58 protein-coding genes and 2 tRNA genes (2 of these 60 cut by a window edge) are annotated in these 54,396 nt (G+C 68.3%); 32 read left to right on the plus strand and 28 right to left on the minus strand.

The genetic code is table 11. The features are described 5' to 3' along the window. The 12 genes from fabI to AZOLI_RS32970 form a co-directional block, all read right to left on the minus strand. Positions 1 to 460: the 5' portion of an enoyl-ACP reductase FabI gene (gene fabI, locus AZOLI_RS09735; protein WP_014248450.1), read on the minus strand. Its footprint begins 326 nt before the window's first position; only the first 460 of its 786 coding nucleotides appear in the window; the start codon lies at positions 458 to 460; the stop codon falls past the left edge of the window. A 321-nt stretch (positions 461 to 781) separates the two neighbouring features. Further along, positions 782 to 1,222: a YgaP family membrane protein gene (locus tag AZOLI_RS30330; RefSeq protein ID WP_014248451.1), complete on the minus strand. Its 441-nt coding sequence runs from the start codon at positions 1,220 to 1,222 to the stop codon at positions 782 to 784. A gap of 62 nt (positions 1,223 to 1,284) precedes the next feature. After that, positions 1,285 to 2,187, minus strand: coding sequence for a PRC-barrel domain-containing protein (locus AZOLI_RS09745; protein WP_014248452.1), 903 nt, complete (start codon positions 2,185 to 2,187; stop codon positions 1,285 to 1,287). Between the two features lie 108 nt (positions 2,188 to 2,295). Further along, complete coding sequence (ureG, locus tag AZOLI_RS09750; protein WP_014248453.1) at positions 2,296 to 2,940, minus strand: urease accessory protein UreG; 645 nt, start codon at positions 2,938 to 2,940, stop codon at positions 2,296 to 2,298. Then, the gene (locus AZOLI_RS09755; protein ID WP_014248454.1) at positions 2,937 to 3,683 is read right to left on the minus strand and encodes an urease accessory protein UreF; all 747 of its coding nucleotides are present in this window, start codon (positions 3,681 to 3,683) and stop codon (positions 2,937 to 2,939) included. The genes ureG and AZOLI_RS09755 overlap by 4 nt, the downstream gene beginning before the upstream one ends. Next, positions 3,640 to 4,122, minus strand: coding sequence for an urease accessory protein UreE (locus AZOLI_RS09760; protein WP_014248455.1), 483 nt, complete (start codon positions 4,120 to 4,122; stop codon positions 3,640 to 3,642). The genes AZOLI_RS09755 and AZOLI_RS09760 overlap by 44 nt, the downstream gene beginning before the upstream one ends. Then, on the minus strand, positions 4,122 to 4,925 hold the full coding sequence (locus AZOLI_RS09765) for a glutamate racemase (RefSeq protein ID WP_244442557.1): 804 nt from the start codon (positions 4,923 to 4,925) through the stop codon (positions 4,122 to 4,124). The genes AZOLI_RS09760 and AZOLI_RS09765 overlap by 1 nt, the downstream gene beginning before the upstream one ends. Before the next feature lie 182 nt (positions 4,926 to 5,107). Then, entirely contained in the window at positions 5,108 to 6,817 is a 1,710-nt protein-coding gene (gene ureC, locus AZOLI_RS09770) for an urease subunit alpha (protein WP_014248457.1), read from the minus strand. Positions 6,818 to 6,844: 27 nt separating this feature from the next. Next, positions 6,845 to 7,150, minus strand: a complete 306-nt coding sequence (locus AZOLI_RS09775; protein ID WP_014248458.1) for an urease subunit beta — start codon at positions 7,148 to 7,150, stop codon at positions 6,845 to 6,847. Positions 7,151 to 7,163: 13 nt separating this feature from the next. Further along, positions 7,164 to 7,466, minus strand: a complete 303-nt coding sequence (locus AZOLI_RS09780; RefSeq protein ID WP_014248459.1) for an urease subunit gamma — start codon at positions 7,464 to 7,466, stop codon at positions 7,164 to 7,166. 146 nt (positions 7,467 to 7,612) lie between these two features. Then, complete coding sequence (locus AZOLI_RS09785; RefSeq protein WP_044550724.1) at positions 7,613 to 8,479, minus strand: urease accessory protein UreD; 867 nt, start codon at positions 8,477 to 8,479, stop codon at positions 7,613 to 7,615. 95 nt (positions 8,480 to 8,574) lie between these two features. Further along, entirely contained in the window at positions 8,575 to 9,294 is a 720-nt protein-coding gene (locus tag AZOLI_RS32970; RefSeq protein ID WP_014248461.1) for a LuxR C-terminal-related transcriptional regulator, read from the minus strand. 404 nt (positions 9,295 to 9,698) lie between these two features. Between AZOLI_RS32970 and AZOLI_RS09795 the strand changes: the two genes are divergently transcribed. Beyond that, a complete protein-coding gene (locus AZOLI_RS09795) occupies positions 9,699 to 10,367 on the plus strand; it encodes a LuxR C-terminal-related transcriptional regulator (protein ID WP_014248463.1) in 669 nt (222 codons plus the stop codon). 182 nt (positions 10,368 to 10,549) lie between these two features. Here AZOLI_RS09795 and AZOLI_RS09800 read toward each other — a convergent pair whose 3' ends face one another. After that, positions 10,550 to 11,122 (minus strand): type 1 glutamine amidotransferase domain-containing protein, encoded by a 573-nt coding sequence (locus AZOLI_RS09800; protein ID WP_014248464.1) that lies wholly within the window; start codon positions 11,120 to 11,122, stop codon positions 10,550 to 10,552. Positions 11,123 to 11,279: 157 nt separating this feature from the next. Here AZOLI_RS09800 and AZOLI_RS09805 point away from each other — a divergent pair, with 157 nt between their 5' ends. Further along, complete coding sequence (locus AZOLI_RS09805) at positions 11,280 to 11,636, plus strand: hypothetical protein (protein ID WP_014248465.1); 357 nt, start codon at positions 11,280 to 11,282, stop codon at positions 11,634 to 11,636. Positions 11,637 to 11,693: 57 nt separating this feature from the next. Here the strand turns inward: AZOLI_RS09805 and AZOLI_RS09810 are convergent, their stop codons facing one another. From AZOLI_RS09810 to dcd, 3 genes are all read right to left on the minus strand, one after another. After that, the gene (locus tag AZOLI_RS09810; RefSeq protein ID WP_014248466.1) at positions 11,694 to 12,173 is read right to left on the minus strand and encodes a DUF2948 family protein; all 480 of its coding nucleotides are present in this window, start codon (positions 12,171 to 12,173) and stop codon (positions 11,694 to 11,696) included. 64 nt (positions 12,174 to 12,237) lie between these two features. Further along, positions 12,238 to 13,530: a UDP-N-acetylglucosamine 1-carboxyvinyltransferase gene (gene murA / locus AZOLI_RS09815; RefSeq protein WP_014248467.1), complete on the minus strand. Its 1,293-nt coding sequence runs from the start codon at positions 13,528 to 13,530 to the stop codon at positions 12,238 to 12,240. Positions 13,531 to 13,584: 54 nt separating this feature from the next. Beyond that, a complete protein-coding gene (gene dcd / locus AZOLI_RS09820) occupies positions 13,585 to 14,139 on the minus strand; it encodes a dCTP deaminase (RefSeq protein ID WP_014248468.1) in 555 nt (184 codons plus the stop codon). A 164-nt stretch (positions 14,140 to 14,303) separates the two neighbouring features. Between dcd and AZOLI_RS09825 the strand changes: the two genes are divergently transcribed. After that, entirely contained in the window at positions 14,304 to 14,735 is a 432-nt protein-coding gene (locus tag AZOLI_RS09825; RefSeq protein WP_014248469.1) for a GNAT family N-acetyltransferase, read from the plus strand. 98 nt (positions 14,736 to 14,833) lie between these two features. Here AZOLI_RS09825 and AZOLI_RS32455 read toward each other — a convergent pair whose 3' ends face one another. Together AZOLI_RS32455 and AZOLI_RS09830 are read right to left on the minus strand one after the other, a co-directional pair. Then, a complete protein-coding gene (locus AZOLI_RS32455) occupies positions 14,834 to 14,980 on the minus strand; it encodes a hypothetical protein (protein ID WP_014248470.1) in 147 nt (48 codons plus the stop codon). Between the two features lie 35 nt (positions 14,981 to 15,015). After that, positions 15,016 to 15,354, minus strand: coding sequence for a hypothetical protein (locus AZOLI_RS09830; RefSeq protein ID WP_014248471.1), 339 nt, complete (start codon positions 15,352 to 15,354; stop codon positions 15,016 to 15,018). A gap of 168 nt (positions 15,355 to 15,522) precedes the next feature. Between AZOLI_RS09830 and AZOLI_RS09835 the strand changes: the two genes are divergently transcribed. Genes AZOLI_RS09835 through AZOLI_RS09845 form a run of 3 tightly spaced genes read left to right on the plus strand, consistent with a single transcriptional unit; the run spans position 15,523 to position 18,392 of the window. Beyond that, positions 15,523 to 16,506 (plus strand): SDR family NAD(P)-dependent oxidoreductase, encoded by a 984-nt coding sequence (locus AZOLI_RS09835; protein WP_014248472.1) that lies wholly within the window; start codon positions 15,523 to 15,525, stop codon positions 16,504 to 16,506. A 36-nt stretch (positions 16,507 to 16,542) separates the two neighbouring features. Next, positions 16,543 to 17,547: an MraY family glycosyltransferase gene (locus tag AZOLI_RS09840; RefSeq protein ID WP_014248473.1), complete on the plus strand. Its 1,005-nt coding sequence runs from the start codon at positions 16,543 to 16,545 to the stop codon at positions 17,545 to 17,547. 5 nt (positions 17,548 to 17,552) lie between these two features. Further along, a complete protein-coding gene (locus AZOLI_RS09845) occupies positions 17,553 to 18,392 on the plus strand; it encodes a glycosyltransferase family 2 protein (protein ID WP_014248474.1) in 840 nt (279 codons plus the stop codon). Here AZOLI_RS09845 and AZOLI_RS09850 read toward each other — a convergent pair. Further along, the gene (locus AZOLI_RS09850) at positions 18,354 to 19,403 is read right to left on the minus strand and encodes a glycosyltransferase family 2 protein (protein ID WP_014248475.1); all 1,050 of its coding nucleotides are present in this window, start codon (positions 19,401 to 19,403) and stop codon (positions 18,354 to 18,356) included. The two genes, AZOLI_RS09845 and AZOLI_RS09850, sit on opposite strands and share 39 nt — an antisense overlap. Positions 19,404 to 19,575: 172 nt before the next feature. On the opposite strand from AZOLI_RS09850, the gene AZOLI_RS09855 reads away from it, so the two are divergent. The 10 genes from AZOLI_RS09855 (at position 19,576) to egtB (ending at position 30,918) form a co-directional block, all read left to right on the plus strand. Further along, positions 19,576 to 20,520 (plus strand): UDP-glucose 4-epimerase family protein, encoded by a 945-nt coding sequence (locus tag AZOLI_RS09855; protein ID WP_014248476.1) that lies wholly within the window; start codon positions 19,576 to 19,578, stop codon positions 20,518 to 20,520. 45 nt (positions 20,521 to 20,565) lie between these two features. Then, the gene (locus tag AZOLI_RS09860; protein WP_014248477.1) at positions 20,566 to 22,500 is read left to right on the plus strand and encodes a polysaccharide biosynthesis protein; all 1,935 of its coding nucleotides are present in this window, start codon (positions 20,566 to 20,568) and stop codon (positions 22,498 to 22,500) included. 161 nt (positions 22,501 to 22,661) lie between these two features. After that, positions 22,662 to 22,736 (plus strand) — tRNA-Thr (locus AZOLI_RS09865). Between the two features lie 36 nt (positions 22,737 to 22,772). After that, positions 22,773 to 22,847, plus strand: a tRNA-Thr gene (locus tag AZOLI_RS09870). A gap of 139 nt (positions 22,848 to 22,986) precedes the next feature. Next, positions 22,987 to 24,066, plus strand: coding sequence for a chorismate synthase (gene aroC / locus AZOLI_RS09875; RefSeq protein WP_014248478.1), 1,080 nt, complete (start codon positions 22,987 to 22,989; stop codon positions 24,064 to 24,066). Between the two features lie 234 nt (positions 24,067 to 24,300). Continuing rightward, positions 24,301 to 24,885: a hypothetical protein gene (locus tag AZOLI_RS09880; protein ID WP_014248479.1), complete on the plus strand. Its 585-nt coding sequence runs from the start codon at positions 24,301 to 24,303 to the stop codon at positions 24,883 to 24,885. Between the two features lie 50 nt (positions 24,886 to 24,935). Continuing rightward, entirely contained in the window at positions 24,936 to 27,092 is a 2,157-nt protein-coding gene (gene rnr / locus AZOLI_RS09885; protein ID WP_014248480.1) for a ribonuclease R, read from the plus strand. 357 nt (positions 27,093 to 27,449) lie between these two features. Then, the gene (locus AZOLI_RS09890; protein ID WP_014248481.1) at positions 27,450 to 29,030 is read left to right on the plus strand and encodes a S41 family peptidase; all 1,581 of its coding nucleotides are present in this window, start codon (positions 27,450 to 27,452) and stop codon (positions 29,028 to 29,030) included. 160 nt (positions 29,031 to 29,190) lie between these two features. Next, positions 29,191 to 29,358: a 50S ribosomal protein L33 gene (gene rpmG / locus AZOLI_RS09895; protein ID WP_012974790.1), complete on the plus strand. Its 168-nt coding sequence runs from the start codon at positions 29,191 to 29,193 to the stop codon at positions 29,356 to 29,358. A 222-nt stretch (positions 29,359 to 29,580) separates the two neighbouring features. Further along, a complete protein-coding gene (gene egtB / locus AZOLI_RS09900) occupies positions 29,581 to 30,918 on the plus strand; it encodes an ergothioneine biosynthesis protein EgtB (protein ID WP_014248482.1) in 1,338 nt (445 codons plus the stop codon). Here the strand turns inward: egtB and AZOLI_RS09905 are convergent. Together AZOLI_RS09905 and AZOLI_RS32460 are read right to left on the minus strand one after the other, a co-directional pair. Then, positions 30,915 to 32,318, minus strand: coding sequence for a DNA polymerase III subunit epsilon (locus AZOLI_RS09905; RefSeq protein ID WP_014248483.1), 1,404 nt, complete (start codon positions 32,316 to 32,318; stop codon positions 30,915 to 30,917). The genes egtB and AZOLI_RS09905 overlap by 4 nt on opposite strands. Before the next feature lie 133 nt (positions 32,319 to 32,451). Further along, a complete protein-coding gene (locus AZOLI_RS32460) occupies positions 32,452 to 32,628 on the minus strand; it encodes a hypothetical protein (protein WP_162488049.1) in 177 nt (58 codons plus the stop codon). 377 nt (positions 32,629 to 33,005) lie between these two features. On the opposite strand from AZOLI_RS32460, the gene AZOLI_RS09910 reads away from it, so the two are divergent. The 9 genes from AZOLI_RS09910 to AZOLI_RS09950 all read left to right on the plus strand — a co-directional run bounded on the left by AZOLI_RS09910 (position 33,006) and on the right by AZOLI_RS09950 (position 42,016). After that, positions 33,006 to 33,455, plus strand: coding sequence for a hypothetical protein (locus tag AZOLI_RS09910; RefSeq protein ID WP_014248485.1), 450 nt, complete (start codon positions 33,006 to 33,008; stop codon positions 33,453 to 33,455). A 122-nt stretch (positions 33,456 to 33,577) separates the two neighbouring features. Further along, positions 33,578 to 33,973: a CidA/LrgA family protein gene (locus AZOLI_RS09915; protein ID WP_014248486.1), complete on the plus strand. Its 396-nt coding sequence runs from the start codon at positions 33,578 to 33,580 to the stop codon at positions 33,971 to 33,973. After that, the gene (locus AZOLI_RS09920) at positions 33,970 to 34,692 is read left to right on the plus strand and encodes an LrgB family protein (RefSeq protein WP_014248487.1); all 723 of its coding nucleotides are present in this window, start codon (positions 33,970 to 33,972) and stop codon (positions 34,690 to 34,692) included. Before AZOLI_RS09915 ends, AZOLI_RS09920 begins: the two co-directional genes overlap by 4 nt. A gap of 395 nt (positions 34,693 to 35,087) precedes the next feature. Continuing rightward, positions 35,088 to 36,797, plus strand: a complete 1,710-nt coding sequence (gene leuA / locus AZOLI_RS09925) for a 2-isopropylmalate synthase (RefSeq protein WP_014248489.1) — start codon at positions 35,088 to 35,090, stop codon at positions 36,795 to 36,797. 220 nt (positions 36,798 to 37,017) lie between these two features. After that, positions 37,018 to 38,004 (plus strand): ADP-glyceromanno-heptose 6-epimerase, encoded by a 987-nt coding sequence (gene rfaD, locus AZOLI_RS09930; RefSeq protein WP_014248490.1) that lies wholly within the window; start codon positions 37,018 to 37,020, stop codon positions 38,002 to 38,004. Between the two features lie 11 nt (positions 38,005 to 38,015). Beyond that, positions 38,016 to 38,837 (plus strand): prolipoprotein diacylglyceryl transferase, encoded by an 822-nt coding sequence (lgt, locus tag AZOLI_RS09935; RefSeq protein ID WP_014248491.1) that lies wholly within the window; start codon positions 38,016 to 38,018, stop codon positions 38,835 to 38,837. A gap of 4 nt (positions 38,838 to 38,841) precedes the next feature. Then, on the plus strand, positions 38,842 to 39,978 hold the full coding sequence (locus AZOLI_RS09940; RefSeq protein ID WP_014248492.1) for a class I SAM-dependent methyltransferase: 1,137 nt from the start codon (positions 38,842 to 38,844) through the stop codon (positions 39,976 to 39,978). A gap of 133 nt (positions 39,979 to 40,111) precedes the next feature. Then, on the plus strand, positions 40,112 to 40,879 hold the full coding sequence (gene pgeF, locus AZOLI_RS09945; RefSeq protein WP_014248493.1) for a peptidoglycan editing factor PgeF: 768 nt from the start codon (positions 40,112 to 40,114) through the stop codon (positions 40,877 to 40,879). 201 nt (positions 40,880 to 41,080) lie between these two features. Beyond that, positions 41,081 to 42,016: a ribose-phosphate pyrophosphokinase gene (locus tag AZOLI_RS09950; RefSeq protein ID WP_014248495.1), complete on the plus strand. Its 936-nt coding sequence runs from the start codon at positions 41,081 to 41,083 to the stop codon at positions 42,014 to 42,016. 70 nt (positions 42,017 to 42,086) lie between these two features. On the opposite strand, the gene AZOLI_RS09955 is transcribed toward AZOLI_RS09950, so the two are convergent. Continuing rightward, on the minus strand, positions 42,087 to 42,287 hold the full coding sequence (locus tag AZOLI_RS09955; RefSeq protein WP_014248496.1) for a helix-turn-helix domain-containing protein: 201 nt from the start codon (positions 42,285 to 42,287) through the stop codon (positions 42,087 to 42,089). A gap of 94 nt (positions 42,288 to 42,381) precedes the next feature. Between AZOLI_RS09955 and AZOLI_RS09960 the strand changes: the two genes are divergently transcribed. Together AZOLI_RS09960 and AZOLI_RS09965 are read left to right on the plus strand one after the other, a co-directional pair. Then, positions 42,382 to 43,044: an XRE family transcriptional regulator gene (locus tag AZOLI_RS09960; RefSeq protein ID WP_014248497.1), complete on the plus strand. Its 663-nt coding sequence runs from the start codon at positions 42,382 to 42,384 to the stop codon at positions 43,042 to 43,044. Between the two features lie 118 nt (positions 43,045 to 43,162). Beyond that, positions 43,163 to 43,474: a hypothetical protein gene (locus AZOLI_RS09965; protein WP_014248498.1), complete on the plus strand. Its 312-nt coding sequence runs from the start codon at positions 43,163 to 43,165 to the stop codon at positions 43,472 to 43,474. Between the two features lie 7 nt (positions 43,475 to 43,481). Here AZOLI_RS09965 and AZOLI_RS09970 read toward each other — a convergent pair whose 3' ends face one another. Then, positions 43,482 to 43,871: a carboxymuconolactone decarboxylase family protein gene (locus tag AZOLI_RS09970; RefSeq protein WP_014248499.1), complete on the minus strand. Its 390-nt coding sequence runs from the start codon at positions 43,869 to 43,871 to the stop codon at positions 43,482 to 43,484. A gap of 309 nt (positions 43,872 to 44,180) precedes the next feature. Between AZOLI_RS09970 and AZOLI_RS09975 the strand changes: the two genes are divergently transcribed. Together AZOLI_RS09975 and AZOLI_RS09980 are read left to right on the plus strand one after the other, a co-directional pair. Further along, the gene (locus AZOLI_RS09975) at positions 44,181 to 44,933 is read left to right on the plus strand and encodes a TorD/DmsD family molecular chaperone (RefSeq protein ID WP_085938461.1); all 753 of its coding nucleotides are present in this window, start codon (positions 44,181 to 44,183) and stop codon (positions 44,931 to 44,933) included. A gap of 112 nt (positions 44,934 to 45,045) precedes the next feature. Continuing rightward, positions 45,046 to 47,172, plus strand: coding sequence for a hybrid sensor histidine kinase/response regulator (locus AZOLI_RS09980; RefSeq protein ID WP_014248502.1), 2,127 nt, complete (start codon positions 45,046 to 45,048; stop codon positions 47,170 to 47,172). 31 nt (positions 47,173 to 47,203) lie between these two features. Here AZOLI_RS09980 and AZOLI_RS32465 read toward each other — a convergent pair whose 3' ends face one another. Then, the gene (locus tag AZOLI_RS32465) at positions 47,204 to 47,428 is read right to left on the minus strand and encodes a hypothetical protein (RefSeq protein WP_014248503.1); all 225 of its coding nucleotides are present in this window, start codon (positions 47,426 to 47,428) and stop codon (positions 47,204 to 47,206) included. A 173-nt stretch (positions 47,429 to 47,601) separates the two neighbouring features. Further along, positions 47,602 to 47,826: an SMc00767 family acetate metabolism repressor gene (locus tag AZOLI_RS09985; protein WP_014248504.1), complete on the minus strand. Its 225-nt coding sequence runs from the start codon at positions 47,824 to 47,826 to the stop codon at positions 47,602 to 47,604. Positions 47,827 to 48,250: 424 nt separating this feature from the next. Here AZOLI_RS09985 and AZOLI_RS09990 point away from each other — a divergent pair, with 424 nt between their 5' ends. After that, positions 48,251 to 48,619, plus strand: coding sequence for a hypothetical protein (locus AZOLI_RS09990; protein WP_014248505.1), 369 nt, complete (start codon positions 48,251 to 48,253; stop codon positions 48,617 to 48,619). A gap of 5 nt (positions 48,620 to 48,624) precedes the next feature. Here AZOLI_RS09990 and AZOLI_RS09995 read toward each other — a convergent pair whose 3' ends face one another. Genes AZOLI_RS09995 through AZOLI_RS10005 form a run of 3 tightly spaced genes read right to left on the minus strand, consistent with a single transcriptional unit; the run spans position 48,625 to position 51,220 of the window. Continuing rightward, positions 48,625 to 49,557: an ABC transporter ATP-binding protein gene (locus AZOLI_RS09995; protein ID WP_014248506.1), complete on the minus strand. Its 933-nt coding sequence runs from the start codon at positions 49,555 to 49,557 to the stop codon at positions 48,625 to 48,627. Beyond that, entirely contained in the window at positions 49,554 to 50,552 is a 999-nt protein-coding gene (locus AZOLI_RS10000) for an HlyD family secretion protein (RefSeq protein WP_014248507.1), read from the minus strand. Before AZOLI_RS10000 ends, AZOLI_RS09995 begins: the two co-directional genes overlap by 4 nt. Then, complete coding sequence (locus AZOLI_RS10005; protein ID WP_014248508.1) at positions 50,549 to 51,220, minus strand: TetR/AcrR family transcriptional regulator; 672 nt, start codon at positions 51,218 to 51,220, stop codon at positions 50,549 to 50,551. Before AZOLI_RS10005 ends, AZOLI_RS10000 begins: the two co-directional genes overlap by 4 nt. 367 nt (positions 51,221 to 51,587) lie before the next feature. Between AZOLI_RS10005 and nifA the strand changes: the two genes are divergently transcribed. Both nifA and AZOLI_RS10015 read left to right on the plus strand, forming a co-directional pair. Further along, on the plus strand, positions 51,588 to 53,486 hold the full coding sequence (nifA, locus tag AZOLI_RS10010) for a nif-specific transcriptional activator NifA (RefSeq protein WP_014248509.1): 1,899 nt from the start codon (positions 51,588 to 51,590) through the stop codon (positions 53,484 to 53,486). A gap of 135 nt (positions 53,487 to 53,621) precedes the next feature. Next, a protein-coding gene (locus AZOLI_RS10015) for an adenylate/guanylate cyclase domain-containing protein (RefSeq protein WP_244442467.1) crosses the window boundary here: on the plus strand, positions 53,622 to 54,396 show its 5' portion. Its footprint extends 122 nt past the window's final position; 775 of the gene's 897 nt are visible here — the first part of the coding sequence; the start codon lies at positions 53,622 to 53,624; its stop codon lies off the right edge, out of view.

Genomic DNA, 54,396 nt, shown 5'->3' on the forward strand with positions numbered 1-54,396 from the left:
CGAAATAGGACATGGTGAACAGCGAGCCGCCGTCCTTCATCAGCGGCTCCGCATACCGGGCCATGCGGATGAAGGAGTGGCAGGAGACATCCATCGCCTGCTGGAAGCCTTCGCGCGAGCAGTCGACGACGCGGCCGTGCAGATCCTCCTTCGGGGCGAAGGCGATGCTGTGCAGCGCGAAGTCCAGCTTGCCCCACTTCTCGCCGATCTTGTCGAACATGGCCTTCAGCTCGCCTTCGCCGGTGACGTCCACCGGTTCGAAGATCTCGGCCTCCAACTGGTGAGCCAGCGGTTCGACGAACTTCTTGGCCTTGTCGTTCAGATAGCTCACCGCAAGGTCGGCACCCAGCGCGCGGAAGGCGCGGGCGCAGCCCCAGGCGATCGATTGGTCGTTGGCGATGCCAAGGACGAGCCCCTTCTTGCCTTCGAGCGTGGCGGCGGCGGGAATGATCGTGGTCATGGCGGACGGTCCTGCGGTCGGTGTGACGGGAGGAGCGGCCGCAACCCCGGCGGCTTCAGGCCGAGCCAGGACAGGCGGCGTTCCTTGTGCGGTGCACCATAAACCAATCGCGAGAGGCCCGCAACGTGTATTGGATGCAATCCGCCCCCGCACCCCAATCATCGTGCAGCATTGACGCCGATATGTTCAGTAAACGTGGAAGTCCTAACCGCGATCCCTTTCATTGATCCATATCAAGACGGCCTGCCATGGTCGGGCTGGAAGGCCGTTTCTTGATGAAATTTTTGTTATGCCGTGACAGCTGCTTGTCCAACCAACATCTTACCGGGCAACTCCCGGCGTGAAGGAGGGCGGATCGCTGGCCGGGAAGGATTCCTGGGAGGCCTCGTCGACGATCTCCCCCTCGCCGGCATCCTGATAGATGTCGCCGGGGTGGCGGGAATAGCGGTCGATGCCGCGTTCCACATCCTGCGACGGAATGGCCGCGCGGTCGCCACGTGCCCAATCGGCCAGCATCGACTTGCCGGGGCAGAAGCCGGTCAACCCCCGCGCCACCAGGACCCCACCGGCCAGCGCCATGGCGGCACCGGTCCAGTTCGGCCGGCGCAGGCCCAGCACCGCCAGCGCCACGCCACCGGCCAGCGAGGCCAGCCGCTCGCCATGGCCGACATTGATGGTATAGCCGCCGCCGGGACCATGGATGCGGTCGTTGAAGCCGCGCAGGCTGCGCTGGGCCGTATCGGTGATGGAAGAGAGTTCCATGTCGGTCCTCCTGGATGCGGCGCCCCTGATCCGGGTGCGCCCGCGATCGGATCGTTATCGTGTCACTGTTGGGAAACCGGCGGCTGGGGGCTGTCGTTCCCCGACGGTGCCTGCGGAGTTGCCTGCGGAGTTGCCTGGGAGGCGCCACCCTGCCCGCTTGCGCCGTCAGCCGGCGCGGCGCTGGAGCCGGATGCCCGCGCCTGCTGCAATTCCCGGTTCAGCCGCTCCACCTCCTGGGACAGGCGCTGGACCTCCTGGCGCAGGGGCGCCGCCGCCGCGTCGCCGCCGCCCGTCGAGCCGGCGATGGCGGCCAGCGTCGCCGACTGCTGCATCCAATAGGGAGAGACGCCGTAATAGGTGTGCACCGCCATCGCCCACTGGCGGTCGTTCATGTTCGGGCGGTTGCTGTCGTTGAAGCGCGGCGCGTTGGTCAGCTTGTCCTTCGGCACATTCAGGACATAGCCGTCGCCGGACGGCGCGAACAATGCCCACGGAACGGGAAAGTCGCTGTCGCCGATGCCGAGGAAGCCGCCCAGTTCGACCACAGCATAGGCGATGCGGCCGGTCGCCGGATCGATCACCAGTTCGGAGATCTCGCCCATATCCTTGCCGTCCGGACTGCGCAGCTTGGCGTCCTCAAGGTCGTCGGCGGCAATCGCGCGGGGGTGGGCGATGGAGTCCTGCAGCGCAGCGGCCTCGCCCAGGATAGCCTGGCAGGCCGGTGCGTTGCCCTTCTGCGCCGCGCCCTGGGCGGCCTGCTGCAGGGCACGCAGCTGCGCCATCTCCTGCTGGGTCACCGGCGCCGGAGTGTTGGGTGCCGCGGCCTCCAGGGCCGCCGCCTGCTGTCCCAGCCGGTCGAGCCCGGCCGCGCAGTCGTCGGCGGCAAGCGCGGGCGCGGCGAAGTGGCCCAGCGCGGCCAGAAGCAGGGCTGTGCCCAGGGCCGTTGCAGGGGTCGGGCGCGTCATCGGGACATCCTCCGGCTTGAATCGTCTCATGCTGCATGAACAGCATGGTCAAGCCGGAGGTTCCCGTGCGCCGGTCGTCCCGCGGTTGTGTCTTCGGGTGTAAGACCCTCAACCCGGCAGGGGCAGGCCGCCGCGCTGGACGATGAAGGACTGGATGGCGTCCACGCCCTCGCCAGCCTTGACGTTGGCGAAGACGAAGGGACGGTCGCCGCGCATCTTGCGGGCGTCGCGGTCCATCACCTCCAGGCTTGCGCCGACCATCGGGGCGAGGTCGGTCTTATTGATCACCAGCAGGTCCGAGCGGGTGATGCCCGGCCCGCCCTTGCGCGGGATCTTGTCGCCGGCCGACACGTCGATGACGTAGATGGTGATGTCCGCCAGTTCCGGCGAGAAGGTGGCCGCGAGGTTGTCGCCGCCCGATTCGATGAAGATCAGGTCGAGGTTGGGGAACTTCGCGTTCATCTGGTCGACGGCGGCGAGGTTGATCGAGGCATCCTCACGGATCGCGGTGTGCGGGCAGCCGCCGGTCTCCACACCCATGATCCGTTCCGGCTTCAGCGCGCCGGAGCGGGTGAGGAATTCCGCATCCTCCTTGGTGTAGATGTCGTTGGTGATCGCCGCGACCTCCCAATCGTCGCGCATGCGCTTGCACAGCGCGTCGGTCAGCGCGGTCTTGCCGGAGCCGACGGGGCCGCCGATGCCGACGCGAAGCGGACCGGCGTGGCTCTTTTCGATAGCGGGGAGAGCGCTCATGAGCGGAACAGCCTCGTATATTGGGTTTCGTGGATCATCGAGGTCCAGTCGACGGCCATTGCCCGGCCGCCGAGATCGTCGAGCGGGGCTGCCAATGCCGCCTCCGCCGCCTTGTGGGTGATGGGGTCGAGTGCGGCCAGCGCCCGCTGCCCGTCGGTCTGGCCCAGCGGCACCAGCCGGACGCCGGCCGACACCAGATTGGCGGCGAAGGCGTGGAGGTAGGCGGTAAGCGCCGGCCCCTCCGCCACGCCGACCAACGCCGACACCAGCGCCACCGCCACCGCATAGGCGACCGGTCGGCCGGTGGCGGCGATCACCGCATCCCAGCGCGGCAGGTCTTCGAGCGGCCATGCGGCGCGGATCGCCAACAGGAAAGCCTGCCCCTGCGCCCGCGATTCGAGCGCGGTTTCGGAGGAGGCGCGCAGGATGTCGGCGCGCTCCACCGCCCAGGCGAAGGCGGCCTCGTCCCCCGACCGCACGGCGCGATGGGCGGCGGCGAACAGCATGCCGTCGGTCCGCCCGGCGCCATGGCGCAGGATGCCGTCGAGCCAGACGATCAGCGTGGCGCGGTCGCGCACCAGCCCCTGCTCCACCGCCGCCTCGATTCCATGGCTGTAGGAGAAGCCGCCGACCGGGAAGCTCGGCGACAGCCACGCCAGCAGGCGCGTCAGGGCGTGGGTGGAGACGCCGCCCTCCACCTCAGTGCGAATGCCCATGCCCGCCGCCATGCGAATGTCCGCCATAGGCGCCGCCTTCCGGCATGAAGGGCGCGGTCACGTCACGCACCTCGGCGCCCAGCCCGCGCAGCATATCCTCGATCACATGGTCGCGGCGCAGGCGGATGGTGTCGCCGACGATCTGCACCGGCAGGTGACGGTTGCCGAGATGCCAGGCCACCCGCGCGAAGGCCTCCACCGGGCCGGGCACGCGGACCTCCATCAGTTCCTCAGGCGCGGCGACCACGCGCAGGAAGCTGCCGTCCCCCAGTTCCAGCCCGTCGCCGTCGTCCAGCGCCACCGCCCGCGGCAGGTCGAGCAGAAAGGCGCCGCCGGCATCGTCGGTCATCGCCATGCGGCGGCGGAAGCGGTCGTCGAAGGCGAGCGTCACGGTGCCGGCCGCCTGCTCGGCGGGCCAATGGCCGCGGGCATGGACTCGGGTGGCGCGGCGGGTGGGGTCGGTCATCAGCTAAGCCGTTCGAAGGGGGTCGGGTGGCCGAAGAAGCGGCTGGCCAGCTCGCTGACCAGCGCCGCGTCCCCGGTGGTGAAGAAGCGCAGGCCCCGTTCGGCTGGGTTAGGGCGGTATTCGGGGTGGCGGTCGAGATACTGCTCCAGCGAGCGGGCGGTCAGCGTCGGCTGGCACAGCACCTCCACACCCGGCGGCAGCGCGCGGGCGAACAGGTGGCGGACCAGCGGGTAATGGGTGCAGCCCAGCACCACCGTGTCCAGCGGCTGGCTGCCCATCTTGTCCAGCAGCACCCCGACATAGCCGGCGACCGCCGGTTCGATCTCCGCATCCGACGCCCCGCGCTCGATCAGCGGCACGAGGTCGGGACAGGCCTGCTGCACGACGCGGATGGAGGGGGCGCGCTTGCCGATCTCGCGCGGGAAGGAGCCGGAATTGACGGTGGCCGCGGTGGCGAAGATGCCGACGCTGCGTGGTTCGGCCAGATGGTCCGGCGGCACGGTGTCGATCATCCAGGGCACGCGGGTGATCGCCTCCACCATCGGCACCAGCACGCCCAGCACATTGCGGCCGGGATGGGCCGACGGCAGCCATTCCTGCTGCAATCGGCGCAGCGCGACGGCCGCGGCGGTGTTGCAAGCGATGACGACCAGCCGGCAACCCTGGGCGAACAGCCGGTCCATCCCGGCGATGGTCAGCCGGTAGATGTCGTCCTCGCTGCGCGGGCCGTAGGGAGCGGCGGCATGGTCGCCGAGATAGACGAAGGGCCGGTCGGGGGCGGCGTCCACCAGGGCTCGCAGCACCGTCAATCCGCCATGTCCTGAGTCGAATACACCGATCACCGACGAAACCTTGCTTGAATCCCCTTCTCCCCCCTAGGGAGAAGGTCGGGATGAGGGGGTTCGGCGCAGCCGAAGACCGCCCACGCCACGTGCCCCCACCCTAACCCTCTCCCCGGGCGGGAGAGGGGATTAAATAAAGCGCCTCAGAACAGGAAATACCGCTGCGCCATCGGGAGGACGTCCGCCGGTTCGCAGGTCAGCAGCTGCCCGTCCGCCCGCACCTCGTAGGTTTCCGGATCCACTTCGATGTGCGGGGTCGCGTCGTTGTGGATCATGTGCTTCTTGCCGACGGTGCGGGTGCCCTGGACGGCGATCAGCTCGCGGTGCAGGCCAAGCTGCCGGCCGACCTCCAGCTCCATCGCCTTGGCGCTGACGAAGGTGACGCTGCTGGCCTGCATCGCCCGGCCGAAGGCGCCGAACATCGGGCGGTAATGCACCGGCTGCGGCGTCGGGATCGAGGCGTTGGGGTCGCCCATCAGCGCGGCGGCGATGGTGCCGCACTTGATCACCATGTCCGGCTTCACCCCGAAGAAGGCCGGCGACCACACCACCAGATCGGCCAGCTTGCCGACCTCGACGGAGCCGACGACATGGCCGATGCCGTGCGACAGCGCCGGGTTGATGGTGTATTTGGCGATGTAGCGCTTGACCCGGAAATTGTCGTTGTCGCCCGTCTCCTGCGGCAGCCGGCCGCGCTGCAGCTTCATCTTGTGGGCGGTCTGCCAGGTGCGGATGATCACTTCGCCCAGCCGGCCCATCGCCTGGCTGTCCGACGAGATCATGGAGAAGACGCCCAGGTCGTGCAGGATGTCCTCCGCCGCGATGGTCTCGCGCCGGATGCGGCTTTCGGCGAAGGCGACGTCTTCGGGAATGCGGGCGCTGAGGTGGTGGCACACCATCAGCATGTCCAGATGCTCGTCCACCGTGTTGATGGTGAAGGGCCGCGTCGGGTTGGTGGAGCTGGGCAGCACGTTGCCGAGGCTCGCCACCCGGATGATGTCCGGCGCATGGCCGCCGCCCGCCCCTTCGGTGTGGAAGGTGTGGATGGTGCGGCCCTTGAACGCCGCGATGGTGTCCTCGACGAAGCCGGATTCGTTCAGCGTGTCGGTGTGGATCGCCACCTGGACGTCGAGTTGGTCGGCGACGGTCAGGCAGGTGTCGATGGCGTCGGGCGTGGTGCCCCAATCCTCGTGCAGCTTCAGGCCGCAGGCGCCGGCGGCGATTTGCTCCAGTAGCGCGTCGGGGCGGCTGGTGTTGCCCTTGCCGAAGAAGCCCAGGTTGATCGGCAGCCCTTCGGCGGCCTGGAGCATCCGCTCCATATGCCAGGGTCCCGGCGTGCAGGTGGTGGCCGCGGTGCCGGCGGCCGGGCCGGTGCCGCCGCCCAGCATGGTGGTGACGCCGCTGTTCAGCGCCTCGTCCACCTGCTGCGGGCAGATGAAGTGGATATGGGCGTCGATGCCGCCGGCGGTGACGATCTTGCCTTCGCCCGCGATCACCTCGGTGCCCGGACCGACGATGATGTCGACGCCGGGCTGGACGTCTGGATTGCCGGCCTTGCCGATGGCGGCGATGCGCCCGCCGGTGATGCCGATGTCGGCCTTGACGATGCCCCAATGGTCGATGATCAGCGCGTTGGTGATGACGGTGTCGACCGCCCCCTGGTGACGCGAGCGCTGGCTTTGGCCCATGCCGTCGCGGATCACCTTGCCGCCGCCGAACTTCACCTCCTCGCCATAGACGGTGTGGTCGCGCTCGACCTCCACGATCAGGTCGGTGTCGGCCAGCCGGACACGGTCGCCGGTGGTCGGGCCGTAGAGGGCCGCATATTCGGCCCGGTCGATGCGGTGCGCCATAATCCTTCGCCCTTCCCTGTCGGCCCGTCAGAGGGCGCCGTTGACCTTGCGGTTGAAGCCGATCACCACCCGGTCGCCGCCATAGGCGACCAGCTTCACATGGCGGGTCTGGCCGGGCTCGAAGCGCACCGCCGTCCCGGCGGGAATGTCGAGCCGGAAGCCCCGCGCCTTTTCACGGTCGAAGGTCAGCGCGCTGTTGGTTTCGTAGAAGTGGAAGTGCGAGCCGACCTGGATCGGCCGGTCGCCGGCATTGGCGACGTCGAGTTCGACGGTGGCGCGGCCGTCGTTCAGCACGATCTCGCCGGCCGCCGGGAAGATTTCACCGGGTTTCATCGGGCAGTCCCCCTCAACGGATCGGCTGGTGGACGGTGACGAGCTTGGTGCCGTCGGGGAAGGTGGCCTCGACCTGGATGTCGTGGATCATCTCGGGGATGCCCTCCATCACCTGATCGCGGGTCAGCACGGTGGCGCCGTCGCGCATCAACTCGGCCACCGTGCGGCCGTCGCGCGCGCCCTCCACCACATAGTCGGTGATGAGGGCGACCGCCTCCGGATGGTTCAGCTTGACGCCGCGCTCCAGCCGCCGCCGCGCCACCATCGCCGCCATCGCGACGAGCAGCTTGTCCTTCTCGCGCCCTGTCAGGTTCATCGGGGGATTGCCCTTTCGCCGCCCTGTTCATTGCCGGATCGTTGCCGGCCGGTTGGTGGCGATTATGCCACGATGATGCGGTGCGCCAAGTGCGTCGTATGACGTAGGGGGTTGAAAGTGCTGGCGGGAAGGCTTCGACGCGACCGTCAAACCTCCCACAGCCGTGGCAGGCGCGTCGGCAGCCCGGCAGCCTCACTACGCAAACCCGACCACAGCGCCGCATAGGCGCGGCGCACCGCGCGGGCGTCGCCGCCGAGGATGCGGACGACCAGCAGACCGTCCAGCGCGGTGGCGCCAATGCGCACGCCCTCAAGCGGCTCGGTCAGCGCACGGATCGCGTCGAGGTGGCGGGCGGCGTCGGGGGCGGCGTGCAGCAGGGTGGCGCAGGCGGCGGCTCCCCCGAAGCCGGCGGGGTGGGCCAGCGCCTCGGCGATGTCGTCGTCCAGATGCAGGGCGTCGGCCCAGATCAGGCGGCCGTCCCGGGCGACCTCCCAGGCATCGCGGATCAGGCCGCGGGTCACCGTCTCGCCGAAGGCGGCGCGGCCGAAGACCAGCATCTCGCCGGCGATGGCGCGCCCATTGCCCGACAGGTCGATCCGGGTCAGGCGGCGCAGGCGGGAGCCTTCGAAAACGATGGCTTCCTGCGGCATCCACTCCAGCCACGCGCCGTCCTCCACCGACAACACAGTGTCGATGCGGCAGTCGGCCCCGGTGGAGCGATAGACCTTCTCGGCCGCCTGGGTGGTGACCAGGGCCTTCGCCCCCGGCCCGACCGCGAGGGCGATGTCCATGCGGTCGCCGCCGACCATCCCGCCGGAGGTGGTGGCGAGCACCGCGATGGGAAGATCGCCGCGACGCGGCGTCGGCATCAGCACCCGCAGCGGGTCGTGGTGGTAGAGCGTCGCCAGTCGCGTTTCGCCGTGCCGATGTTCGAACCGGACGGTGGCGGCGCCATGGACGGCGACCTTCTTTTCCTCGCGACCTGCGTCTTCCGGCCTGTCGGCCACCGCCACCTGAACCAAGCGCCCGCTCCCACCCTGGATGTTGCGGGCGCCAGTCTGCCGGAAGCGGAGCCGTTCAGGCAATGCGGACGGACACCCCGCCCCGCTCAGCCCTCGCCGTTGAAGCAGCCGTTGCGGGCGGCGACCACCGCGACCTGGGTGCGGTTGCGCACGCCCAGCTTCTGCATGATGGCGCGGACATGCACCTTCACCGTGCCTTCCAGCACGCCAAGGCCGCGGGCGATCTCCTTGTTGGAATGGCCGGCCAGCAGCAGTTCGAACACGTCGCGCTGGCGGTCGGTCAGCCGGTCCAGGATGTCGTCGTTGCCGCGCGGCCCCTCGCTCAGCGCCCCGTTCAGCACGGCGCGCGGCAGCGGCAGGAAGACGTCGCCGCTGAGCGCCAGCGAGATGGCATGCTCCAGCACTTCCGGCGGGCTGGTCTTCAGCACATAGCCGCGGGCGCCCATGCGGACGCTGTCGACGATGTCCGCCACCTCGTCGGAGTTGGTGAGGATCAGCACAGGCACCTCGCCCAGCGCTTCCTTCAGGCGGCGCAGCCCGTCGATGGCGCCGCCGCCGGCATCCGCATCGTCACCGCGCGGCGGGCCGGGATCGTACAGGACCAAGGCCAGTTCGGGAGTCTTGCGGCCGACGTCCAGCGCTTCATCCAACGACCCGGCCTCCAGCACGCGCGTTCCGGGGCAGATTTCGCCGATGGACAGGGCGAAGCCGTGGCGAACCATCGGCTGCTCGTCGACCACCAGAAAAATCCGCGTCGGATTGCCCGCGCTGCGCGAACTGCCGCGCGCTTGAAGCTCGAACTCCATCGTGTCCCCTTATGCTCAGCGGACCGCTTTTCAGAAGGGCCAAGAACACCCAAAAGGCCCCATCGGGAAAGCGGTTCATTCGCGCCGCTCTATGGCGCGGCTACCTCTCAATATCGAATGAACGGATCTCCGTTCAATTTCTGGCTAAATCCGATCTATTGGCTGTGACTTTCCTGTTCTCATCTTGCGCCGTTGGTTAATGAACCGTATAAATCATCCCGGCACGAAGCGTAAAGCCCGCTGTTCCGAACAATATTGTTCTAATTTTTCATGTTCGGAGTCTGCCTGGACCGGATCAGTCGGCCCGGTCCTTGGCGCTGGTCTTCCGACCGGGGTCCAGGGGATGCAGATCAAAGGGGGGATCGCCGCCGCCCGGCAATGGGCGGCCCAGCGGAGGATGATCGATGAAGACATGGACTGTGATGCTGGTCGACCATGACCGGCTTTTCTCGGCGGCCTTGGCGACGCTGATCGGCGGCGGCCCCTTCCGGGTCAGCGCCCACGCGGCCAGCGCCGACGACGCGCTCGACTTGATCGCCGACGGCGACCAGCCCGACCTGATCGTGCTGGCGCTGCAGGACGGCATGCCCGAGGAGATAGCCGGCATCCGCCGCCTGCGCGAAGGCACGTCGGCGCGGATCGTCGTGCTGGCCGACACCATCGCCGACCGCAGCCTGTCGCAGTCGCTGAAGGCGGGCGCCGACGCCTATCTGAACAAGAGCATGTCGAGCGAGAGCCTGCTGCGCTCCCTGCGGCTGGTGATGCTGGGCGAGGTGGTCTATCCCACCCATGTCGCCGGGCTGCTGATGGCCGCCGCCAACGAACGCCCGCAGCACACCCCGACGCCCATCGCCATGCCGCCCAGCGGCGACCTGTCGAAACGCGAGGTGCAGATCCTGCGCTGCCTTCTGGCCGGCCAGTCGAACAAGGCCATTGCGCGCAACCTGCACATCACGGAATCGACCGTGAAGATGCATTTCAAGAACGTGATGCGGAAGATCAACGCGCAGAACCGCACGCAGGCCGCGGTGTGGGCGATCCAGAACGGGTTGTCGCCGCTGGTGACGGCGTAGATCCAACGCTCCGTAGGGGATGCCCCCTCCCTTCCCATGCTTTCGCATGGGTCCCTTCCCTCCCCCGCCCTCGGCCGGCCGAAGGCCGGTCCGATTGCGGGAGAGGGTGACGTTTGCGATTGCCGGACCAGTCCCCTCTCCCGCGAAGCGGGGGAGGGTTAGGGAGGGGGTAGAAGCGTCCCCTACTCCGCAGCGTTGCGATGGCCGGCGTGGCGGCCTTCGCAGAACTCCTCGATCATCTTGCGGCAGAAGGCCGGAATGTCGTCGGGCTTGCGCGAGGTGACCAGCCCGTGGTCGGTCACAACCTGCTCGTCGACCCAGTTCGCCCCGGCATTGCGCAGGTCCGTCTGCAGCGACGGCCAGCTGGTCATGCGCTTGCCGCGCACGCCGCCGGCATCGATCAGCGTCCAGGGGCCGTGGCAGATCGCGGCGATGGGCCGGTCGGAATTGACGAAGCTCTTCACGAACTCGATCGCCTTGGGCTCCAGACGCAGGGAATCCGGGTTCATCACGCCGCCGGGCAAAAGCAGTGCGTCATAGCGGCCGGCATCGGCCTGGTCGAGCGTGACGTCCACATCGACCATGTCGCCGCGGTCATGGTGATTCCAGCCCTGGATCTGCCCGGCCTTGGGCGCGACCACATGCACGGTGGCGCCGGCGTCGCGCAGCGCCTTCACCGGTTCGGTCAGTTCCACCTGTTCGAAGCCGTCGGTGGCGAGGACGGCGACGGTCTTGCCGTCGAGTTTCTGAGCCATGCAGGGATCTCCTTCGCTGTGCATGCCGTTGAAGGCCATTGCGTTGGCCTATGCCGCAGCAACCGGATTACCCCTGGATGGTTCCCTGGGAACCGTTCCGCAATTCCTATGTTGATTGTGACATACGAGACACACATCAGCGATGGGAGCCCGATCCATGAGGTTCCAGACCATGTTGGCCGGCCTTGCGCTGGCGATGACCTTTTCCTTCACCCATGCCGAGTCGGCGCTGGCCGCCGATCCGCGCAGCGGTGACGACCTCGTCGGCGTCGAGGTGACCGGCCTGCTCGGCGAAGAGCTGGGCCAGATCGTTTCCGTTTCCCCTGCCGCCACCGGCAAGGACGACAGCGTCCTGGTCGAGGCCAGCGGCATGCTGGACGTCGGCCACCGCTTCTTCACCGTCCACCGCTCGCAGCTGGCGCCGGGCGAGGACGTGGACACCGTCACCTACAGGAAGACCGCAGAGGACGTGATCCGCCGCCTGCACAGCGACACCCAGGTCGCGGAGCGTTGAACAAAGTCGCGGAGCGCTGAACCGGCGCTCCGCCTGCCCGTCTCGCCGCCCGCCCGCTCAGGCGATCCGGTCGAGGCCGGTTTCGTCGGGATGGCAGGGTTTGCAGCCGGTGGGCCAGGGTTCGCCCAGATCCTCCACCACCATGCGCCAGGACGGCCCGTCGAGCCGGACGCAGCCGCCGCCGGCGAAATGAAGGGCGACCCCACCCTCCACCGTCTCCATCGACAGCAGTTCCAGGAGTTGCCCGCGATCCTTCAGGTCGAATCCGCGCAGCTTGGCCCCGGTCACCCCCTCCACCCGCACGCCGCAATGGACCCGCTCATAGGGAGCAAGATCGTCGTCGTCGGCGGTGGGACCGGGCCGGGGCCGGTCGGCCGACTCCCAGCGGAAGCGGTTGACGACCATGACGAACCGCTTCTCGTCGGGCTGGAAGCACATGTCGCCGACCGGCAGGATGGCGTCCTGCAGGCAGGCGGAGACGACCTTCAGGTCCTCCTCATCCTCGGCACGCAGGCGGATCGGGGTGATGGCCGTCATAATCAGGGGCACCTCTCGGGAAAGGCCAACCTCAATGGGAAGGCGGGAGGGGCGCCCCCGCCGTTTACTCGTCGCCGCCGTGGATGCGCTCGATCTCCGCACCGCAGGCCGCCAGCTTCTCCTCCACCCGCTCATAGCCGCGGTCGAGGTGGTAGACGCGGTTGACCATCGTCTCCCCCTCCGCCGCCAGCCCGGCGAGCACCAGCGACACCGAAGCGCGCAGGTCCGTCGCCATCACGGGCGCACCGGTCAGCCGCTCCACACCGCGCACCAGGGCCGACGAGCCGTGGACCGTGATCCGCGCGCCCATGCGCGTCAGTTCCGGTGCGTGCATGAAGCGGTTCTCGAAGATCGTTTCCGTGATCATCGCCGCACCCTTGGCCGTGCACATCAGGGCCATCATCTGGGCCTGAAGGTCGGTGGGGAAGCCAGGGAACGGCTCGGTCATCACATCGACGCCGTGCAGTTCACCGTTGGCGCGCGAAACGCGGATCCCGTTCTCGATCTCCTCGAAGGCGACGCCGGCCGGTGCCAGCGCCTTGACCGCCGCTTTGATCAAATCGAGACGGGTGTTCATGATGTCAAGACGGCCGCCGGTGATCGCCGCGGCCATGGCGTAGGTGCCGGTCTCGATGCGGTCGGCCACCACCATGTGGCGGGCGGCATGCAATCGGTCGACCCCCTCGATCACCAGCCGGTCGCTGCCGATGCCGGTGATCTTCGCCCCCATCTTGACCAGGCATTCGGCGAGGTCGGTCACTTCCGGCTCGCGCGCCGCATTGACCAGGATGGTGGTGCCCTTGGCCAGCGTGGCGGCCATCAGCAGGTTCTCGGTCGCGCCCACCGACACCTTGGGGAAGACGTATTCCGCACCGCGCAGACCGCCGGCCGGGGCCTTGGCGACGATGTAGCCCGCCTCGATCCGGATGTCGGCGCCCATCGCCTCCAGACCCTTGATGTGCAGGTCGACCGGGCGCGCGCCGATGGCACAACCGCCGGGCAGCGACACCCTGGCCTCGCCGCAGCGGGCCAGCAGCGGTCCCAGCACCAGCACGCTGGCGCGCATCTTGCGGACCAGATCGTAGGGAGCGGTGGTGTTGGTGATGTCGCGCGCGGTGAAGTCCACGGCGCGGCCGGCGCAATCGCCGCCGGCACCGGCCATGTGGATCGCCACGCCGTGCTGCAGCAGCAGATTGCACAGCGTGTTGATGTCCGCCAGGATCGGCAGGTTGGTCAGCGTCAACGTCTCGTCGGTGAGCAGCGACGCCGTCATCAGCGGCAGGGCGGCGTTCTTGGCGCCACCAACGGTGATGGAGCCGTTCAGCGGGCGGCCGCCGCGGATGCGGATCTTGTCCATGGACCTGTTTCTTTCGCGGATACGCCTTCGGAAAAGGCGTCGGATTAGGAGCGCTCAGAGCCGGGGCAGCGTGACGCCCTTCTGCCCCATGTATTTGCCGGACTTGTCGGCGTAGGACACCTCGCACACGCTGTCGCCCTTCAGGAACAGGAACTGGCACAGCCCCTCGTTCGCATAGACCTTGGCGGGCAGCGGGGTGGTGTTGGAGATTTCCAGCGTGACGTGGCCTTCCCACTCCGGCTCCAGCGGGGTGACGTTCACGATCAGGCCGCAGCGGGCATAGGTGCTCTTGCCCAGGCAGATGACCAGGACGTCGCGCGGGATGCGGAAATACTCAACCGTGCGGGCCAGCGCGAAGCTGTTCGGCGGGATGATGCAGACGTCGGTCTTGCGGTCGACGAAGCTCGAATCGTCGAAGCGCTTCGGGTCGACGATGGCGTTGTCGACGTTGGTGAAGATCTTGAACTCATCGGCGACCCGGGCGTCGTAGCCGTAGGACGACACGCCGTAGGAGATCACGCCTTCGCGCTTCTGGGTCTCGACGAAGGGCTCGATCATGCCCTTGGTCTCGGCCATCTCGCGGATCCAGCTGTCCGGCATGATGCCCATCGCGGGGGTACTCCTTGGCGTATATATTGGATGAAGGGGTCGTGAAGGCTGGTTTGTAGCCGAGCACGCGGCGGGGCTCAAGAAAAGCTAGGCCGCTTGGCGCGCATGGACGGTTCTTTATCACGGCGCTGGTCTTGCGCGCGGCGGAGGCTAAGCTCTCCACCATGATCCAGACCTTCACCCTGTCCGTGACGGACACTCCCGCCCCGGCCGATCTGGCCGGAGTCTTCGACGGCCTGCGCGCCTACAACGAGGCGTCGCTCGGCCGCGCCTATGACCGCCGCGACCTGGTGGTGGTCGCCCGCGACGCGGACGGCACGCTGAAGGGCGGGCTGGTCGGCTACACCAACTGGGAATGGCTGTATGTCGACCTGCTGTGGGTGGACGAATCGACCCGCGGCAGCGGTCTCGGCGGTCAGTTGATGGCTGCGGCGGAGACGGAGGCGAAGGCGCGCGGCTGCCGCTGGTCGCGGCTCTACACCTACGACTTCCAGGCGCCGGGCTTCTATCCGAAGCAGGGTTATCGGGTGTGGGCGGAGATGGAGGGCTATCCGCCGGGGCACAGGCAGATCTGGTTCAGGAAGGATTTGGCTTAGGGGCGTGCGGATTGTGGAGGGTTATACCCCCACCTAACCCTCCCCCGCTGGGCGGGGGAGGGTTAGGGAGGGGGCACCGACGCCCCACATTTCCCACCTCACTCCCCCCGCTGCCGCGCCTGTTCCTTGCGCTTGCGCAGGTTCTCGCGCAGGCGGGCGGCGAGGCGTTCGTCGCGGGCCGACGCCGCCGGCTTCGGCTTCACCGGAGCCGGCGGTTCCTTCATCGTCTCGGCGCTGTCGTCCATCGGAGAGGCTCCGCAGCAGGCCTCAGGGATCGGCCTCAGTGATTGGACTGGTGCAGGATCTGGTCGCGCAGGCCGGTGTCGTACCCGACGCCGGTGGCGGTCAGGATCGCGGCGGCGGGGGTGCGCTTCACGATGCCCTTGCGCTCCAGAATGGTCCAGACGGCGTCGTTCTGCAGGCCGGTGGCGTCCTTGGCGGCGACGACGGAATGGCCGAGATGGAAGTGGTTGCCGTGGGCATGCGGCAGGGCGGTGATCTGGAAGCCACCCTCCTCGTCCTCGGCCGGCTTGTTCTCCAGACGGGCGAGTTCCTGCAGCAGGGTCAGGGTGCGCAGCTGCAGCGGGTTCAGGTTCAGCGGATTCTTCTTCGGGGGCATCGATGGTTCCATCGGTCCTGATGTGTCGCGGTCGCGCAGTAGACCGGCAGGGCGGAGCGGCTGTCAAGCATGCGAACCGGTCACCGGACACAGACGGATGCAGGCTGGCGCCCCGGTCGCCGCTGGGGCATAAGTCCGTCGGACCATCGTCATAAGGACCTTGAGACCATGACCATCCTCGTCACCGGTGCCGCCGGCTTCATCGGATCGCATGTCGCGGCGGCTCTGCTGGACCGCGGGGAAAGCGTGCTCGGCCTCGACAACCTGAACGACTATTATGCGGTGGCGCTCAAGGAGGCGCGGCTGGCCCGGCTGACCGGCCGCCCCGGCTTCCGCTTCGTCAAGGCGGACATTTCCGACCGTTCGACGGTCGAGGGTCTGTGGCCGCAGCTCAAAGATGTGACCGGCGTGGTCCATCTGGCGGCGCAGCCGGGCGTCCGCTACTCCATCGAGAATCCCTACGCCTATGTCGACGCCAACGTCACCGGTCAGGTGACCTTGCTGGAGGCGGCACGGCGCATGCCCGGCTTGCGGCATTTCGTCTATGCCTCGACCTCGTCCGTCTATGGCGCCAACCGCAAGATGCCGTTCTCGGTGGAGGACCGGGTGGACAGCCCGGTATCGGTCTATGCCGCGACCAAGAAGGCGGCGGAGATGCTGGCCTTCACTTACAGCCATCTCTACCGGATGCCGATGACCGGCCTGCGCTTCTTCACGGTCTATGGCCCGTGGAGCCGCCCGGACATGGCGACCTGGCTGTTCGCCGACGCCATCACCGCCGGCCGGCCGATCCGCGTCTTCAACGGCGGCAAGATGAAGCGCGACTTCACCTTTATCGACGACATCGTCGCCGGCGTGCTGGCCGCCCTCGACCGCCCCGCACCGGTCGATGCGGAGACCGGCGCCCCGCACCGCGTCTTCAACCTCGGCAACAACCGGTGCGAGGAGCTGATGCGCTTCATCGGCGTGCTGGAACAGGCATTCGGCCGCGAGGCGGTGAAGGTGATGGAACCGATGCAGGCAGGCGACGTGCAGGAAACCGCCGCCGACATCGAACTGAGCCGCCAAGTGCTGGGCTTCGAGCCGAAGACCCCGATCGAGATCGGCCTGCCCCGCTTCGTGGAGTGGTACAAGGGCTATCATAAGCTCTGACCGTCTTTCCCCTACCCCTCCACCACCCGAGCCATCATGACCTCCACCGCCTATTCGTCCGCGCTGATCGGCGTCTTCCTGCTGTGTCTGGCCGCCGGCTGGTATCTGTCCACCCGCGTGCTGCGCTATCTCCTCGCCAGCAGCATCATGGACATCCCGAACGAGCGGTCGAGCCATCAGGCCCCAACCCCGCGCGGCGGCGGCTGGGCGGTGATGCTGACGGTGGTGCCGGTCTTCGCCATCGCCGGGATCGCCTTCGGCCGGCCGCTGGAAACGGGGGCGATGCTGCTGGGAACGCTGGCGCTGATAGGGGTGTCGTGGATGGACGACCGGCGGGAATTGTCGCCGCTGCTGCGGCTGGCGGTGCAGGCACTGGCGGTGGCCTTCGGGTTGCTGGCGCTGCCGTCCGACCAGCTGGTGTGGCAGGGCTGGCTGCCCTGGGGGCTCGACCGGGCGGCGACCGCCTTCCTGTGGCTGTGGTTCGTCAACCTCTACAATTTCATGGACGGGATCGACGGGCTGGCCGGCAGCGAGACCATCCTGATCGGCGGCGGCGTCGCGCTGGTGTCGCTGGCGATGGGAGAATTCGGTCTGACCGGAGTCGCCGGGGCGGCGCTGGCCGGGGCGGCGGCGGGGTTCCTGACCCACAACTGGCGGCCGGCGCGCATGTTCATGGGCGATGTCGGCAGCATTCCGCTCGGCCATATCCTGGCCTTCCTGCTGGCCTCGCTGGCGGCGCGCGGCGATTGGGCGGCGGCGCTGATCCTGCCCGCCTATTACCTGACCGACGCCACCATCACGCTGCTGCGCCGGTTGCTGCGCGGCGAGAAGATCTGGCAGGCCCACCGCGAACATTTCTATCAGAAGGCCGCCAAGGGCGTCGGCCGGCATGACCGGGTGGTGCTGACCATCATCGGCTACAGCCTCGTCCTCGTCGTCGCGGCGCTGGCCGCCGGAATTTTCGGCGCCTGGACGCTCGTGCCCGGTGCCGTGACCGTCGCGCTGCTGCTGGCGACGCTGACGCGCATGTCGAAGGCCTGATCCTCATGACCTCCGCTTTCCTCGACCTGTCGGTCGTCCTCTACCACCCCGATCCGGACCTGCTGGTCCGCTCCCTCGACACCATCGGTGCCGCCGCCGACCGGCTGGCCGAGGGGGCCGGGGTGCAGACCCGGCTGTGGATCGTCGACAATGGCGCACCGGAGGGCAGCGACCCAAGCTCCAACCCGTTCCGGGCGCTGCTGGACCGCTATGCGGAAGCCGGCCGGCCGCCGGTGACGCTGATCGCCGGGCACGGCAATGTCGGCTATGGCGCCGGGCACAATCTGGCGATCCGTCAGGGCGACGCGCCCTATCACCTGATCCTGAACTACGACATCCTGCTGGAGCCCGACGCTCTGCTGGCCGGCTGGCGCTATATGGAGGCGCACCCGCGCACCGTGCTGCTGACGCCCAAGGTGTTCGGCCCGTCGGGGGAGCAGGAGTTCCTGTGCAAGCGCCGGCCGACCGTGCTGGATCTGGGCCTGCGCGCCTTCGCCCCCGCATCGGTCAAGCGGATGTTCGCCCGGCGGCTCGACCGCTACGAGATGCGCGACGTCACCCGCGACTCGGTCGTCACCGGACTGGAGCAGGTCAGCGGCGCCTTCATGCTGTTCCGGCGCGAAGCGCTGAACCGGCTGGGCGGCTTCGACGACGGTTATTTCCTGTATTTCGAGGATTTCGACCTGTCGCGCCGGGCGATGGCGCTGGGCGAGATCGCCTATGTGCCGGATGTGCGCATGGTGCATTTCGGCGGCAAGGCAGCGCGCAAGGGCAGCGCGCATATCAGGATGTTCGCCCGTTCCGCCCTACGCTTTTTCAACACCCACGGATGGCGGCTGGTCTGAGCTGTGCGGTTTCCGCAGCCCCGGCCGGCCGCGGGTCTTCAGCAGCAGCGGGTTCCAGGCGATCATGCGGGCGACCTGCCCCAGAGTGGCCTTGCGGTCGCGCTGGATGGCGCGGCGCTTGGCGATCATGCGCGGCAGCCCGCGCAACGCATCGCGGATGCCGCGGCCGATGGCGCCGGTGCGCCCGCTGCCCAGGCTGCGCACCACCAGATAGACCACCAGCAGCGCATGGCCCACGAAGGCCAGCGGCAGCAGCGGCAACGGCATGTTCTTCACCATCGTCCACACCAGATTGCGGACGCCGTGATACTGGGCGAAGGTGCCGTACTGCTTGGACACGCCGCTGCTGACATGCTCCACCACCGCGTCGCCGACCTGCACCGCCGGGCCGCCGTTGAGCCGGATGCGGAAGCCGAGGTCGACATCCTCGCAATAGCAGAAGAAATCCTCGTCGAAGCCGCCGACGGCCTCGAAATAGTCGCGCCGGTACATAGCCGCGGCGGCACAGGGCGAAAAGACCGATCCGCTGTAATAGGGCGGCTTCAGCATGCGGCGGTAATTGACCCGCCAGGCGAAGCCGAAGATGGAATACTGGTCGCCCTCGCCGTCGATCATGCGGGGATCGTGCGAGAAGAGCTGGGTCGAGCCGAACATCGCCACGTCGGGCTGCGCCTGGGCGGCGGCCTGCAACCGCTCCATCCAGTCGCGCCGCGGAAAGGCGTCGGGGTTCAGCGTGACGATCCAGGGAACGGTGGCACCGGCCGCGCCGATGTTGTTGGCCTTGGCGAAGCCGACATTCGTGTCCGACCGGATCATGCGGAATCGCGGATCGGCAGGCAGAGCGATGCCGTCGACGTCCTTGGAGGCATTGTCGACGATCACCACTTCGAAAGCGGGATCGGTCTGGTCGAGCAGACAGCCAATGACGCGGTTGACGAAGTCGGCGCAATTAAAGCTGACGATGATGATTCGGCTGTGCCGATCATTCGCATCGTCCACGAAATGTGACATGTCTTGGTAGCGTCCTTATTCACGCGTCCCTGTCCAGCTTATAACCATTCCCTTCATCGACCGAAAGTCGGAAAAGGGGCTTCGGACTTTGCGCCGTGGCGCACCCTGGCCAAACCGGATAATAAATCGTCGCTCAGTCCACCATACGAACCAAGTCCGGACCATCCCGCACATGCGCGTTCTCCTGACCGGCGCCACCGGCTTCGTCGGCCGCCACACCGTCCCGCTGCTGGCCGCCCACGAACACCGGGTGCGCGCGGCCCTGCGCACCGCCTCCGAAGGGCCGTGGGAGCCGGCCGTCGTCGGCGACATCGGCCCCGACACCGACTGGACGGCCGCGCTCACCGGCGTGGATGCCGTGATCCACATGGCGGCCCGCGTCCATGTGATGCGCGACACCGCCGCCGACCCGCTGGCGGAGTTCCGCCGTGTCAACACCGCCGGCACCATCCGTTTGGCGGAGCAGGCCGCCGCCGCCGGGGTGAAGCGCTTCGTCTTCCTCAGCAGCATCAAGGCGATGGTGGACGAAAGCCGCCCCGCACCGCTGGACGAGGCGACCCCGCCCAACCCGACCAGCCCCTACGGCATCTCGAAGCTGGAGGCGGAACGGGCGCTGGCGGCGATCTCCGCCCGCACCGGCATGGAGGTGGTGGTGATCCGTCCGCCGCTGGTCTATGGCCCGGGTGCCGCCGGCAACATGCGGGCGCTGGTGAAGCTGGTGGCGACCGGCCTGCCCTTGCCCCTGGGCGGCATCCGCAACCGGCGCAGCCTGATCTATGTCGGCAATCTCGCCGACGCGGTGGTGACGGTGCTGGAGCATCCCGACGCCGCCGGCCGGACCTTCCTGGTCCAGGACGGCGAGCCGCTGTCGACCGCCGATCTGGTGCGCGCCATTGCCGCAGCGCTCGACCGGCCGGCCCGGCTGATCCCGGTGCCGCAGGGGCTGATGGCGCTGGGCGCAGCGCTGACCGGGACGCGGGCGGTGTTCGACCGTCTGGCCGGCACGCTGACGGTGGATGACGGCCCCATCCGCAACAGGCTTGGCTGGCGCCCGCCGCATGACCTTGCGACCGGGTTGCGCGCCACCGCGGAATGGTTCAAAGCTTCCCGCGGCTGATCGCGACGTCGAAACAAGCCGAACGAATGAACAAGGTTTAGCGGCATGCGCATCCCGTCCGCACGGGCATCCCTGGTGTTCCTGCATGATCTGGTGATGACCGGGGTGGCCCTGGTCGTGGCCCTCTATCTGCGGGTGGGCGGTTCCGCCTTCGGTCTCTATTCCGATGCGCTGTCCATCGCGCTGCCGGTGCTGGTCGGCGTTTCCGCAGCGGTCTTCGTGCTGTTCGGACTGTACCGCGGCATCTGGCGCTACGCCTCCATCCCCGACCTGATGCAGGTGGTGCGCGCCGTCACCGTGGCGGTGCTGTGCTTCGTGCTGGCGATGTTCCTGCTGACGCGCGCCGAACTGCTGCCCCGCTCGCTGCCGCCGATCCTCTGGCTGGTGCAGATGCTGCTGCTGGGCGGCCCGCGCTTCGCCTACCGCTTCCTGAAGGACCGCCGGTTCAGCTGGGCCGAGGCTGTGGAGGGCGTGCCGCGCATTCCCGTCCTGCTGCTGGGCGTCGGCGACGCGGCGGAGCTGTTCATCCGCTCGCTCGACCAGCCGGGACAGTCGGCCTACCGCGTCGTCGGCATCCTCGACGACAAGGGCCGGCGCATCGGCCATGCCGTGCGCGGCGTGCCGGTGCTGGGCGGCCCCGACGACCTCGAACAGGTGGTCCAGGCGCTGGAACGCAAGGGCGAACGGCCGCAGCGGCTGATCGTCACCAAGGGCAATGCCGAGCTGAAGGGATCGACCCTGCGCAGCCTGCTCGACCGGGCGGAGGCGCTGGGGCTGGTCATGTCCCGCCTGCCCAGCCTGACCGAGTTCAAGTCGGCGCTCGGCGAAGGCAAGGGCGTGGAGGTGCGTCCCATCGCGCTGGAGGATCTGCTGGGCCGGCCGCAGGCGGTGCTGGACCGCGGTGCCATATCCGGACTGATCGGCGGGCGGCGGGTGATCGTCACCGGCGCCGGCGGCACCATCGGCAGCGAGCTGGTCCGCCAGATCGCCGCGCTTGGTCCGGAACGGCTGATCCTGCTCGATGCCGGGGAGTTCAACCTCTACAGCATCGAGATGGAGGTGCGGGAGAAGTTCCCAAGCCTCGACACCCGCGCGGTGATCGCCGACGTGCGCGACCGCGACCGCATCATGCGCCTGTTCCAGGACGAACGCCCCGCCCTGGTCTTCCATGCCGCCGCGCTCAAGCATGTGCCGCTGGTGGAGGCCAACCCGTGCGAGGGCGCGCTGACCAACGTGGTCGGCACCCGCAACGTGGCCGACGCGGCGCGCGCCGCCGGCTGCCTCGCCATGGTGCTGATCTCCACCGACAAGGCGATCCGCCCGACCAGCGTGATGGGCGCGGCCAAGCGCTTCGCCGAGACCTATTGCCAGGCGCTGGACGTGCTGCCGCCGCGCGATGGGACCGAGCATGCCACCCGCTACATGACCGTGCGTTTCGGCAATGTGCTGGGATCCTCGGGCTCGGTGGTCCCGCTCTTCACCCGGCAGCTGGCCAAGGGCGGGCCGCTGACCGTCACCCATCCCGACATGCGCCGCTATTTCATGACCGTGCGCGAGGCGGTGGAACTGGTGCTGCAGGCGTCGGCCCACGGCGCCACCCGCGCGGAGGATCGCGGCAAGATCCTGGTGCTGGACATGGGCGAGCCGGTGAAGATCGCCGACCTCGCCCGCCAGATGATCCGGCTGGCCGGCTACCGGCCGGGCGTGGACATCGAGATCGCCTTCACCGGCCTGCGTCCCGGCGAGAAGCTGTTCGAGGAGATCCTGACCGCCGCGGAGGCACCGAGCCGCACGGAGGCCGACGGCGTCTTCCTCGCCTCCCCCCGCCTGATCGATTATGCGCTGGTCAACCGCGCGGTGGGCGAGCTGGAAGCGGCGGCGCGGGCCGGCGACGGCGAGCGCGTGCTGTCCATCCTCGGCACCGTCGTGCCCGATTTCCGCGCCGAAGCGGTGCTTCCGTCCGCTGCGACGCAGGCTTGATCTCCGGCTTTATTCCGGGCGTGAAAAAAAGTGAGTGACGAGGTGATTTTAAGCGCTTGCATCCCCAAAAGGCCTGTGGCATAACCCGCGCCACTTCGGGGGGCGGTCAAGCCTGAACGCCTCACCCGGACGCATCGCCTTCGCGATGATCGGATATCGGGGCTGCCGTAGCTCAGTGGTAGAGCACTCCCTTGGTAAGGGAGAGGTCGAGAGTTCAATCCTCTCTGGCAGCACCATTCCTCCGATCCTGTCATCAGGCGTTCGTATCCGGCGCTGCCGTAGCTCAGTGGTAGAGCACTCCCTTGGTAAGGGAGAGGTCGAGAGTTCAATCCTCTCTGGCAGCACCATCCCCTCTTTAAAAAATCCCCTTAAAAATCGGTTCATCGCTTCCTTGACCTTGCCGCCGAAAGGCCGCAAGAAACCCCCCACTTCTTCTTCACATTTTGTGAAGTCACAGGTGCGGGTTCGTTTCGGGAGGATGTCACCATGGCCGGCAACAGCTTCGGCACGCTTTTCCGCTTCACCACCTGGGGCGAGAGCCACGGTCCGGCCATCGGCGTCGTCGTGGACGGCTGCCCGTCGCTGATCGACCTCGTTGCGGAAACGGACATCCAGCCCTGGATGGACAAGCGCCGGCCCGGCCAGTCGCGCTACACCACCCAGCGCCAGGAACCCGATCAGGTGAAGATCCTGTCCGGCGTGTTCGAGGGCAAGACGACCGGCACCCCGATCTCGCTGCTGATCGAGAACACCGACCAGCGCTCCAAGGACTACAGCGACATCGCCGGCAAATTCCGTCCGGGCCATGCCGACTATACCTACTGGCAGAAATACGGCATCCGCGATTACCGCGGCGGCGGCCGCTCCTCGGCGCGGGAAACCGCCTGCCGGGTCGCCGCCGGTGCGGTGGCGCGCAAGGTGCTGGGCAGCGCCATCCAGCTGCGCGGCGCGCTGGTGCAGATCGGCCCGCACAAGGTCGACCGCAGCCGCTGGGACTGGGCGGAGATCGACAACAACCCCTTCTTCTGCCCCGACCCGGTCGCCGCCACCCAGTGGGCCGAGTATCTCGACGGCATCCGCAAGAGCGGCTCGTCGGTCGGCGCGGTGGTCGAACTGGTGGCGTCCGGCGTGCCGGTAGGTCTCGGCGACCCGCTCTATGACAAGCTGGACAGCGACCTCGCCTGCGCGATGATGACGATCAACGCGGTGAAGGGTGTCGAGATCGGCAACGGCTTCGCCGCCGCCGAACTGACCGGCGAGCTGAACGCCGACGAGATGCGCATGGGCCCGGACGGCCAGCCGCAGTTCCTGTCCAACAATGCCGGCGGCATCCTGGGCGGCATCTCCACCGGGCAGGACATCGTCCTGCGTTTCGCGGTGAAGCCGACCAGTTCGATCCTGACGCCGCGCCAGACGGTGGACACCGCCGGCAACGACACCGATATCCTGACCAAGGGCCGCCACGACCCCTGCGTCGGCATCCGCGCCGTGCCGGTGGGCGAGGCGATGATGGCCTGCGTGCTGGCCGACCACCTCCTGCGGCGGCGGGCCGAGCGTAGGGAGTGAGGGGTAGGGCTTCTTGCGGACTTAGACCCCCACCTAGCCTCCCCCGCTCTCAGCGGACCTACGGTCCGCCTGCCGCGTCAGCACAAAGCGGAGCTTTGTGCGAGAGCTGGGTGGGGGAGGGACTGCCGCTGCTTTGCCGCTTAAGCACTTGTCCCCTCCCCCGCCCAGCGGGGGAGGGTTAGGGTGGGGGCAAGACCTGACCGCCCATAGCCTCCCACACCACAGGACCGCCCCATGCCCGCCCCCCGCCACGGACAGCGCCTGATCCTCGCCCTGGCGATGCTGGCCGCTCTCTCTGCCGGTGCTGCCCCCACGGCCATGGCGAACGACAGGCCCTTCCAGGAGTTCGACGAGACCTTCAAGTCCTGGAAGCTCTACTGCCAACTCTGGACCGCGACGCGTCAGGTCGAATGCGAACTGACCGCCCGCGGCACCAACGACCGCACCGCGCGGCTGGTCTGGCTGCGCTCGACCGAGAAATGGCGCGAGGGGCTGCGCTTCCGGGTGTCCGCCGAATCGCTGGATCTCGACAAGCTGGTGCGTGTCTGGTCCGACCGGTCGGTGTTCAAGCCGGATTCTCCCTGCAAGCCCTACCGGTTCGAGACCAACACCTGTGCGGTGACCGATCCCGACATCAACCGCCGCATGGTGGAGCGGATCGCCCCGGCGCCGGAGGTCTCCATCGTCGGCCAGTCGCCGGCCGGCGAGAAGACGGAGGTGCGTTTCCCGCTCGCCGGCTTCCGTGAAGCGCTGGAACGCAGCGATGCCATCCGCGCGATGGCAGGCAGACCGTGGGCGACCAGACCCGATGGCGATTGATTCCTATATATAGCCATCCCAGCGACAAGAACCGACGGACCCCCCGCCCCGTGACCGACAGCCATTTCCCCGGCAAGGATGCCATTCTCGCCTTCATCCGGTCCAGCACCACCCCCGTCGGCAAGCGCGAGATCGCCCGCGCCTTCAAGCTGTCCGGATCGGCGGACCGCGAGATGCTGAAGGATCTCCTGCGCGAGTTGGAGGCCGATGGCGCGGTGGAGCGGGGCCGCAACAAGCGCATGGCCCCGCCGCAGTCGCTGCCGGCCGTCGCCGTGCTGCTGATCACCGGCGTCGATGCGGACGGCGAGTTGTCGGCCCGCCCGCTGACCTGGACCGGCGAGGGCAACCCGCCGCGCATCTTCCTGCTGCCGGAAAAGAAATCGCGGGGCGAGGGAAAGCCGCTGGCGGTGGGCGACACGTTGCTGGCGAAGCTCGCCCGCATCAACGACCGCCTCTATGAGGCCCGCGTCATCCGCCGCATCGACGGAGAGCGCGAGGGCCGTATCCTCGGCGTCTACCGGCCGAGCGCCGATGGCGGGCGCATCCTGCCGACCGACCGCCGCCACAAGACCGAGTTCCTGGTGCTGCCGCCCAACCGCGGCGACGCCGAGGCCGGCGACCTCGTCTTCGCCGACATCCTGCCGGCCGGGCGCGCCGGCCAGCCGCAGGCCCGCGTGGTTGAACGGCTGGGCTCCACCGACGAACCGCGCGCCTTCAGCCTGATCGCCATCCACGCCCACGGCATCCCCACCGTGTTCCCGCACGCGGCTCTGCGCGAGGCGGAATTGGCGGCGGTGCCGGCGCTGATGCAGCGGGAGGATCTGCGCGACATCCCGCTGGTGACCATCGACGGTGCCGACGCCCGCGACTTCGACGATGCGGTGTGGGCGGAGGCGGACAGCGACCCGGAGAATCCGGAAGGCTGGCACCTGATCGTCGCCATCGCCGACGTGTCCTACTACGTACGCCCCGGATCGGCGCTCGACCGGGCGGCGTACGAGCGCGGCAACTCGGTGTACTTCCCCGACCGCGTCGTGCCGATGCTGCCGGAAGCGCTGTCGAACGGGCTGTGCTCGCTGCGGCCGGGGGAGGACCGCGCCTGTCTGGCCTTCCACCTGTGGATCGACCGCAACGGTGTGCTGATTCGGCACCGGCTGGTCCGCGGACTCATGCGGTCGGCGGCGCGGCTGACCTATGAACAGGTGCAGAGTTGCCACGATGGCCTGCCGGACGACGTGACGGCGCCGCTGGCCGAAAGCGTGATCGCCCCGCTGTTCGGCGCCTACGCCCGGCTCGCCGCCGCCCGTGCCAAGCGCGGCACGCTGGAACTCGACCTGCCGGAACGCCGCGTCCGCATCGACGAGCGCGGGCGGGTCGCGGAGATCGCGGTGCGCGAGCGCCACGACAGCCACCGGCTGATCGAGGAGTTCATGATCGCCGCCAACGTCGCGGCGGCGGAAGTGCTGGAACGGCGCACCATGCCCGGCCTCTACCGCATCCACGACCGCCCCTCCATGGACAAGATGGAGGCGCTGCGCGGCTTCCTCGCCGACATCGGCCATCCGCTGGGCAAGAGCGCCGATCTCACGCCCAGCCACTTCACCCGCATCCTGCGCAAGGTGGCGGGCACGTCGCACGCGCCGCTGGTCAGCGAGGTGATCCTGCGCGCCCAGGCGCAGGCCGCCTACAGCCCGGACAACATCGGCCATTTCGGGCTGGCGCTGCACCGCTACGCCCATTTCACCTCGCCGATCCGCCGCTATGCCGACCTGATCGTCCACCGGGCGCTGATCCGCACGCTGGGGCTGGGCGTCGGCGGGCTGGACGACGAGACGCTGGGCCGGCTGGCGGAGATCGGGGAGCATCTGTCGGGAACCGAACGCCGCGCCGCCGCAGCGGAGCGCGACGCGGTCGACCGCTACACCGCGGCGTTCCTGGCCGACCGGATCGGGGAGCGCTTCAGCGGCCGCATCGCCGGCGTCAGCCGCTTCGGACTGTTCGTGCGGCTGGACGAGAGCGGCGCCGACGGGCTGATCCCCGCCAGCACCCTGCCCGACGACAGGTACGACCATGACGAGGCGGCGCACGCCCTGGTCGGGCAGCGTACGGGCCGGACGTACCGTCTCAGCAGCCCGGTCAAGGTGGTCCTGACGGAGGCCGATCCGGTCAGCGGCAGCATGCTCTTCCGGCTGGCCGACTCCGACTGACTCGCGGTCTCCATCCGATACCGTTGCTTCGAGGCAACGCTTAAACAGTGTGGCGAACCGATGGCGGACTCGTGACAAAGCCAAGGGTTCGCCACAGCTGTACCATAGCCGCACCATACAAGCGTGACCTTGACGACACAGGCAGAGACAATCCGCAACATTGCGAATCGCTCCGCAATTTTGTCCCGCACGCCCTTCCGGCCGAAGGTGTATCTATCCCCCATCCGGGACCGGCATCATCCCCGTCCGGTCCGGCCGCAGGAAAGGGAGGCCGCGGTTCGCCCCATGGCCAATTGCGATCACAGCGCGTGCGATCACACCGTACCGTCACGCGTGTCGCCGTTTCGGATCCCCGCGATGTCGAGCATGGCACGCCGCCTGCGCCGCTCCATTCGCCTTTCCGCCTTCCAGCTATCCGCCTCGGCGCTGCTCGCTTCCACCGCCGTCGCGGCCCCCAGCCAATCCCTTCCGGCCAGCGCGCCGCCGCCCGTCAGCGAGCAGGTCTTCGCCGTCGGCTTCGGCAAGATCGCCGAGGTCTATCTGGACTCCGTGTCCTTCAACCGCCTGGGCCTGGACGGGCTGAAGGGCCTGAGCGCCCTCGATCCCGCCGTGACGGTGGAGCGCGCCGGCGGCACCGTACGCCTGTACGTGTCGGGTACGCTCGCCGCGGAGTACGGGGCGGCACCCGACGCCGACGCCGGCGGCTGGGCGGCGCTGACCACCCGCGTCATCGACCGCGCGCGCAGCCATTCCCCCGTCCTGTCCAAGGCGACGCCGGAACGGCTGTACCAGGTGGTGTTCGACGGCATCACCGCCGATCTCGACGGCTATTCCCGCTATACCGGCGTCCAGCGCGCGACCAACGAGCGGGCGCAGCGCGAAGGCTATGGCGGCGTCGGCATCTCGCTGGACAGCAACGCCAACGGCCGCGTCACCGTGCATGACATCATGCCGCACAGCCCGGCCGAACGCGCCGGCATCATCGACGGCGAACAGCTTCTGGCGATCGACGGCGACCTGACGGCGCGGATGACCCAGGCCGAGATGCGCGACCGGCTGCGCGGCCCGACGGGCACCCTGGTCACGCTGACCGTCGCCCGCGACAACGGTCCGCCGCGCCGCCTGCCGCTGCGGCGGGAGCGTGTGGTGCCCAACACCATCACCTATTCGCTGTCCGGCGACGTCGGCATCGTCAAGCTCGACCGCTTCAACGCCACCACCGCCTCCAGCCTGCGAACGGCGGTCAACACCCTCCGCCAGACCGCCGGCCCGACCCTGAACGGAATGGTGCTGGATTTGCGCGGCAATCCGGGCGGGCTGCTGGATCAGGCGGTCGCGGTGGCGGACCTGTTCATGCGCCGCGGCCGGATCATCTCCACCGAAGGGCGCAATCCGGAAAGCCGCCAGCGCTTCGATGCCAACCCCGACGACCTGCTGGACGGGCTGCCGCTGGTGGTGCTGGTCGACGGCCGCTCCGCCTCCTCGGCGGAGGTGGTGGCGTCGGCGCTGCAGGACTCCGGCCGCGCTGTGGTGGTGGGTGCGTCCAGCTACGGCAAGGGCAGCGTCCAGACCGTCACCCGGCTGCCCAACGACGGCGAGCTGTTCCTGACCTGGAGCCGCATCTACACGCCGGCCGGCTACACCCTGCACCGCCAGGGCGTGCAGCCCACCGTCTGCACCAGCCGGGCCGGACAGACCGATCCGGACTCCCTGCTGTCCGACCTGCGCGAAGGGCGCTTGCGTCCGGCACAGATCGCCAGCTGGCGGTCCAAGGCGGCCGACGACGAAAAGGCGCTGAGCGCCCTGCGCGAAGCCTGCCCCTGGAAGGAGCATGAGCCCGACCTGGACCTGAAGGTCGCCATGCGGCTGCTGGCCGAGCCGGCTCTGTACCAGCGCGCGGTCGCCAGCGCCGTGGTCAACACGGTGGCGGAGCGCTGAGTCCTGCCAATGAGGCGACAGGACCTGTGGCAATCGAAGTCGGGCACCGATTTCACCGTCCATAAGGCTTGACATTGCGGCGTCAGACGGTATTTTCCGCCGCTACGACGCCGCCCCCGCCGGGCCGGCGGGGCACGGATTTTTTGTCGGGATCGAGATCATGGCCAAGCAGAACACCGTCCTCATCAAGCTGGTGAGCACGGCTGACACCGGTTTCTTCTACGTGAAGAAGAAGAACCCCAAGAAGACCACCGAGAAGCTGTCGTTCCGCAAGTACGACCCGGTGGCGCGCAAGCACGTCGAGTTCAAGGAAGCCAAGATCAAGTAAGTCTTGTCCGACACTGAGCTGTGCTTCGAATGAACAAGGCCGCCTTTCTGGCGGCCTTTTCGTTTTTGGGCCGAAGCTTTGCATTTTCCGCGACAGGGCCGGTGCCGCGTCGGGTCGCTGTCGCTATTTGCGGTGACCGCCGCACCACGGATGCGTGCATTCCAAATAGGACATTTCGGGCGGACACTCTTCGGACGGTAACCGACTCCGGAGGGACCGACCATGCCCGACACGCAAGTTATCCCGCCCCCCGGCCCACTTGCCGACTCCGGCGCGACCGTGCCGGACGGCGACCGGCGGCAGGCTCTCGCCACCCGTTTCCAGAAGGCGCGCGCCCGCACGGCCGAACTGGTCGCCACCCTGTCGCCGGAAGACCTGATGGTTCAGACCGTGCCCGACGGCGCCCCTGCGAAATGGCACCTCGCCCACACCAGCTGGCTGTTCGAGGCGGCGGTGCTGATCCCCTTCAGCCCCGGCTACCGCCCTTGCGACCCGGTCTTCCTCGACCTGTTCGCGGCGCGCGGTGAGCGATTCGCCGCCCCGCCCCGCGTGCTGTCCCGCCCGAGTGCGGCGGAGATCATGCGTCACCGCGACCAGATCAACGCCGCGGTGCTGCATCTGATCGAGCAGGTGGACGACGGGCTGTGGAATGCCGTCGAACCGGCGCTGGTGATGGCCATCGCCCACGAACGCCGCCACCAGGAGCGCATGCTCCTGCACATCAAGCACGCCCTGTGGTCCAACCCGCTGCGCCCAGCCTATGAACCGGCGCCGGACCATCCGCATCTTGGGGCACCGCCCGATGGCTGGGTGGACCAGGCCGGCGGGCTGGTCGAGATCGGCCGCCTCACCCCGCTGCCCGGATTCGATCATGAGGGGCCGCGCCACCGCGTCTGGCTGGATCCCTATCGCTTGGCCGCCCGCCCGGTCACCTGCGGCGAGTTCCTGGCCTTCATCGAGGCCGGTGGCTACAGCGACCGCTCGCTTTGGCTGTCCGACGGGTGGGAGACCGCGCGGGCGGAGGGCTGGAGCGCACCGCTCTATTGGGAGCGCGGCAACGGCGGGCAGGGCGGTGACCGGAACAGCGGTTCCGGCTGGCGGGTCTTCACCCTCTACGGCATGCAGCCGCTCGACCCGGACGAGCCGGTCTGCCATGTCAGTTGGTACGAGGCCGACGCCTATGCCCGCTGGGCCGGCAAGCGCCTGCCGCGCGAAGCGGAATGGGAGACGGTCGCCGCCGGCTGCGCCAGCATGGGCAATCTGCTGGGCACCGGCCACCGCCACCCGCGCTGCGGCACCTGTCACGGCACCGGCCCCTGGCAGATGTGCGGCGACGTGTGGGAATGGACCGCCGACGCCTTCGCCACATATCCGGGCTACCGTCGCCCCGACGGCCCGGACGAGGCGGTCAACGGCCGACTCGCCGGCAACCGCATGGTCCTGCGCGGCGGCAGCTGCCTGACCCCCTTCGACCATGCCGGTCCCTGGACGCGACACTACCTGCGGCCGGAGACCCGCCTGTCGGTGAGCGGCTTCCGGCTGGCGGAGGATGCGGCTTAGGAGATTTGGCCGGACGCCCCCGCCGCGCCGGCCTCCACACGCTCAGCCACCAGTGCCCGCGCCTGCCCCTGGGTCAGGACGCCACGTTCGGTCAGACGGGTGAACAGCGCGGCAGCCAGTTCGGCCACGGCCAGCGCCTCCCCCTGGGGGCCGGTGCGCAGGCGATGGGGCAGGCCGAAGGCGGCGGCGAGCCGGTCGGGGGGCGCGCCGGCCAGTGCCGGGTCCAGCGCCGCCGCCAGCACGCCGAGGTCCAGGCCCTGCGGCAGGACGGGGTCAGCGACGCCCGCCAGCGCGGCGGACCGCGCCAGGGCGGCAAGCGCCTGGTCGACACCGATGCCGACGGCGATGCAATTGTGCAGCGCATCCTGGATCGCCGGCCAGACCGCCGCGAAGGGACGCTCGCCCGCCACCATGGCTGTACCGATGCCGTGACGGGCGGTCGCCTCCTCCGGCACCGGATCGATGGGGTCGATCAGAAGGGTAAGCGACACGGTCGGGAAGATGCGCGTTCCCGCCAGCCGCACCGTGCCCACCGCGATGACCGGACCGCTGTCCGGTTCCACCCCCGCCGTCGCCACCCACAGCGCGACGAACGGCAGTGCGGCCAGCGGTTCGTCGTCTCCCAAAGGGGCGGCGGGCTGGGCCGGCCGAAGGGTGAGCGCTCGCTTGGCCGTCAACCCGGCGCCATTGGCCATGCCGCGGGCGGGAAAGGATAGCATCACTCCGGAATTCAGGCCGAGATCGACCAGCCTCGCGGACAGTTCGCCCTCCTCCGTTCGGCGCAGCACCGCGGAGACGGGCGCCCCGCCGCCACGCGCCCGTTCGATGGCGCGGGCCAGATCGTCGCGCAGCAGGGCCTTGCCGATGTCGGCGCCTTCCTCCACCTCCAGCAGCCGGGCGGCGGCGGCGTTCAGCCGCTCCACCCGTCCCAGCTCGTCGATGATCAGCACCGGGTCGTCGGTGAGGACGAGAGCCGCGCGAACCGCCCGGTCCATGCGTCCGCCACCCAGCGGCCCGCGCCCCAATGGACCATCTGCGAGAGGGCCAACTGCGAGGGGGCCATCGGCCACGATCTGCTCACCGCCCCGGATCAGCCCAGAGGCCACCGCGGCCAGACGCCCGACCTCGCCGCCGCTTCCGCCCGCCCAGGGTTCCAGATCGATGCGGTTGCGCCCGCCGGACAGTCGGTCCGCCAGTCGCTCCAGATCGCCGAAATGGCGGGTCAGCCGGGAGAAGACGAACCAGACCGCCAGCAGGCCGATTCCGCAGACCGTCAGGTCGCGCGTGAATACGGTCCGGTCCGCCGCCGCCAACTGCGTGATCTCCACGCCCAGAAAGACCAGCGTGGCCGCCGTCACCGCCAGCCCCAGCATCGCCACGCGCCAAACGCCGCCCTTCATCGGGCCGCCTCCCCCCTCGTTGCACCCAGACTTTGGACTTTTGGCTATCCGTGCGATTCACGCTTCAGGCGGTTCCGCTTGAACCGATCGCACTCTAGCGGGCCGAAAGGAAACGGAGAAGCGACGCGCGTGTTCAGTGCGCCAGCAGTGTGGTCCGCGCGCCCTCCACCTGCTCCATCAGACCGGCCAGCGCCCCCCTGACCTCGCCCGAAAGGCCGATCATCAGCAGCGCCACCACCGCAACGGCCAACGCATGGTCAAGGAGGGGGCGATTCGGCTGGGTGCGGAAGAACGGACGGATCGGCGGCATCACAGGCTTGCTCCGGCACGGGAAGAAAACGGGGAATGGACGGCGGCGCCAGCCTACCGGCGGAAAAACCCAACGAATGCCTAACGGCGCGGGAACGGGACCGCTTGTCCTGCTTTTGACACCGGAAAGCCGCTATTTGGAGGCATTTTTAAAGTCGAGGCCACGCTTTCAGCTTCACGCCGTTCGAGTTACCCTTTGTTGCCGCTCGTGCAAACTCGGATTACCGCCTTTGCGTAAAATACATGGCAACTCCGATCCTATCTTTTGCTATCGCTCTGTTGCATTTCCTGGTTTGCCTGCTTGCCGGATGATGCTAAGAGTAAGCCATCCAACGACAACACTCCTTTCCGCATAGGCATTTCCTTGGGAGGCCGGCAATGACTTTGGTCTATCGTCCCCTGCCCTATGGCGGGCACGAAGACCGGCGGACAGGCCGCCACCTGCTTCTGGTGGTCGCCCTGATCCTTGCCATTCCGACCGTGCTCGGTGCCGGCTGCACCGTCGACGCCCTGCGCAGCTATGCGGTGGAGGCGCGGCTGGCGCAGGCGGTCGACGCCGCGGCCCTGGCCGGCGGGCGGGTGATGTTCGATTCCCAGCGTGACGGACACATCCGCAGCTTCTTCGACAAGGCCTTCCCCAGGGGGTTCCTGGGATCGAACCTGTCGCCCCTGACCATCGCGGAGGACGCGGCGGCCGGCACCCTCACCGTCAGTGCCCATGCCAGCGTCAACGCCATCTTCCTGCGCCTGTTCGGTAAAAAGGAAGTGACGGTGGAAGCGCAATCCATCGTCCGCCGTGGCCACTACGCCCGCAGCAAGCTGCAGTAAGCCCCCTCCGAACCCACACCACCACATCACCGATTCGCGATGCTCGCATTCGCGGAATGCAGCCCGGCGGCTTCGCCACTGCGGTAGAAGGACGGACAGCGCCCTTTCCACCGGAGTCCGCGATGCTCGGAACCCTGACGCTTCTCCTGCTTTGCCAACTGGCGGGCGAACTGGCCGCCCGCCTGCTGCACCTGCCGGTCCCCGGACCGGTGCTGGGCATGCTGCTGCTGTTCGCCGGACTTCTGTTGCGCGGCGGCGTTCCGGCGGCGGTGCAGGAAACGGCCGGCGGGCTGTTGCGGCACCTGTCCCTGCTGTTCGTGCCGGCCGGCGTCGGCGTGATGGTCCATGTCACCCGCCTGGAGACGGAGGCGCTGCCCATCGTCATCGCGCTGTTCGGCAGCACGCTGTTCGGCATCGCCGTGACGGCGAAGCTGATGGCCTTCCTGCTGAGTCGCACCGATCCGCGGTTGGAGGAAGACCCGGCGGCCGGGAATTCGGCGGAAGGGGACCGGGCATGAGCGACGATCTTCACCAGATCTGGGTCTATCTGTCGGCAAACCCGCTGGCCGGGCTGACCCTGACCCTGGTCGCCTACCAATGCGGGCTGTGGCTGTTCGAGAAGCTGGGCCGGCGCCCGGTGCTGAACCCGGTGCTGATCGCGGTCGTCCTGATCGCCGGGGTGCTGAGCCTGTCGGGCATCGATTACCGCACCTATTTCGACGGCGCGCAGTTCGTCCATTTCCTGCTGGGTCCGGCCACGGTGGCGCTGGCCATCCCGCTCTACAACCAATTCCAGGAGGTGCGCCGCTCCGCCCTGGCGCTGGTGGTGGCGCTGCTGGTGGGATCGGCGGCCTCGGCGCTGAGCGCGGTGGCGCTGGTCTGGGCCTTCGGCGGGTCGGCGGTGACGATCCTGTCGATGGCGCCCAAATCCGTCACCTCCCCCATCGCCATGGGCGTGTCGGAGCAGATCGGCGGCCTGCCGTCGCTGACCGCGGTGTTCGTCATCATCACCGGCATCGTGGCGGCCAGCCTCGGCACCTGGGTGCTGAACCTTGTGCGGGTGAAGGACTGGCGCGCCCGCGGATTCGGCATGGGGGTGGCGGCGCACGGCATCGGCACCGCCCGCGCCCTGCAGGTCAACGAGGTGGCAGGCGCCTTCGCCGGACTCGGCATGGGGTTGAACGGGCTGGCGACGGCTCTGCTGCTGCCGACGCTCTATCACCTGATCTGGGGCTGAGCGGGGCTATGGTTCGCCTGTCCCGCAGTCAGTTTCCCGCCAATCCGGGCTTGACAGCCATGCCGCACCTGCGCACAGTGCGGTTTATGACCACCATCGACCGCCAGAACGCCCTTCTTCGACTTCTCGGCCCGGCGCTTTAAGCGTCCGGGTTTGTCGCGTTCGCACACCATTTCCATCGGTCGAAGTGTCTGTTCCATGAGCGATGTTTGCAATGGCGCCGGTATCGGCGTCACCCGGCAGGGGCCGGGACTGCGACTTACCGACGGTCGCTGAGCCACGTCCGGCGGCTCCGCGGCCGTACCCCTCGCCGGTCCCTCCGCCTTTCAAATTTCGATTCGCCGCCCCCGGCCGCAAAGAGAGCCTCGGGGCCGCCACTGGAGCCGAACGACGCCATGAGCACCGCGATCCAAACCAGCACCGCGACCAATATCCCGACCCTGCCGAAGTCCCCGTCCAAATACGCCCCCTTCCCCCAGGTGAAGCTGACCGACCGCCAATGGCCGTCGCGCACCCTGGACAAGGCGCCGATGTGGTGCTCGGTCGACCTGCGCGACGGCAACCAGGCGCTGATCGAGCCGATGGGGCCGGACCGCAAGCGCGCGATGTACGACCTGCTGCTGCGCATGGGCTTCAAGGAGATCGAGGTCGGCTTCCCCGCCGCGTCGCAGACCGATTTCGACTTCTGCCGCGAGGTCATCGACGAGGGCAAGATCCCCGACGGCGTCACCATCCAGGTGCTGACCCAGTCGCGTGAGGAGCTGATCCGCCGCACCTTCGACGGCATCAAGGGCGCCAAGCGCGCCATCGTCCACCTGTACAACTCCACCTCGGAACTGCAGCGCCGCGTGGTGTTCGGGCTGGACCGCCAGGGCATCATCGACATCGCCGTCGCCGGCACCAAGCTGATCAAGCAGCTGGCCGCCGAGACGCCGGAAACCGAGATCGTCCTGCAATACTCGCCGGAGAGCTTCACCGGCACCGAATTGGACTTCGCGGTCGAGATCTGCGAGGCGGTGATGGAGACCTGGGGCGCCTCGCCGACCAACAAGGTCATCCTGAACCTGCCGGCCACGGTCGAGATGTCGATGCCGAACGTGCATGCCGACCAGATCGAGTGGTTCTGCCGCACCCTGAAGAACCGCGAGTCGGCGATCATCTCGCTGCACCCGCACAACGACCGCGGCACCGGCGTCGCTGCGGCCGAGCTGGGCCTGCTGGCCGGTGCCGACCGCGTCGAGGGCACCCTGTTCGGCAACGGCGAGCGCACCGGCAACGTCGATGTCGTCACGCTGGCGCTGAACATGTTCACCCAGGGCGTCGATCCAGAACTGAACATCGACGACATCAACGAGATCGTCCGCGTTTCCGAATACTGCACGCAGCTGCCGGTCCATCCGCGCCACCCCTATGCCGGCGAGCTGGTGTTCACCGCCTTCTCGGGCTCGCACCAGGACGCCATCAACAAGGGGCTGAAGGCGCTGACCAAGTCCAACACCGGCAAGTGGGAGGTCCCGTATCTGCCCATCGACCCGCAGGATCTGGGCCGCAGCTACGAGGCGGTGATCCGCATCAACAGCCAATCCGGCAAGGGCGGCATCGCCTATGTGCTGGAGAAGGATTACGGCCTGCAGATCCCGCGCCGCCTGCAGATCGAGTTCTCAAAGGTCGTCCAGCGCGTGGCCGACGAGACCGGCAAGGAGCTGTCGCCCGCCGACATCCACGCCGCCTTCAAGGCCGAGTATCTGGACGCCGACAGCCCGCTGGAACTGGTCGAGCATTCGACCGAGCCGCGCGGCCCGAACTCCGGCGCCCGCGTCATGAGCGTGGTGATGCGCCGCAACGGCGAGATCGTCACCACCAAGGGCAAGGGCAACGGCCCGATCGACGCCTTCCTGGACGCCCTGCGCCAGGGCTGCGGCACCGATATGCATGTCGTCGACTACCGCGAGCACGCCATCGGCTCCGGCGAGGACGCCCAGGCCTGCGCCTATGTCGAGGTGAAGGCCGGCGACAAGACCCTGTTCGGCGTGGGCATCGATGCCGACATCGTGACGGCAAGCCTGCGGGCGCTGGTGAGTGCTGCCAACCGCGCGGCGCGGTAAGGGGTCGGACTGCGGCCCCCTCCCTAACCCTCCCCCGCTTTGCGGGAGAGGGGACTGCCGCGACCTTACCCTCCACCGCTGAAAGCGGGGGAGGGAGGGGCCCGCTCGCAAGAGCGGGAGGGAGGGGGCATCGCCCGCCCGCACTCCCCCAACCTTGCCCCCACGCGCCTGCCCGCCTATAAGTCCCCACGAAACGCGTCGAGCAACAGCGGACAGCGCTATGATCGTGGTCACCGGCGGGGCCGGCTTCATCGGGTCCAACCTTGTCGCGGCATTGGCCGCGCGCGGCATCACCGACGTGGCGGTCGTCGACCGCTTCCGCGACGGCGAGAAGTGGCAGAACCTTGCCAAGCGCGAGGTCGCGACCCTGGTTCCGCCGGAACAGACGCTGGCCTTCCTCGACCAGCATGCGGCGGAAATCGACACCGTCTTCCATCTCGGCGCCATCTCCGCCACCACCGAGCGGGACGTCGACAAGATCGTCGCCAACAACGTGGCGCTGACGTTGGACCTGTGGCGCTGGTGTTCCTGGCGCGGTTGCCGGCTGATCTACGCCTCCTCCGCCGCCACCTATGGCGACGGCTCCGCCGGATTCGACGATGACGGATCCTGCGACGGGCTGGCGCGGCTGCGGCCGCTCAACGCCTATGGCTGGTCCAAGCATCTGGTCGACCGTCGCATCGCCCGCGCCGTCGCCACCGGCGACCTCGTGCCGCCGCAATGGGCCGGGCTGAAGTTCTTCAACGTCTACGGCCCCAACGAGGCGCACAAGGGCGACATGATGAGCGTGGTCGCCAAGCTGCATCCGCAGCTGACGGCCGGCAATCCGGCACGCCTGTTCAAGTCGCACAAGGACGGCTTCGAAGATGGCGGCCAGCTGCGCGACTTCATCCACGTCGACGATTGCATCGCGGTGATGCTGTGGCTGTACGACCATCCGGAGGTCAGCGGCCTGTTCAACGTCGGCACCGGCAAGGCGCGCAGCTTCAAGGATCTGGCGCTGGCGACCTTCTCGGCCCTGGGGCTGCCCCCCCGGATTGAGTACTTCGACATGCCCGAGCATCTGCGCGGCAAATACCAATATTTCACGCAGGCGACGACGGATCGCCTGCGCGCCGCCGGGTTCGACCAGCCCTTCACCGAGCTGGAAGAGGGTGTCCGGCGCTATGTGCAGGAATTCCTGTCGCAGCCCGACCCGTATCGCTGACCGGAGTTCCCATGTTTGCCGCCCTGCCTGTCGTGGCCTTCCCCACCATCGACCCGGTCGCCTTCGCCATCGGCCCGGTCGTCGTCCGCTGGTATGCGTTGGCCTATCTGGCCGGCTTCGTGCTGGGCTGGCGCTATTGCCTGGGGCTGGCGCGGCTCGATGCCGACCGCCGGCCGAAGCCTGAGGAGTTCGACGACTTCCTGACCTGGGCGGTGATCGGCACCATCCTGGGCGGGCGGCTCGGCTATGTGCTGTTCTACAACCTGCCCTACTATATCGAAAATCCGCTGGACGCCTTGCAAGTCTGGCATGGCGGCATGTCCTTCCATGGCGGCATGGTCGGCGTGCTGACCGCCATCGGGCTGTTCTGCTGGCGGCGCGGCATCTCGCCCTTCGTCTTCGGCGACATCATCGCCGCCTGCGCGCCCATCGGCCTGTTCTTCGGCCGCATCGCCAACTTCATCAATGGCGAACTGTATGGCCGGGCTGCGCCCGACTTCGCCTATGCCATGGTGTTTCCGCGCGATCCGCTCCAGGTGCCGCGCCATCCGAGCCAGCTCTACGAGGCGGCACTGGAGGGCGTGGTTCTGTTCATCCTGCTGGCGATCGCCATCCGCAGCCCGGCGCTGCGCAACCGGCCCGGCACGGTCGGCGGGCTGTTCCTGATCGGCTACGGCCTGTCGCGCATCATCGTGGAGTTCTTCCGCGAACCCGATCCGCAGCTGGGCTTCCTGTTCGCCGGCGCCACGATGGGACAGCTGCTGTCGCTGCCGATGGTCGCGGCCGGCCTGTGGCTGGTCCTGCGCGGCCGGCGCCACGCCATCCCGGCCTGACGCCATGGCGGACGAAAGCGCCGGTTCGGACACACTGGCCCATCTGCTGGCCCGCCGCATCCTGGTGGACGGCCCGATCAGCGTCGGCGCCTTCATGGCGGAAGCGCTGGGGCACCCGCGGCTCGGCTATTACATCCGCCAGGACCCGTTCGGCAGCGACGGCGACTTCACGACCGCGCCGGAGATCAGCCAGATGTTCGGCGAACTGGTCGGTCTGTGGTGCGTCGACAGCTGGATGCGGCTCGGCGGCCCCGGCCCCTTCCATCTGGTGGAGCTCGGCCCCGGCCGTGGCACGCTGATGGCGGACGTGCTGCGGGCGGCAGCCGTGCTGCCGCTGTTCCGCGACAACGCGACGGTTCATCTGGTGGAGACCAGCCCGGCCCTGCGCGAGCGCCAGCGCCGGACGCTGCAGCCCATCCTCGGCGATGCCATCCAGTGGCACGACCGGCTGGAGGATGTGCCCGATGGCCCGACCATCCTGATCGCCAACGAATTCTTCGACGCCCTGCCGATCCGTCAGGTGCAGAAGACCGGCCATGGCTGGTTCGAACGTCTGGTCGATGTCGAGCCCGACAGCAGCAAGGATGATCCACGCTTCCGTTTCGTCCTGGAGGCCTTCGGCAGTTCCGGCAGCCGGCTGGTGCCTGATGCCCTCCGCGATGCGCCGGACGGCAGCGTGGTGGAGGTCTCCCCCGCCTCGCAGGCGGTGGCGCAGTTGATCGGCGCCCGGCTGGCCGCCGCCCCCGGCGCGGCGCTGGCGATCGACTATGGCTATGCACAGGGTCCGGCGGTGGGCGACACGCTGCAGGCCCTGCGCCGCCATGCCTTCGCCCCGGTGCTGGAGGCGCCGGGCGAGGCCGACCTGACCGCGCATGTCGATTTCGCCAGCATCGCCGCCGCGGCGCGGGAGGGCGGTGCCCAATCCTTCGGCCCGGTGGAGCAGGGGGAATGGCTGACCCGCCTGGGCATCCACCAGCGGGCGTCCTCCCTGATGGCCAAGGCCACACCGGCCCAGGCCAAGGATATCCGAAGCGCGATGGACCGCTTGATCGATCCTGCGCAAATGGGCAGGCTGTTCAAGCTGGTCGCGCTGGCCACGCCCGGAGCCTTCGCCGACGCCTCCCCGCCGGCGGGCTTCTGACGGCCAAACGCAGACAACCGGTTAGAGACAAGAGCACCGGAACCGCCATCGGGACAAACCGGGCGGACCGTGCATCGCGGCCCCCTGCCCTGTCGGGCAAGCGGGAGCCACAGAACAGGGAAGGACGGCGTTCGTGATCACACTCGGCGCGCTGAACGACATCACCCATATCCGCCACGCCTTTTTCACCCGCACCGGCGGGGTGTCCACCGGGCGGTACGCCTCGCTGAATTGCGGGCTGGGGTCCAACGACTCAACCGCGGCGGTGCGCGAGAACCGCGCCCGCGCCGCGGCCCGCATGGAGGTGGCGCCCGAAAACCTCGTCACCTGCCATCAGGTCCACAGCCCGACCTGCGTCGTGGTGGAGGAGCCATGGACGCCGGAGACGGCCCCCAAGGCCGACGCCATGGCCACCCGCCGGCCGGGCATCGCTCTGGGCATCCTCACCGCCGACTGTGCGCCCGTTCTGTTCGCCGACAGCAAGGCCCGCGTGATCGGTGCCGCCCATGCCGGCTGGAAGGGCGCCCGGGCCGGCGTCATCGAGGCGACCGTCGCCCGCATGGTGGAGCTGGGCGCCAAGCCCAACCGTATCGTCGCCTGCATCGGCCCCTGCATCGCCCAGCGCTCCTACGAGGTCGGGCCGGAATTCCCCGCCCCGTTCGAGGAGGAGGACCCGCGCAACCGCGACTACTTCGCCCCCGCCCGCAAGCCCGACCATTTCCTGTTCGATCTGGCCGCCTACGTCACCCGGCGGCTGGGCGACTCCGGCGTCACGGTGATCCAGCGCTGCCCCAACGACACGGTGGCGGAGGAGGACCGCTTTTTCAGCTACCGCCGCTCCTGCCTTCGGGGCGAACCGGATTACGGCCGCGGCCTTTCGGCCATCGTCCTCCAGAACTGAACCACCCCGAACGGGCGCTGATCGCGCCACGGTCATGCCGCCCGCGCAGGGCGGCATTCCCCAATGGGGAAAGACCCCACCGTCATCGAACGTTTACACGGGCACGCCCCTTTGTTATGGTCCGCCCCGTTTTCAAGGGGCGGCGGCGCGCAAGCGGCGAACGTGCCTTGAGCCGTATCCCTGCAAAGAGAGCCGACCCCGATGAAGGTGCTTGCCGGCAACAGCAACCGTCCGCTGGCCGAGGCGATCTCCACCTGTCTCGGCGTGCCGCTGACGAAAGCGAGCGTGCGCCGTTTCTCCGACATGGAGGTGTTCGTCGAGATCCTGGAGAACGTGCGCGGCGAGGACGTGTTCGTCGTCCAGTCGACCTCGTTCCCGGCCAACGACAACCTGATGGAACTGCTGGTGACGATCGACGCGCTGCGGCGCGGGTCGGCCCGGCGCATCACGGCGGTCATCCCGTACTATGGCTATGCCCGGCAGGATCGCAAGACCGGCCCGCGCACGCCGATCTCGGCCAAGCTGGTCGCCAACCTGATCACCCAGGCCGGCGCCAACCGCGTGCTGACGATGGACCTGCACGCCGGCCAGATCCAGGGCTTCTTCGACATCCCCACCGACAACCTGATGGCTGCCCCGGTCTTCGAGAAGGACATCCGCCAGTCCTTCGAGAACATCGGTGAGGTCACCATCGTGTCGCCGGACGTCGGCGGCGTGGTGCGCGCCCGCGCGCTGGCCAAGCGCCTGGACGCCGATCTCGCCATCATCGACAAGCGGCGTGAGCGCGCCGGCGTGTCGGAGGTGATGAACATCATCGGCGATGCCAACGGCCGCCGCTGCATCCTGCTGGACGACATCGTCGACTCGGGCGGCACGCTGTGCAACGCCGCCGTCGCGCTGATGGAAGCCGGCGCCAAGTCGGTCCACGCCTTCTGCACCCACGGCGTCCTGTCCGGCGGTGCGGTCGCCCGCGTCGCCGTCTCCCCGCTGGAACAGCTGGTCACCACCGACAGCATCCAGGCGACCGAGGCGGTCCGCGTGTCGCGCAACATCCGCCAGTTGACCATCGCCCCCCTGCTCGCCGAAGCGATCATGCGCATCAGCGAGGAGCGGTCGGTGTCGAGCCTGTTCTCGTAACCAGCGGCAGCTTTACAGGAAAGGCCCTTTCCCGATGGGAGAGGGCCTTTTTTGTTGCGCACATTTGCCCTCAGCCCTCCCCCGCCAGCCCGTGGAAGTCGTTCGCCGTCACCTGCCCGCCGGTCGCGGTGGCAATGCGCGCCATCACCGCCGGACGGGGAACCCGGCGGCCGTGGCGGTAGCGGTTGACCGTGGCCTGACTCGTCCCGATCAGGGCGGCGAAGGCCTCTTCCTTGGTTGCGGTCCGGGTGAGCCAATCATCGAGCGTCATACCGCAATGGTTTAGACCAAGCCGGCTTCTGCGCGCAACTGGATTTATTCCGCGACGTTGGACTTTCCAAAGCCGTTTTGGTATGAACAAGCCTATGACCACCATGCGCGAACTGCGGCAGGCCGCCGGGCTGAGCCAGGAGAAGCTGGCCGATCTGGCCGGCACCTCCCAGCCCCAGATCAACAAGCTGGAGACCGGCCAGCGCAAGATGACCGTCGATTGGGCGGTCAAGCTCGCCCAGCCGCTGGGCGTTGAGCCCGCGGTGCTGCTCGGCCTCGACCTGCCGGCCGTTCCGGCGGCGGCACGCCCGGCGCGGCCTGCGATGCCGCCGCTGCTGCGAACGCCGCCGGCCGGGGCGCAACAGGCCCAGGCGGCCGCATCCATGCCGGTCAGGGCGGCGGCGCGCGGCGGGGTGGACCAGGAGATGTTCCTGGAGGATGGTCCCATCGACTGGATCGCCCGTCCCGACTATCTGAAGAACGCCCGCGATCCCTACGCCATGTATGTCGTCGGCGAATCGATGATGCCGCGCTTTCGGCCGGCCCAGCTGCTGCACGTCAACCCGCACAAGCCGCCGGCACCGGGGGCCGGGGTGGTGGTGGTCAAGCGCAACAAGGCGGTGCTGGTGAAGGAGTTCGTGCGCCGCGGCCCCGAGGCGGTGGTGCTGCGCGAATATCAGCCGGCGGACCGCGAGTTCGCCGTTCCGCTGGAGGATCTCGATACCCTGCACACCGTCGTGGGGCTGCAGGAGCCCTGAGGCTATACCGATCCGGTATCGGTATTCATTGGCCCTTATAATCCATATTGGATTATTCCTTCGCTGCGCGGATCGCCGGACATGCCCGGTGCACCGCCCCAGCCAAGGAGAAACGGTCATGCCCCAGCTCTATCCCCGCTTCCATCCCGGCCCGTCCGGCGGGCGGCTCGACAGCTTCAGCGAGCGCGGCGCCCGCGAATTGGCCCGCCGCATCCGCGAGGCCTGGGCCAGGATCGGCTGGGATGTGGAGGTGCGGGTGGAGCGCATCGCCAGCGAGGAACTGGGCGACGGGCGCAGCATCGCCCATTTCACCGTCCGCAGCGACCTGATCAACGGCCTGCCGCAACGTCGTCTGGAGCGGCGCTCGAAACAGTGCATCGACCAGCATCAGGACGAGGCGGCGGCCCGGCCGCAGAAGCGGGCCGCCTGACGCCGCTTCACTTCAGCCGCTCGTCCAGTTCCACCTGATAGCCGACGGCGAGGCGGTTGGTCTCGTTGGCCATTCCCACCACCGCCATCAGTTCGCCGAACTGCGCGTCGGTCATGCCCAGCCGGCGCGCCGCCGCCTCGTGCGAGCGGATGCAGTACTGGCAGTTGTTGGTCACGCTGACCGCGACGAAGATCATCTCCTTCACCAGCGGATCCAGCGCGCCGGGAGCCATCACCTCCTTCAGGCTGTCCCATGTCCGCGCCAGTGTCGGCGGGTGGTGGGCGATCATCTTCCAGAAATTATTCACGTCCGGGACGCTGCGCGTCGCCTTGATGTCGTCGTAGACGGCGCGCACCTCCGGTGCGGCATCGGCCTGGTCGATGGGGGGAAGCGGCATGGCGGACGGGCTCCTGCACGGGGTTGTGACCCGTCGATATGGCCGGACATCGTGCCGCAAGGCAACCGCCGGTCTATGCCAACCGCCGTGCGGTTCATGCCCATCGGCCGCGTTGACCATGGGTCGCCCCGCTGGTAGTAAAGACAAGGCACAAGATCGCGCAAACGTTCGGGCCGCCGATCAGCCGCCGACGGTACCAAGCCAAGAAGCCGACAAGACACGAAACCCATTCGTGCAACGTTCCCATGCGGCCCGGTTCCGGCACACGCCCGGTCAGGCCCGACTGCCGGGAGGAACAGCGTGGAGAGCATGGTTCTCGAAACGGTCGAGCGTCTTGGAACGGCCAACTCCCCTGCCATCCCTCCGGAAGACGCGGGCCTCCGCGACTCGGCCGAGGCCCTGCTCCGTCTCGCTCACTTCCATGCGGAGGAGCCGACGCCGGCTTTGTTCACGGCGCTGCGCGAGAGCCCGGTCGGCCGCGGTCCGCTGGCGCTTGACCGTGACGATGCCCTGCAGGCCGCCGCCCTGGTGGACGAGGTGGTGAGCGATCTTCCCGACCGGATCACCCGCCGCTGCCTCGCCGCACTGGCCGCCGATTTCACCGCCATCCACCACAGCGGCGAGTTGCGCGCCTGCCCGACCGAGGGACCGTGGATGGACGAACGGGTCAGGGCCGAGGCCGCCGCCTCGCTCCAGCGCTGGCGGACCGGGATGGAGACGGAACTCCGCCGCCCGCCGTTCGACCGGTTGCCCGACGACCATGTCGCGGTGGAGCTGGCGATGCTGGCGGAACTACTCGACCGCGGCCGGGCGGCCGACGCGGTTCGGTTCCTCGACCGCCATCCGTTGCGCTGGGTGCCGAATTTCTGCAGCCGGATCGCCACCCGCTGCCGGGAACCTTTCTTCGCCGGCATCGCCATCCTGACCAACGCCCATCTCGACCATCTGCGCGACCGGCTGGGCGCCGCCTGCAACATGCCGCGTCCTGGCGAGGACGAGGATGACACCCGCCGCCGACGCTGGACCGAGGGGCGGTTCCCGCGCGCCTGCACCTGCGAATAGTAGAGCCGGACCTGCCGGAAGTCGGAGTTGCCCCGGCTTCGGTCCATCGTCCAAGGTGGCGGGGGTGGCGCCCCCATGGCCGTCCAGCTCCTTTCCCCAGCATTGGATGGCAATGCCCTTTCGCAGCCCCGAAAGCCGGACCGATCGCAAGGGCTCCCTGCGGCTGCTTCGCCTCCTGCTCGCGGTATCGGTGGCCTTGCCGCTGGTGCTGTTCGCCGGCATCGGATGGCGCGAACGGGGTGAGGCCCAGGAGGAGGCCGAACGGAACAGCCGCAAGAACGCGCTGATCCTGCACGAACATGTGCTGAAGGTGTTCGACACCATGGCGCAGGTTCTGGATCGCGTGGATGAGCGCGTCCACGGCCGAAGCTGGCGTGAGATCGGCGAATCGGAGTCGCTGCACCGCTATCTGCGGACCATGGTGGGGGAATTGGATCAGGTCGGCGCCATAGGGCTGACCGATGCCACCGGTACCGTGCGCAACTCCAGCCGCGTCTTCCCATCGCGCAACAGCTATATCGGAGACCGCGCCGACTTCCGGGAACAACGGGAAAGCGACGCCGGCCTGCTCATCGCCGGGCCGATCGCGGATGCGGCCACCGGCCGGGCCACCTTCGGCATCAGCCGGCGCCGCAGCAGCCCCGGCGGTCCCGATGCCAGCTTCGACGGGATCATCGCCGCCATCGTCGATCCGGATTATTTCTTCAGCTTCTACCGGCAGGTCATCGGGACGGAAGGCGAATCCATCTCGCTGATCCGCGAAGACGGCGTGATCCTGATGCGATACCCGCCGCTGGAAGGGGCCGCAACGCTCCCCACCCTGCCGACCGACAGCGGCCTGCGCGGCGAAATCGAAAAGCAGCCGAACGAAGGGCTGTTCCGCACCGACGCCAGCCATGTGCAGGGTCTGGCCCGCGTGTTCGCCTACAAACGGGTCAGCAATTTTCCGGTCTATGTCGTCTATGGGTTGGATCAGGCGCAGATCGCCCGGTCCTGGTGGCGCAACATCGCGCTGGACGGCGCCTTCGTCGCCCCGGCCACCCTGGCGCTCGCGCTGATCGCCTGGCTGGCCTACAGCCGTGCCGCGTCCGAGGCTGCGGCGGTGCGCCGCTGGGCGGAGGAGGTGCGCAACCGCGAAAGGCTGGAGGAGGCCCTGCGCCAGAGCCAGAAGATGGAGGCGCTGGGCCAGCTGACCGGCGGGGTCGCCCACGACTTCAACAATCTGCTGACCGCGGCGATGGCCAACATGCATCTGCTGGGCCGCCACCTGCCGCCGGAGGGGCAGCGTTTCCTGACGGGCGCCAACACCGCGCTGGAACGGGCGGAGAAGCTGACCCGCCAGTTGCTGTCCTTCTCGCGCCAGGACGCGGTGAATCCGACCGTGGTCGATCTGGGCGACAGCCTGCGCCGGATGGGCGACCTGCTGGAACGGTCGGTGCGGGCCGATATCGCGCTGGAATGGGATATCGCGCCGGTGCCGATGTTGGTCGCCGTCGATTCCATCCAGCTGGAGATGGCGGTGCTGAACCTGGTTCTGAACGCCCGCGACGCCATGCCCGGCGGCGGACGGATCCGCATAGCCGCGTCTCCCGGACCGGAACCGCGCAGCGTGCGCATCGAGGTGTCGGACACCGGGGCCGGCATGCCGCCGGAGGTGATCGCCCGCGCCTTCGATCCCTTCTTCACCACCAAGGGCGTCGGCAAGGGCACCGGGCTCGGCTTGTCGATGGTCTACGGCTTCGCCCGCCAGTCCGGCGGCAATGCCGCCATCGACAGCCGGCCGGGCGAAGGCACCCGCGTCCGCATCGACCTGCCGCTGACCGAGATGAGGCCGCCGGAACCGGCCCCCGCCCCCACCGCGCCGGCGGCCGAGCACCGCCCGCTGCGCATCCTGGTGGTGGAGGACAACCCGCTGGTCCTGATGGCGACGGTGGAAGGGCTGATCCAGGAGGGCTTCACCGTGGAGACCGCCGAAGACGGCGTGGCCGCGCTGGAACTGCTGGAAACCGACCGCGACTTCGATCTGGTCGTGTCGGACGTGGTCATGCCCCGCGGCGTGTCGGGCATCGACCTGGCACGGCACATCCGCGAGCGCTGGCCGCAGCTGCGCGTCCTGCTGGCGTCCGGCTACAGCCCGGAGTCGCTGGCGTCCATGGGGGCGGACACCGCATCGGTGCTTGCCAAGCCCTTCACACCCGACCAGCTGGCCGCACGCATCAGGTCCCTGGCCGGCGCGTAGGCTCGGTGCTCCGATCCGGCGGCTGCCGGGATCAGGTCAGGGCGCTGACGAACATCGGCGTCCACATCGCCATGCACCAGACGAGGCCCAGGCACAGGCCGCGGGTGAAGTCGTCGAAGGTCGGCTGTTCCAGGCGGTGCAGCTTCCACATCGCGTTCACGTCGCCGGGCGTCGGGGTGGCGTCATCCGCGGCGTTGGGGGGGCTGGTGGGTTCACGGCTTGCGGCTGCGCGCCGGTCGGGGTCGCGTGACGGCATGGCTGGGCCTCGCATCGATGGTGGAATGCCCAGGAAACTTGTGCCCGCCTCCGCCGCCGGCCACCCTTTCTTCCGTCATCGGTGAAATTTTATCGGCATACGAAAAAAGGCCGCCACCCGCTGGACGGATGGGGCCTTTTCGCACGCGATCCGGCCAGATCGGCCGGATGAGCTCACTTGCCGGGACGGATCACCGGGGTGAGCTGGTCGCCCCAGTTGCCGGCTTCATTGTGATAACGGGCGGTGCGCATCAGCTCCACCGTCACGCCGGCCTCGACCGCCTTGACGACGGCGTCGTTCAGGCGGTGCAGGTTGTTGGCGACGATGCGGATGGCGCTTTCCTGCTCCGGAGTCATCTCCGAACGGTCATCCGGCGGCGCGTCCTTGAATCCCGACATGCGTTGTTCCTTCCCCTGGATTGGGACCGCCCCGGCGGGACCGGCAGCGGTCCAGAACTTGGTCATGATCTTGCCCGGCGTCCGATGCCGGTTTTCATCATGTACCACATCGTGTGCGCCGCGACAAAGTTCCCGACGCGCCAAGCGCTTGCGACCATTGGCCTCTTGCAACCGACGAACGGCCCTGCGGCACCTCCAAACCGACGATGCCGCTGACAGGCCGAAAATGTCCTCACAAGCAATGAACGGTTGCCAGCCGTCTTTACCGGGAGGCAACGGAAATCCGCCGAAACATTGTTTCCAGCGAAGAAAGCAAATATCAGTTTAGCGTCTTACTTAACTTTTAGGTTAACTCGACTGTTGACGCATCTCGATTACAATGCCCAGAATTCGCCATAAACTTGCTGTCCCAACGGAGATCATCTTGAAGAACGTCGCCGCCAAGGCCCTGCTGGTTGTGTCCTCGCTGTTCCTGATGCACGGCGCGGCACTCGCCGGCCAGCAGGATTTCACGATTGTCAACAAGACCGGCTATGCGCTGAAGCACATCTATGTATCCGAGAACAACAACAACAGCTGGGACGAGGACATCCTCGGCCGTGATGTCCTGGAGAACGGCGAATATTTCGAGGTTTCCTTCGGCAAGGCCGAAAAGGTCTGCAAGTGGGACATGAAGGTCGTCTATGACGACGGCGAGTCGGCGGTCTGGAGTGGCCTGAACCTGTGCCAAATCTCCAAGCTGACGCTGAAGTGGAACAAGAACACCGGCGTCACCTCGGCCCAGACCGAGTAAGTTCCTCAGCGGAAGTTGTCGGTGCTGCGGTTCATCAGGTGGATGAAGACGTCTTCCAGCGTCGGGTCCGTCGCGGTGATCCGCAGTTCCCGCCGTCCGCCCCAGGGGGCGAGCGCCCGGTCGAGGGCGACCGGATCGGTGCCGCTGACATGCAGGCGGCTACCGAAGACCGCCACCATTTCCACCCCCGGCTGGCCTTCCAGCGTCGCGGCGATCCGGTGCAGGCCTTCGCCGGCGACCAGACGGGTGTGCAGGCCCGAATCGGCGATGACCTGCTCCACCGTGCCATGGGCCATCATCGTGCCGTAGGCGATGTAGGCGATGCGGTGGCAGCGCTCCGCCTCGTCCATGTAATGGGTGCTGACCAGCACGGTCAGTCCTTCGCCGGCCAGCCGGTGGATCTCGTCCCAGAACTCCCGCCGCGCCTTGGGATCGACGCCGGCTGTCGGCTCGTCGAGAAGCAGAAGCTTCGGCTCGTGCAGGATGCAGGCGGCCAGCGCGAGGCGCTGTTTCCAGCCCCCCGACAATTCGCCGGCCAGCTGCGTGCGGCGGTTGGACAGTCCCAGCCGGTCCAGCGCCTCGGCCACCCGCCGCCGCCGGTCGGGCAGGCCATACATGCGGGCGACGAAATCCAGATTCTCGGCGATGCTCAGATCCTCCCAGAAGCTGAACTTCTGGGTCATGTAGCCGACCTGCCGCTTGATCTCCGCACTCTGCCGCCGGATGTCGAGGCCGAGGCAGGTCCCCTCCCCCGCATCGGCGGTCAGCAGCCCGCACAACAGGCGGATCGTCGTGGTCTTGCCCGACCCGTTGGGACCGAGAAAGCCATAGATCTCGCCGGTCTCCACCCGGATCGACACATCGTCGACCACGGTCTTGCTGCCGAACCGCTTCACCAGCCCGCGCACGTCGATGGCGGGAGGAGCATCCGCCGTCATTGCGGCCTTCCCACCGGCCCGACATCCATGGGCCGGACATCCGCGGGCCAGACATCGACAGGCAGCCCCGGATTCAGCGGCCGGCCCGGCATCGCCTCCACCCGGAAGACCAGCTTTTCGCGGCTGCCGACGCTGTAGATCACCGGCGGGGTATATTCCGCCTGCGAGGCGATGCGCGTGACCCGCGCCGACAGGCCGGGCGGGCAGCCGTCGCAGCGCACCGACAGCACCGTACCCGGCGCCACCGCCGCCATGGCGGGTTCCGGAACGAACAGCACCAGCTTCACCCGCTCCGGCGGCAGCAGCGACACCACCGGGGAACCCGCCGGCACCCATTCGCCGGGGTTGTAGAGCGTGTCCTCCACCAGGGCCGCGACCGGCGCGGCGGGCGCCAGATCGGCCAGCCGCCGCTCCGCCTGGACCAGCGCCGCTTCGGCCTGGGACACCGCCTCGTCGGCGGCGCGCAGCTGCTCGGGCCGCGCGGGCAACGCCGCGACCGCCAGCTGCGCCTCGGCCTCCGCCAACTGGCCGCGGTCGCGGTCATAGGCGGCGCGCGCCTGATCGAGCTTGTCGGGCGAGGTGACCTTGCGGGCGACCAGTTCCTGCTGGCGGGCCAGTTCGGCGGAGGAATAGCGCAGGGCCGCCTCCGCCCGTGCCTTCTGTGCGGTCAGCACCGCCACCTCCTGCGGCCGCTTGCCGGTGGCGAGGTCGGCACGCTGAGCCCGCGCCTGGGCCAGTACCGCGGCCAGCCGGTCGCGCTCCGCATTGGCCGTGGCCCTGTCGATGGCAAACAGCGGCGCCCCTGCCGCCACCTGCGCGCCGCGGACCACCGACAGGCTTTCCAGGGTTCCGGCGCTGGGGGCGGCAATGCGTAGATACTCCCCCTCGACATAGCCGTTGGCGAGCGGCGGCGGCCCGCCGGCACCGAAGGGAAGCCCGAGCGCCAGCGCGAAGGCCGCCAGCCCATCCGCGAGACCGGCCAGGATACCGCTCATGGCGTCGTCTCCCCCGCATCGCGCAGCAGCACCCAGCGCAGATTGCAGATATGCGTCTCCACCAGTGCCGGCACGTCCAGCGGCGCTTCGCCGTCCAGCCCGTCGAAGGAGGTCCGCCAGACAGCGCTCATCAGCAGCGGAGCGACGATCAGGCGGACGGTTGAATCGACGGCCACCGGTCGGAACTCCCCGCTCGCGATCCCCCGCTGCAGCAGGGAGGCCAGCACGCCGAAACCGCGGCGGATCACCTCGCGATGGTAGAAAGCTGCAAGATCCGGAAAATTGCCCGCCTCGGCGATCACCAGCCGCGGGATGGTGGCGGCACGCGTGGTCGCGACCAGATGCGCCACCATGCGCAGCAGCCGCTCCAGCACCGGAAAGCTCGGCCCTGCGGCGGCGGCGGCCAGGGCTTCGGCCTGCTCCAGATTGGGCAGTATGGCGGCGCGGATCACCGCCTTGAACAGCTCGTCCTTGCTGGGGAAATAGAGATAGAGCGTGCCCTTGCTGACGCCGGCGCGTGCCGCCACCTCCTCCAGCCTCGCGGCGGCGAAGCCGCGTTCGGCGAAGACATCCATCGCCGCGGCGACGATCTCCTGCGGGCGGGCATCCTTGCGGCGGCGCCAGCGCGGCGGGGCTTCCGGTTCGGAACGGGAAACGCGGTCGGGCATGGCGCAGCCATCTTCATAACTGACCAGTCAGTAATTAACATGAAATCGCCTTGCCACCAATGGCTAAGCCCGTTGTGCAGCGCAACAGAATCTATGCAAAAGGTCTTGCCTTTCGGCGAGTAGTCACGGACACTTTCCACCGGCTGGCAGCGTGCGAACAGGCCGCGGCCAAGCCCGGTCCGGCGAGCGGGCATCAAGAATCGGGCATCGAGAAATCAGGGCACGAACAGCGCGGCCGGACCAACGGCCGCCGCGGTTTTCCGGAGGGACGGATCAAGGCGCTGACGCCAGGACCCGCTGCTTTGAGATGGCCGGATCATTCCATCCGGCGCGTGGCCGGGTCCCAAGCCGAGCGAGGGGATCGATCATGCCGAGTGCTGCCCAGTCCGCGTCATCTTCCAGCCTCGAGCTGCTGACGATCTATGAGGTCAGCAAGATCCTCGGGTCGTCGCTGGATTTGGAACAGACCCTGCGCGAAGTGCTGCGCGCCTTGTCCTACCAGCTGCAGATGCACCGTGGCCGCGTCTACCTCCAGGGGGAGGACAATGCGCTGCGTCTGGTCGCGGCACTGGGGCTGCCGAAGGATTCGACGGCGCAGGAGATCGACTACAGCCAGGGCGAAGGCATCAGCGGCCGCATCCTGAAGACCGGCATGCCGGCCGTCGTCCCCAATCTGGCCGAGGAGCCGCTGTTCAACAACCGCTCCGGCGGGCGCGACGACCTGGACGAACAGGTGGCGTCGCTGGTCGGGGTCCCGATCAAGGCGGCCGGCACCGTCGTCGGCGTGCTGACCATCGACCGCATTTCCGACGACGGCCCCAGCGGCCATTTCGGCTCCGACGTCCGTTTCCTGACCATGGTCGCCAACCTGATCGGCCAGACCGTGCGCCTGCACCGGACGGTGGCGGAGGAGCGGCGCTTCATGATGCGCGAGACCTTCCGCGTCCAGAAGGAACTGCGGCCGGTGGTGGCGCCGGTCAACGACGTGGTCTGCACCAGCCCCAACATGGTCGACGTGCTGGCCCAGGTGCACCGGGTGGCGCCCTTCAAGTCCACCGTGCTGATCCGCGGCGAGAGCGGCACCGGCAAGGAGCTGATCGCGCGGGCCATCCACAACCTGTCGCCGCGCAAGGATGCCCCCTTCATCCGCGTCAACTGCGCCGCCCTGCCGGAATCGCTGCTGGAGTCGGAACTGTTCGGCCACGAGAAGGGATCCTTCACCGGCGCCCAGAAGGACCACAAGGGCCGGTTCGAACTGGCCTCGGGCGGCACGCTGTTCCTGGACGAGATCGGCGACATCTCCTCCAACTTCCAGGCCAAGCTGCTGCGCGTGCTGCAGGAGCAGGAGTTCGAGCGGGTCGGCGGGTCGAAGACGATCAAGACCGACGTCCGCCTGATCTGCGCCACCAACCTGAACCTGGAGGAGGCGGTCGGCCACGGCAAGTTCCGCGCCGATCTGTATTTCCGCATCAATGTGGTGACGATCCACCTGCCGCCGCTGCGCGAACGGCGCGGCGACATCGCCATGCTGGCCAAGCATTTCGTCGCCAAATTCGCCCGCGACAATGGTCTGGCCCTGGACATCGACCGTGACGCGCTGGAGGTTCTGAACCGCTGCACCTGGCCCGGCAACGTGCGCGAGCTGGAGAACTGCATCGAGCGCGCGGCGACCCAATGCCGCAACGGCACCATTCGCGTGCCCGACCTGTCCTGCAGCATGAATCTCTGCAATTCGTCGGTGCTGTTCCAGTACCGCACCATGGGGGCGGCGGTCGGCGGGCTGGCCCCGTCGATGAGCGGCACCCCGATAAACCCGTCAGGCGCCAACCCGGCTTTGGGACGCCCGCAGCAGCCGCCCATCGCCGGCATGCCTCCTGCGGTGCCGGCACCGGCACCGGCGAACGGGGCGGCGAATGGGGTGTCGAACGGAACACAATGGCCGGCTTGCGCGTCGGGCTGTTCCGCCGGTCCGGCGCCGGTCTGCGGCGCGTCAAAGCCGCTGCCGCCGACCGCCATCGCTCCCCTGCCCGCTCCCCAGCCGGCCGCCGCCGCCCCCGCGGTTCCCTCCGCCCCGGCGCCGCAGCCCGCCGACACCCCCGACCTGCCGCTGGACGAGCCGGAGTCGGGTCCCCTGCGCGACCGTCTGGTGTGGGCGATGGAACGCACCGGCTGGGTGCAGGCCAAGGCCGCCCGCCTGCTGGGCATGACCACCCGCCAAGTCAGCTACGCGCTCCGCAAATACAACATCGAAATCAAGAGGTTCTAAGGCGGTCGGCTGACGGATGCCGCAACCGGAACCCTGCGGGGTGCGACCACTGCCGTCGCGCTCCGCCGCGGTTTCATGCTACCCTGCCGCGCCTTCGGTTCGATGGCATCTTTCCGATCGAACGGATCTCCGGTCTTGCCCTCGCTTGAGAAGCCCCTCGCCCTGATGTTCGTCGACATCGCGGACAGCACGATGTTGTACGAGCGCATCGGCAACGCCACCGCCGCGGCTCTGACGCAGCGGGTGCTGGCCCACCTGCGCCAGCTGGTCGAGGAACACAAGGGCGGGGTGATCAAGAGCCTGGGCGATGGGCTGCTGGCCGCCTTCCCGGCCTGCGACGACAGCATCCGCGCCGCCTGCGCCATGATCGACAGTCAGGACCGCTTTGGCCTGCGGCTGCGCGTCGGCATCCATCACGGCGCGGTGATCGAAGGGGTGGGCGACCTGTACGGCGACGCCTGCAACGTCGCCGCGCGGGTGCAGCAGATCGCGCGCCAGGGCGAAATCCTGGTCACCCAGGCATTGGTGGACGGCCTGTCGCCCAACCTGCGCGAGCGGACCAAACCGCTGAGCAACGTTGCCATGAAGGGCAAGACCGCACCGGTCCGCGTCCATCGGGTCCGCAGCGCCGACGACGCCGACGACGCCGTGGAAAGCACCACGCTCGGCTTCTCGATGGTGACGGAGGCCGGCGATGCCATGGTGACGCTGCATCTGTCCTACCGCGGACAGGACATCACGATGAGCCGCGCGCTGCCCCGCGTCACCATCGGGCGGGAGGACAGCAGCGGCCTGCGCATCGCCTCGCGCCAGACCTCGCGCCAGCATGCGGTGATCGACTTCACCCGCGAGAGCTTCCTGCTGACCGACCATTCCACCAACGGCACCTTCATCCGCAGCGGCGGGTCGC

Source organism: Azospirillum lipoferum 4B (assembly GCF_000283655.1).
GTDB classification, from domain to species: domain Bacteria; phylum Pseudomonadota; class Alphaproteobacteria; order Azospirillales; family Azospirillaceae; genus Azospirillum; species Azospirillum lipoferum_C.

Bases quoted from the DNA above. Each gene is read 5' to 3' on its own strand.
- ureC (WP_014248457.1), bottom strand. From the start codon at position 6,817: ATGGCGCACCGCATCGACCGGGCCGAATATGCGGCCCTCTACGGCCCG.
- AZOLI_RS09775 (WP_014248458.1), bottom strand. From the start codon at position 7,150: ATGAAACCCGGTGAAATCTTCCCGGCGGCCGGCGAGATCGTGCTGAAC.
- aroC (WP_014248478.1), top strand. From the start codon at position 22,987: ATGGCCGGCAACAGCTTCGGCACGCTTTTCCGCTTCACCACCTGGGGC.
- AZOLI_RS09780 (WP_014248459.1), bottom strand. From the start codon at position 7,466: ATGAACCTGACAGGGCGCGAGAAGGACAAGCTGCTCGTCGCGATGGCG.
- AZOLI_RS09910 (WP_014248485.1), top strand. From the start codon at position 33,006: ATGACTTTGGTCTATCGTCCCCTGCCCTATGGCGGGCACGAAGACCGG.
- rpmG (WP_012974790.1), top strand. From the start codon at position 29,191: ATGGCCAAGCAGAACACCGTCCTCATCAAGCTGGTGAGCACGGCTGAC.
- AZOLI_RS32970 (WP_014248461.1), bottom strand. From the start codon at position 9,294: ATGGAGTTCGAGCTTCAAGCGCGCGGCAGTTCGCGCAGCGCGGGCAAT.
- AZOLI_RS09850 (WP_014248475.1), bottom strand. From the start codon at position 19,403: ATGTCACATTTCGTGGACGATGCGAATGATCGGCACAGCCGAATCATC.
- AZOLI_RS09985 (WP_014248504.1), bottom strand. From the start codon at position 47,826: ATGTCGGGATTCAAGGACGCGCCGCCGGATGACCGTTCGGAGATGACT.
- AZOLI_RS09745 (WP_014248452.1), bottom strand. From the start codon at position 2,187: ATGACGCGCCCGACCCCTGCAACGGCCCTGGGCACAGCCCTGCTTCTG.
- AZOLI_RS09755 (WP_014248454.1), bottom strand. From the start codon at position 3,683: ATGGCGGACATTCGCATGGCGGCGGGCATGGGCATTCGCACTGAGGTG.
- AZOLI_RS10005 (WP_014248508.1), bottom strand. From the start codon at position 51,220: ATGCCCGACCGCGTTTCCCGTTCCGAACCGGAAGCCCCGCCGCGCTGG.
- AZOLI_RS32465 (WP_014248503.1), bottom strand. From the start codon at position 47,428: ATGCCGTCACGCGACCCCGACCGGCGCGCAGCCGCAAGCCGTGAACCC.
- AZOLI_RS09845 (WP_014248474.1), top strand. From the start codon at position 17,553: ATGACCTCCGCTTTCCTCGACCTGTCGGTCGTCCTCTACCACCCCGAT.
- AZOLI_RS09965 (WP_014248498.1), top strand. From the start codon at position 43,163: ATGCCCCAGCTCTATCCCCGCTTCCATCCCGGCCCGTCCGGCGGGCGG.
- AZOLI_RS09805 (WP_014248465.1), top strand. From the start codon at position 11,280: ATGAGGTTCCAGACCATGTTGGCCGGCCTTGCGCTGGCGATGACCTTT.
- AZOLI_RS09795 (WP_014248463.1), top strand. From the start codon at position 9,699: ATGAAGACATGGACTGTGATGCTGGTCGACCATGACCGGCTTTTCTCG.
- AZOLI_RS09950 (WP_014248495.1), top strand. From the start codon at position 41,081: ATGAAGGTGCTTGCCGGCAACAGCAACCGTCCGCTGGCCGAGGCGATC.
- AZOLI_RS30330 (WP_014248451.1), bottom strand. From the start codon at position 1,222: ATGGAACTCTCTTCCATCACCGATACGGCCCAGCGCAGCCTGCGCGGC.
- AZOLI_RS09800 (WP_014248464.1), bottom strand. From the start codon at position 11,122: ATGGCTCAGAAACTCGACGGCAAGACCGTCGCCGTCCTCGCCACCGAC.
- nifA (WP_014248509.1), top strand. From the start codon at position 51,588: ATGCCGAGTGCTGCCCAGTCCGCGTCATCTTCCAGCCTCGAGCTGCTG.
- AZOLI_RS09825 (WP_014248469.1), top strand. From the start codon at position 14,304: ATGATCCAGACCTTCACCCTGTCCGTGACGGACACTCCCGCCCCGGCC.
- AZOLI_RS09995 (WP_014248506.1), bottom strand. From the start codon at position 49,557: ATGACGGCGGATGCTCCTCCCGCCATCGACGTGCGCGGGCTGGTGAAG.
- AZOLI_RS32455 (WP_014248470.1), bottom strand. From the start codon at position 14,980: ATGGACGACAGCGCCGAGACGATGAAGGAACCGCCGGCTCCGGTGAAG.
- AZOLI_RS09860 (WP_014248477.1), top strand. From the start codon at position 20,566: ATGCGCATCCCGTCCGCACGGGCATCCCTGGTGTTCCTGCATGATCTG.
- AZOLI_RS32460 (WP_162488049.1), bottom strand. From the start codon at position 32,628: ATGCCGCCGATCCGTCCGTTCTTCCGCACCCAGCCGAATCGCCCCCTC.
- AZOLI_RS09830 (WP_014248471.1), bottom strand. From the start codon at position 15,354: ATGCCCCCGAAGAAGAATCCGCTGAACCTGAACCCGCTGCAGCTGCGC.
- AZOLI_RS09955 (WP_014248496.1), bottom strand. From the start codon at position 42,287: ATGACGCTCGATGATTGGCTCACCCGGACCGCAACCAAGGAAGAGGCC.
- rfaD (WP_014248490.1), top strand. From the start codon at position 37,018: ATGATCGTGGTCACCGGCGGGGCCGGCTTCATCGGGTCCAACCTTGTC.
- AZOLI_RS09975 (WP_085938461.1), top strand. From the start codon at position 44,181: ATGGTTCTCGAAACGGTCGAGCGTCTTGGAACGGCCAACTCCCCTGCC.
- murA (WP_014248467.1), bottom strand. From the start codon at position 13,530: ATGGACAAGATCCGCATCCGCGGCGGCCGCCCGCTGAACGGCTCCATC.
- AZOLI_RS09980 (WP_014248502.1), top strand. From the start codon at position 45,046: ATGCCCTTTCGCAGCCCCGAAAGCCGGACCGATCGCAAGGGCTCCCTG.
- AZOLI_RS09890 (WP_014248481.1), top strand. From the start codon at position 27,450: ATGTCGAGCATGGCACGCCGCCTGCGCCGCTCCATTCGCCTTTCCGCC.
- AZOLI_RS09960 (WP_014248497.1), top strand. From the start codon at position 42,382: ATGACCACCATGCGCGAACTGCGGCAGGCCGCCGGGCTGAGCCAGGAG.
- AZOLI_RS09920 (WP_014248487.1), top strand. From the start codon at position 33,970: ATGAGCGACGATCTTCACCAGATCTGGGTCTATCTGTCGGCAAACCCG.
- AZOLI_RS09855 (WP_014248476.1), top strand. From the start codon at position 19,576: ATGCGCGTTCTCCTGACCGGCGCCACCGGCTTCGTCGGCCGCCACACC.
- AZOLI_RS09940 (WP_014248492.1), top strand. From the start codon at position 38,842: ATGGCGGACGAAAGCGCCGGTTCGGACACACTGGCCCATCTGCTGGCC.
- AZOLI_RS09915 (WP_014248486.1), top strand. From the start codon at position 33,578: ATGCTCGGAACCCTGACGCTTCTCCTGCTTTGCCAACTGGCGGGCGAA.
- AZOLI_RS09880 (WP_014248479.1), top strand. From the start codon at position 24,301: ATGCCCGCCCCCCGCCACGGACAGCGCCTGATCCTCGCCCTGGCGATG.
- AZOLI_RS09835 (WP_014248472.1), top strand. From the start codon at position 15,523: ATGACCATCCTCGTCACCGGTGCCGCCGGCTTCATCGGATCGCATGTC.
- lgt (WP_014248491.1), top strand. From the start codon at position 38,016: ATGTTTGCCGCCCTGCCTGTCGTGGCCTTCCCCACCATCGACCCGGTC.
- egtB (WP_014248482.1), top strand. From the start codon at position 29,581: ATGCCCGACACGCAAGTTATCCCGCCCCCCGGCCCACTTGCCGACTCC.
- AZOLI_RS09970 (WP_014248499.1), bottom strand. From the start codon at position 43,871: ATGCCGCTTCCCCCCATCGACCAGGCCGATGCCGCACCGGAGGTGCGC.
- AZOLI_RS09810 (WP_014248466.1), bottom strand. From the start codon at position 12,173: ATGACGGCCATCACCCCGATCCGCCTGCGTGCCGAGGATGAGGAGGAC.
- AZOLI_RS10000 (WP_014248507.1), bottom strand. From the start codon at position 50,552: ATGAGCGGTATCCTGGCCGGTCTCGCGGATGGGCTGGCGGCCTTCGCG.
- ureG (WP_014248453.1), bottom strand. From the start codon at position 2,940: ATGAGCGCTCTCCCCGCTATCGAAAAGAGCCACGCCGGTCCGCTTCGC.
- dcd (WP_014248468.1), bottom strand. From the start codon at position 14,139: ATGGGCATCATGCCGGACAGCTGGATCCGCGAGATGGCCGAGACCAAG.
- AZOLI_RS09760 (WP_014248455.1), bottom strand. From the start codon at position 4,122: ATGACCGACCCCACCCGCCGCGCCACCCGAGTCCATGCCCGCGGCCAT.
- AZOLI_RS09905 (WP_014248483.1), bottom strand. From the start codon at position 32,318: ATGAAGGGCGGCGTTTGGCGCGTGGCGATGCTGGGGCTGGCGGTGACG.
- leuA (WP_014248489.1), top strand. From the start codon at position 35,088: ATGAGCACCGCGATCCAAACCAGCACCGCGACCAATATCCCGACCCTG.
- AZOLI_RS09840 (WP_014248473.1), top strand. From the start codon at position 16,543: ATGACCTCCACCGCCTATTCGTCCGCGCTGATCGGCGTCTTCCTGCTG.